Annotated in this window: 52 protein-coding genes (2 of these 52 only partly in view); 36 read left to right on the top strand and 16 right to left on the bottom strand. The window is 61.6% G+C overall.

Annotation, left to right across the window (positions count from 1 at the left end; translation table 11 throughout):
• A protein-coding gene (locus AB7531_RS29385) for a hypothetical protein (RefSeq protein WP_063984239.1) crosses the window boundary here: on the top strand, positions 1–637 show its 3' portion. The gene continues 71 nt to the left of window position 1, outside the view; the window shows 637 of its 708 coding nt (coding positions 72–708); the start codon falls outside the window, past its left edge; the stop codon is at positions 635–637.
• 886 nt (positions 638–1,523) lie between these two features.
• Here the strand turns inward: AB7531_RS29385 and AB7531_RS29380 are convergent.
• Positions 1,524–1,916: a hypothetical protein gene (locus AB7531_RS29380; RefSeq protein ID WP_063984238.1), complete on the bottom strand. Its 393-nt coding sequence runs from the start codon at positions 1,914–1,916 to the stop codon at positions 1,524–1,526.
• Between the two features lie 272 nt (positions 1,917–2,188).
• Here AB7531_RS29380 and AB7531_RS29375 point away from each other — a divergent pair, with 272 nt between their 5' ends.
• From AB7531_RS29375 to AB7531_RS29330, 10 genes are all read left to right on the top strand, one after another.
• On the top strand, positions 2,189–2,404 hold the full coding sequence (locus AB7531_RS29375) for a dodecin family protein (RefSeq protein ID WP_063986511.1): 216 nt from the start codon (positions 2,189–2,191) through the stop codon (positions 2,402–2,404).
• 144 nt (positions 2,405–2,548) lie between these two features.
• A complete protein-coding gene (locus AB7531_RS29370) occupies positions 2,549–2,854 on the top strand; it encodes a hypothetical protein (RefSeq protein ID WP_063984237.1) in 306 nt (101 codons plus the stop codon).
• Between the two features lie 152 nt (positions 2,855–3,006).
• Positions 3,007–3,186, top strand: coding sequence for a hypothetical protein (locus AB7531_RS29365; RefSeq protein WP_063984236.1), 180 nt, complete (start codon positions 3,007–3,009; stop codon positions 3,184–3,186).
• Between the two features lie 151 nt (positions 3,187–3,337).
• Positions 3,338–3,979 carry a glutathione S-transferase family protein gene (locus AB7531_RS29360; RefSeq protein WP_063984235.1) on the top strand — a complete coding sequence of 214 codons (642 nt, stop codon included), beginning with the start codon at positions 3,338–3,340 and terminating at the stop codon, positions 3,977–3,979.
• 82 nt (positions 3,980–4,061) lie between these two features.
• Positions 4,062–4,391: a GcrA family cell cycle regulator gene (locus AB7531_RS29355; RefSeq protein WP_084795217.1), complete on the top strand. Its 330-nt coding sequence runs from the start codon at positions 4,062–4,064 to the stop codon at positions 4,389–4,391.
• A 325-nt stretch (positions 4,392–4,716) separates the two neighbouring features.
• Positions 4,717–5,151, top strand: a complete 435-nt coding sequence (locus tag AB7531_RS29350; RefSeq protein WP_063986510.1) for a bleomycin resistance protein — start codon at positions 4,717–4,719, stop codon at positions 5,149–5,151.
• Positions 5,152–5,468: 317 nt separating this feature from the next.
• On the top strand, positions 5,469–5,900 hold the full coding sequence (gene tnpA / locus AB7531_RS29345) for an IS66-like element accessory protein TnpA (RefSeq protein WP_063980519.1): 432 nt from the start codon (positions 5,469–5,471) through the stop codon (positions 5,898–5,900).
• A complete protein-coding gene (gene tnpB / locus AB7531_RS29340; protein WP_063980520.1) occupies positions 5,897–6,253 on the top strand; it encodes an IS66 family insertion sequence element accessory protein TnpB in 357 nt (118 codons plus the stop codon). Before tnpA ends, tnpB begins: the two co-directional genes overlap by 4 nt.
• Positions 6,254–6,375: 122 nt before the next feature.
• A complete protein-coding gene (gene tnpC, locus AB7531_RS29335; protein WP_063986009.1) occupies positions 6,376–7,854 on the top strand; it encodes an IS66 family transposase in 1,479 nt (492 codons plus the stop codon).
• 95 nt (positions 7,855–7,949) lie between these two features.
• Positions 7,950–8,363 (top strand): hypothetical protein, encoded by a 414-nt coding sequence (locus tag AB7531_RS29330; RefSeq protein WP_245328455.1) that lies wholly within the window; start codon positions 7,950–7,952, stop codon positions 8,361–8,363.
• 404 nt (positions 8,364–8,767) lie between these two features.
• Here the strand turns inward: AB7531_RS29330 and AB7531_RS29325 are convergent, their stop codons facing one another.
• The 3 genes from AB7531_RS29325 to AB7531_RS29315 form a co-directional block, all read right to left on the bottom strand.
• Positions 8,768–9,334: a hypothetical protein gene (locus AB7531_RS29325; RefSeq protein WP_063984233.1), complete on the bottom strand. Its 567-nt coding sequence runs from the start codon at positions 9,332–9,334 to the stop codon at positions 8,768–8,770.
• A gap of 27 nt (positions 9,335–9,361) precedes the next feature.
• A complete protein-coding gene (locus tag AB7531_RS29320; RefSeq protein WP_231144526.1) occupies positions 9,362–9,730 on the bottom strand; it encodes a hypothetical protein in 369 nt (122 codons plus the stop codon).
• Positions 9,731–9,895: 165 nt separating this feature from the next.
• A complete protein-coding gene (locus AB7531_RS29315) occupies positions 9,896–10,867 on the bottom strand; it encodes an alpha/beta hydrolase family protein (protein WP_063984231.1) in 972 nt (323 codons plus the stop codon).
• Positions 10,868–10,987: 120 nt separating this feature from the next.
• Here AB7531_RS29315 and AB7531_RS29310 point away from each other — a divergent pair, with 120 nt between their 5' ends.
• From AB7531_RS29310 to AB7531_RS29295, 4 genes are all read left to right on the top strand, one after another.
• On the top strand, positions 10,988–11,797 hold the full coding sequence (locus AB7531_RS29310; RefSeq protein WP_063984230.1) for a LytTR family DNA-binding domain-containing protein: 810 nt from the start codon (positions 10,988–10,990) through the stop codon (positions 11,795–11,797).
• Positions 11,798–11,977: 180 nt separating this feature from the next.
• On the top strand, positions 11,978–12,937 hold the full coding sequence (locus tag AB7531_RS29305) for a helix-turn-helix domain-containing protein (protein WP_231144527.1): 960 nt from the start codon (positions 11,978–11,980) through the stop codon (positions 12,935–12,937).
• 137 nt (positions 12,938–13,074) lie between these two features.
• The gene (locus AB7531_RS29300; protein WP_063984228.1) at positions 13,075–13,788 is read left to right on the top strand and encodes an SDR family NAD(P)-dependent oxidoreductase; all 714 of its coding nucleotides are present in this window, start codon (positions 13,075–13,077) and stop codon (positions 13,786–13,788) included.
• 10 nt (positions 13,789–13,798) lie between these two features.
• Positions 13,799–14,878 carry an NAD(P)H-dependent flavin oxidoreductase gene (locus AB7531_RS29295; protein WP_063984227.1) on the top strand — a complete coding sequence of 360 codons (1,080 nt, stop codon included), beginning with the start codon at positions 13,799–13,801 and terminating at the stop codon, positions 14,876–14,878.
• Positions 14,879–15,078: 200 nt separating this feature from the next.
• Here AB7531_RS29295 and AB7531_RS29290 read toward each other — a convergent pair whose 3' ends face one another.
• On the bottom strand, positions 15,079–15,501 hold the full coding sequence (locus tag AB7531_RS29290) for a DUF805 domain-containing protein (protein ID WP_231144529.1): 423 nt from the start codon (positions 15,499–15,501) through the stop codon (positions 15,079–15,081).
• A gap of 245 nt (positions 15,502–15,746) precedes the next feature.
• Between AB7531_RS29290 and AB7531_RS29285 the strand changes: the two genes are divergently transcribed.
• Positions 15,747–16,505 carry a ThuA domain-containing protein gene (locus AB7531_RS29285; RefSeq protein WP_231144530.1) on the top strand — a complete coding sequence of 253 codons (759 nt, stop codon included), beginning with the start codon at positions 15,747–15,749 and terminating at the stop codon, positions 16,503–16,505.
• A 162-nt stretch (positions 16,506–16,667) separates the two neighbouring features.
• Here AB7531_RS29285 and AB7531_RS29280 read toward each other — a convergent pair whose 3' ends face one another.
• The gene (locus tag AB7531_RS29280) at positions 16,668–17,555 is read right to left on the bottom strand and encodes a haloalkane dehalogenase (protein WP_063984225.1); all 888 of its coding nucleotides are present in this window, start codon (positions 17,553–17,555) and stop codon (positions 16,668–16,670) included.
• 317 nt (positions 17,556–17,872) lie between these two features.
• Here AB7531_RS29280 and AB7531_RS29275 point away from each other — a divergent pair, with 317 nt between their 5' ends.
• On the top strand, positions 17,873–20,740 hold the full coding sequence (locus AB7531_RS29275; protein WP_063984224.1) for an ATP-binding protein: 2,868 nt from the start codon (positions 17,873–17,875) through the stop codon (positions 20,738–20,740).
• A 224-nt stretch (positions 20,741–20,964) separates the two neighbouring features.
• Here the strand turns inward: AB7531_RS29275 and AB7531_RS29270 are convergent, their stop codons facing one another.
• On the bottom strand, positions 20,965–21,615 hold the full coding sequence (locus AB7531_RS29270; RefSeq protein WP_063986507.1) for an FMN-dependent NADH-azoreductase: 651 nt from the start codon (positions 21,613–21,615) through the stop codon (positions 20,965–20,967).
• Positions 21,616–21,818: 203 nt separating this feature from the next.
• Here AB7531_RS29270 and pdxR point away from each other — a divergent pair, with 203 nt between their 5' ends.
• From pdxR to AB7531_RS29255, 3 genes are all read left to right on the top strand, one after another.
• Complete coding sequence (gene pdxR, locus AB7531_RS29265; protein ID WP_063986506.1) at positions 21,819–23,240, top strand: MocR-like pyridoxine biosynthesis transcription factor PdxR; 1,422 nt, start codon at positions 21,819–21,821, stop codon at positions 23,238–23,240.
• Positions 23,241–23,367: 127 nt separating this feature from the next.
• Positions 23,368–23,823: a carboxymuconolactone decarboxylase family protein gene (locus AB7531_RS29260; protein ID WP_441280202.1), complete on the top strand. Its 456-nt coding sequence runs from the start codon at positions 23,368–23,370 to the stop codon at positions 23,821–23,823.
• 108 nt (positions 23,824–23,931) lie between these two features.
• Entirely contained in the window at positions 23,932–24,252 is a 321-nt protein-coding gene (locus AB7531_RS29255; protein WP_063984222.1) for a DMT family transporter, read from the top strand.
• 210 nt (positions 24,253–24,462) lie between these two features.
• Here AB7531_RS29255 and AB7531_RS29250 read toward each other — a convergent pair whose 3' ends face one another.
• Entirely contained in the window at positions 24,463–25,692 is a 1,230-nt protein-coding gene (locus tag AB7531_RS29250) for a cupin domain-containing protein (RefSeq protein ID WP_063984221.1), read from the bottom strand.
• A 272-nt stretch (positions 25,693–25,964) separates the two neighbouring features.
• Between AB7531_RS29250 and AB7531_RS29245 the strand changes: the two genes are divergently transcribed.
• The 6 genes from AB7531_RS29245 (at position 25,965) to AB7531_RS29220 (ending at position 34,134) form a co-directional block, all read left to right on the top strand.
• On the top strand, positions 25,965–26,234 hold the full coding sequence (locus AB7531_RS29245) for a hypothetical protein (protein ID WP_063984220.1): 270 nt from the start codon (positions 25,965–25,967) through the stop codon (positions 26,232–26,234).
• Positions 26,235–26,429: 195 nt separating this feature from the next.
• Positions 26,430–27,560: a L,D-transpeptidase family protein gene (locus AB7531_RS29240; RefSeq protein WP_231144531.1), complete on the top strand. Its 1,131-nt coding sequence runs from the start codon at positions 26,430–26,432 to the stop codon at positions 27,558–27,560.
• Between the two features lie 943 nt (positions 27,561–28,503).
• On the top strand, positions 28,504–28,908 hold the full coding sequence (locus AB7531_RS29235) for a nuclear transport factor 2 family protein (RefSeq protein ID WP_084795216.1): 405 nt from the start codon (positions 28,504–28,506) through the stop codon (positions 28,906–28,908).
• Positions 28,909–30,226: 1,318 nt separating this feature from the next.
• Positions 30,227–30,376 carry a DUF1127 domain-containing protein gene (locus AB7531_RS29230; protein ID WP_231144533.1) on the top strand — a complete coding sequence of 50 codons (150 nt, stop codon included), beginning with the start codon at positions 30,227–30,229 and terminating at the stop codon, positions 30,374–30,376.
• 994 nt (positions 30,377–31,370) lie between these two features.
• Positions 31,371–32,447, top strand: coding sequence for a hypothetical protein (locus AB7531_RS29225; protein ID WP_063984217.1), 1,077 nt, complete (start codon positions 31,371–31,373; stop codon positions 32,445–32,447).
• Between the two features lie 424 nt (positions 32,448–32,871).
• Positions 32,872–34,134 (top strand): patatin-like phospholipase family protein, encoded by a 1,263-nt coding sequence (locus AB7531_RS29220; protein ID WP_063984216.1) that lies wholly within the window; start codon positions 32,872–32,874, stop codon positions 34,132–34,134.
• A gap of 63 nt (positions 34,135–34,197) precedes the next feature.
• Here AB7531_RS29220 and AB7531_RS29215 read toward each other — a convergent pair whose 3' ends face one another.
• From AB7531_RS29215 to AB7531_RS29195, 5 genes are all read right to left on the bottom strand, one after another.
• A complete protein-coding gene (locus AB7531_RS29215) occupies positions 34,198–37,557 on the bottom strand; it encodes an adenylate/guanylate cyclase domain-containing protein (protein WP_441280201.1) in 3,360 nt (1,119 codons plus the stop codon).
• Between the two features lie 642 nt (positions 37,558–38,199).
• Entirely contained in the window at positions 38,200–38,913 is a 714-nt protein-coding gene (locus AB7531_RS29210) for an ABC transporter ATP-binding protein (protein ID WP_014496276.1), read from the bottom strand.
• Positions 38,910–40,679 carry a branched-chain amino acid ABC transporter ATP-binding protein/permease gene (locus AB7531_RS29205; RefSeq protein WP_231144535.1) on the bottom strand — a complete coding sequence of 590 codons (1,770 nt, stop codon included), beginning with the start codon at positions 40,677–40,679 and terminating at the stop codon, positions 38,910–38,912. The genes AB7531_RS29210 and AB7531_RS29205 overlap by 4 nt, the downstream gene beginning before the upstream one ends.
• Positions 40,676–41,719, bottom strand: a complete 1,044-nt coding sequence (locus tag AB7531_RS29200) for a branched-chain amino acid ABC transporter permease (RefSeq protein WP_014496274.1) — start codon at positions 41,717–41,719, stop codon at positions 40,676–40,678. Before AB7531_RS29200 ends, AB7531_RS29205 begins: the two co-directional genes overlap by 4 nt.
• A gap of 43 nt (positions 41,720–41,762) precedes the next feature.
• Entirely contained in the window at positions 41,763–42,911 is a 1,149-nt protein-coding gene (locus tag AB7531_RS29195; RefSeq protein WP_063984213.1) for an ABC transporter substrate-binding protein, read from the bottom strand.
• A gap of 619 nt (positions 42,912–43,530) precedes the next feature.
• Here AB7531_RS29195 and AB7531_RS29190 point away from each other — a divergent pair.
• The 7 genes from AB7531_RS29190 to AB7531_RS29160 are packed head-to-tail and all read left to right on the top strand — an operon-like array spanning position 43,531 to position 50,901.
• On the top strand, positions 43,531–44,313 hold the full coding sequence (locus tag AB7531_RS29190; RefSeq protein ID WP_063984212.1) for an aspartate/glutamate racemase family protein: 783 nt from the start codon (positions 43,531–43,533) through the stop codon (positions 44,311–44,313).
• A gap of 16 nt (positions 44,314–44,329) precedes the next feature.
• Positions 44,330–44,758, top strand: a complete 429-nt coding sequence (locus tag AB7531_RS29185) for an Ohr family peroxiredoxin (protein ID WP_187388084.1) — start codon at positions 44,330–44,332, stop codon at positions 44,756–44,758.
• 24 nt (positions 44,759–44,782) lie between these two features.
• Positions 44,783–45,961 (top strand): thiolase family protein, encoded by a 1,179-nt coding sequence (locus tag AB7531_RS29180; RefSeq protein WP_063986504.1) that lies wholly within the window; start codon positions 44,783–44,785, stop codon positions 45,959–45,961.
• The gene (locus AB7531_RS29175; RefSeq protein WP_084795214.1) at positions 45,958–47,199 is read left to right on the top strand and encodes an SDR family NAD(P)-dependent oxidoreductase; all 1,242 of its coding nucleotides are present in this window, start codon (positions 45,958–45,960) and stop codon (positions 47,197–47,199) included. Before AB7531_RS29180 ends, AB7531_RS29175 begins: the two co-directional genes overlap by 4 nt.
• Positions 47,200–47,233: 34 nt before the next feature.
• Positions 47,234–48,016, top strand: a complete 783-nt coding sequence (locus AB7531_RS29170; protein ID WP_063984211.1) for a cyclase family protein — start codon at positions 47,234–47,236, stop codon at positions 48,014–48,016.
• 56 nt (positions 48,017–48,072) lie between these two features.
• Positions 48,073–49,230 (top strand): ABC transporter substrate-binding protein, encoded by a 1,158-nt coding sequence (locus AB7531_RS29165; protein WP_063984210.1) that lies wholly within the window; start codon positions 48,073–48,075, stop codon positions 49,228–49,230.
• A gap of 9 nt (positions 49,231–49,239) precedes the next feature.
• Complete coding sequence (locus tag AB7531_RS29160; RefSeq protein WP_063984209.1) at positions 49,240–50,901, top strand: ATP-dependent acyl-CoA ligase; 1,662 nt, start codon at positions 49,240–49,242, stop codon at positions 50,899–50,901.
• A 12-nt stretch (positions 50,902–50,913) separates the two neighbouring features.
• On the opposite strand, the gene AB7531_RS29155 is transcribed toward AB7531_RS29160, so the two are convergent.
• Positions 50,914–51,417, bottom strand: a complete 504-nt coding sequence (locus tag AB7531_RS29155; RefSeq protein ID WP_028149405.1) for a MarR family winged helix-turn-helix transcriptional regulator — start codon at positions 51,415–51,417, stop codon at positions 50,914–50,916.
• Positions 51,418–51,707: 290 nt separating this feature from the next.
• Between AB7531_RS29155 and AB7531_RS29150 the strand changes: the two genes are divergently transcribed.
• Genes AB7531_RS29150 through AB7531_RS29140 form a run of 3 tightly spaced genes read left to right on the top strand, consistent with a single transcriptional unit; the run spans position 51,708 to position 55,671 of the window.
• Positions 51,708–54,026 carry a bifunctional salicylyl-CoA 5-hydroxylase/oxidoreductase gene (locus tag AB7531_RS29150; RefSeq protein WP_063984208.1) on the top strand — a complete coding sequence of 773 codons (2,319 nt, stop codon included), beginning with the start codon at positions 51,708–51,710 and terminating at the stop codon, positions 54,024–54,026.
• A 16-nt stretch (positions 54,027–54,042) separates the two neighbouring features.
• On the top strand, positions 54,043–55,221 hold the full coding sequence (locus AB7531_RS29145; protein WP_063984207.1) for an acyl-CoA dehydrogenase family protein: 1,179 nt from the start codon (positions 54,043–54,045) through the stop codon (positions 55,219–55,221).
• An 18-nt stretch (positions 55,222–55,239) separates the two neighbouring features.
• Complete coding sequence (locus AB7531_RS29140) at positions 55,240–55,671, top strand: RidA family protein (RefSeq protein WP_063984206.1); 432 nt, start codon at positions 55,240–55,242, stop codon at positions 55,669–55,671.
• Between the two features lie 50 nt (positions 55,672–55,721).
• Here AB7531_RS29140 and AB7531_RS29135 read toward each other — a convergent pair whose 3' ends face one another.
• Entirely contained in the window at positions 55,722–56,531 is an 810-nt protein-coding gene (locus AB7531_RS29135) for an MBL fold metallo-hydrolase (RefSeq protein ID WP_063986502.1), read from the bottom strand.
• A gap of 51 nt (positions 56,532–56,582) precedes the next feature.
• Positions 56,583–56,819 carry the 3' portion of a nuclear transport factor 2 family protein gene (locus tag AB7531_RS29130; RefSeq protein ID WP_063984205.1) on the bottom strand. 132 nt of this gene lie beyond the right edge of the window, so only the last 237 of its 369 coding nucleotides appear in the window; the start codon falls outside the window, past its right edge; it ends in the stop codon at positions 56,583–56,585.

The following is a 56,819-nucleotide window of genomic DNA, read 5'->3' as shown; positions in this document are numbered from 1 at the left end:
CGTGGCGGAGCTGGTCGGATCGATCCCTGACATGACCGAGGGCTTGCTGTTCACGCCGCTCGAACAGTCGGTCGATCATCCCTACAAGGCCGATGGCTCCGGCCCGGTGTTTGCGCTTCAACTCCGGTTTCCCGACCTGTTCGCCTGCGAGGCGGCGATGGATCGCGGCGGTATCCTTGCCGGTCTCGCGACGGGGGGCGGACTAGCGAGCCTCACCGGCTTGGACGTCACGCACCAGGTCATGCTGACACGCGCGTTTGCCGTCGACGTCGCCGAACATCCGGCCGGCACGACCACTCCGTGCAGCTACCTCGTGCACTATCCCGGACCGGCGGAGGACATGAACGCCTGGAACCTGCACTATCTCGAGCATCATCCATCGATCATGCGAACCTTCCCTGATGTTCGCCAGATCGAGATCTACACCCGGATCGATTGGATCGATCGGCTGCCGTCGCAGCGCGTCGAGCACATGCAGCGCAACAAGCTGGTGTTCGACAGCCCGCAAGCCCTCGCGCACGCGCTCGGCTCCGACGTGATCAAGCGCATGCGCGCGGACTTCGTCCAATTCCCGCCATTCGCAGGCCGCAACAAGCATTTTCCGATGCTGACGCGGGTGGTGCGGCCGAAGCGCTAGAGCCGAGAGCGTGAAAACGATGGCGTGAGCCGTGAATTGAGATGGATCGCCAGATGTCCGCTTTGGCCGTCAGATCGCGCCGGACTCGCTATGCCGGTAGCCTTTGTAAACACCCCAAGGTTGCGACGAAATTACCCAGCAATCTTAGCGCCTGCTCGTGTGAATTCTGCTATCATCGCAACGTGGGGCGACTCTGATGCGGGGATTGTCATGCCTCCAGGGAGGGACCGACCATGACTACGATAGCGAAACCATTTGCTCTCGTCGCCCTGGTTGCGACCATGAGTGTCGGAGCACTTGCGCTCAGCATCGCCTCTGCCTCAGCGCAATCGCCTGCAGCATACAAGAACTACTGCATCACCAGGATCAAGTGTAACAACGGCTTTCTATGGAAGTGCAACCGTTGTGACGGCCGCTATTCATGGCGGCAGGGGTGCCGTCCCACCTTTAAGGCGTGCTGACACTGACGTAGTTCGTAGGATGGGTAGAGCGAAGCGAAACCCATCAAACCTGATCCTCGCAACGGCATCGAGCTAAAGAATGACACGGGCGCTGCATCGGCGTGCCGGGGGCGATGGGTTTCGCAAGAGCTCTACCCATCCTACATCTTGGCGCAAGCGACGCCGGTTTCGGCACGGCCTCTATTCGACACGATGGGGCGCGATTCCGAGTCTTGCCATCGCCTCCCGCTCAGCGCCACGCGAGCCCTTAGGATTGCAGCCGTCACCAACAGAGGCATAGCGACCGTGGTCACCGAGCGGGTTTGCCGGCATCGACGGTTGACGTCCGCTTTGGGGCAGATGCTGACAACAGCCGCGGCCCGCCTTGTCGGCGATGAGCCCATTTGCAGATTTTCGGCGTCGTGGGCGATGGCGATCCCTGCAAACTATGGGGACGGCAAATCGAGGCCGTTGGGTAGCCTGATCCAAAGAACGGTTTGCTCGTCTGGGGAATGACGAGACAGATGGCCCTTTCCGTGTGTGTCCTCCACCAACACGAACTCGCCCGCAGAGACGTGCCGCACCTCGCCGTCGCTCGTCTCGTATTCGACCGCGCCAGTCAGTCTCACAGTCAATACCCGCGCGGGAACGGTGTGCCAATCGACCTGTCGCATACCGGCAGGAATTTGAGTAACCTCCATGCTTGACGCGGGATAGCGCTGGGACACCTGAAACGGCTTGGCACCGGGAGCAACGGTCAGCTTTGCCGTCATGGGGATTTCCACCTCACCGAAGTGAGATTCACCGTCCGGGGTTGCGTATATCCGAAGACACTTCATCGGCTGTCACCTTTTGGCTCGCCAGCAAGAACAAGACCACCCTACCATGACCGCGGCGAGGGTGATCACGGCTCTGATGGGATGGTCCGCTACGGGCGACGGCCTGCTTCGGGCCAAAAACCGCCATCCCCGCCAAATGCGGTTTGTCCTTATCGGGCCCCCGGGCGGCGTCCGGGACCGTATCGCGTCGTATCAGCGCCGACATCCTGATGCTAGATTTCACAACGGTGGGGAGCACCTGCTTCCTGCTTCAGACCGAACAGGAGGACGATATGCCTGATAGCGTCTACAAGGTCATTGAACTGATCGGTACCAGCAGTGACTCATGGGAGAAGGCGGCCGCCAATGCGGTCGGGCAAGCTGCAAAAACTCTCCGGGATCTTCGCATTGCAGAGGTCGTCAAGCTCGATATGCAACTGGATGAGAAGGGAAACGTCGAGTCCTATCGCGCCAAGCTCAACGTCTCGTTCAAGTTCGAGGGGTCCTGAGCCTCGGCACCTCGCCCCCGCTTGCGGGGCGAGGTTGGCTCGCTGGAGAAAGGCGCGCGGCCATTCGGGAAGCAGCGCCCTGGTCCGACCGGGAGCCGGTATGCTTTGATGCGTGGGACGGGAACTGCAACGCGTGGTGGCCTCATGTACATCGTCATTCGCAAGTACACCAGGGTTCGTTCGGTCGCGGACGCTGCCCGCCGCGCCAAGAGCGGCGTCGGTCAGATCCTGAAGCAATCGCACGGATTCAGATCTTACTACGTGCTGGATGGGGGCGACGGCGTTGGTGTCGCCGTGATGATATTCGAGGACCGCGAAAGCGCCAATGCAGCGAACGCCAGGATAATGGAGTTTATTCAAGCAAGTCTGCACGACCTCGATCTTGGGGATCCCGAAATCACTGCCGGCGAAGTGTTGGTAAATATAGAACCTGATGCGTCCTCGGCATGAAGTACTCGTAAACGCCGCCAGTTGTGTGGGGTGCCGGCCCCTGCCGCTGCCGTCGATCTGGTCGCCGTCGCGCAGGAGCGATCGCGCCCTGGACATCCGGATGTCGTCGGTCAGGAATATTCGACTGCTCATGCTTTTCGAGGAGTAACAACATGAGGCAACACGATTTCGAAGCATTTTTCATCACGGCGACCGTCTGGACGCCGCTCGTAGCTATGGGCACCGCGATGCCGCCCCGAGATCCTGATGAAGACGAGGAGGACGAAGAGGGCGACGAAGAGGAGGATGAAGCCGACGAACCGGCAGTCGTACGCGAGCCGGATGAAGACTAGGCCGTGAACCCATAAAGTAGGGAGGACCGGCGCTGCATGATGCCGTGTATTCGACGAACCTTGTGCATATCGTGTCGGAGCGATAGCAGCAGGTGTGGAAATCTCGCTCCTGCGAATTAAGGCACTTAAGCCAACGTAAGGACGCTCAAGTATGCTCACTGTCTATGGCGAAGGTCGTGGGTTCCGTGTCGTTTGGCTGCTCGAGGAATTGGGGGTGGCTTATCGGCTGCGCCCGGTCGATCTGTTCGCTGTCGAGAATGATCCCGATTTTCTTGCGATCAACCCCGCCGGCTTTATCCCGGCGCTGCAGGACGGCGAGATGATCATGGTCGAGTCGATCGCGATCCTCGAATACCTGCTCGCCCGCCACGGCCCGAGCCCGCTCGCCGTCGCCCCGGATGATCCGGCCTTCGCCGCCTATCTGCAATTCCTCCATTTGGGAGAGGCCGGGCTCGCTGGACCAATGAACGCCGTCATCGTCGGTCGCGCATTCGCCCCCGCAGCAGAGCGAAACGCCCGGGTCACAATCTGGGCACTGGAGACCTTTCATAGCCGGCTGGGATTGGTCATCCAGCGTCTCGCAAATCGTCCATTTCTCGCCGGAGACCGCTTCACTGCTGCTGACATTTCAGTGAGCTACGCTCTCCTGCTTGGTCTGCGAACCAGCAACTATACCCCGGGTTCAGTCGAGCGTGCCTATCTCGCCCGCACGACGGCACGCCCCGCCTACGCCCGGGCGATGGAAATCTGCCAAGCCACCAAGGCTTGGGCGGAGCGATCACCGGCGTTGTAGAGCCAAGTCGTGAATCCATAGAAGGGATTCCCACGAGCGGCTTGGACTAGCCAGTGTCGGCCAGTCCGCGCTATAATCTCTTATGGGCTGGGATGCGAAAGACGTAGCGCTGCTCAAAAGGCTCTGGTCCGCAGGACAGAGCGCGGCACAGATTGCGCGCCGTCTCGGGTGTAGCCGTAACGCGGTCTGCGGGATGTTAACCCGTTCGGGCTTGAAGCGTGGCCACAAGCCGCCAACAGCAAGACCCAAGATAAGGCCGCCCCCGAAGCCAAGGCCGGCGTCGTCGGCCGCCCTGGTACGTCGAGTAGAAAAGAAGGTGTCGCGGAGCACCGCAGAGAAACAGCAGCCCAAGGAATTCAGCAAGCAGCAGCTGTACGCCATTCTAGCTGAGGCGGTCAGGAACACTGGCTAAGCGCTAACCACGACGGGCGTTACGCTCCGCGTCCGTGCCCTGGTCCAGCTCGAACGGCTCGGCTGTCGTGACCATTCCCCAAGCCTAGGTCTGCTTCGGGTCAATCGCGTCGGTTTGGTTCTCCCGAGACGACTTCCGGTCAGCCCCAGTGAGCGAACATCTTTAGTACCCCTCGCCAGGTCTCAAACGGGCCAAAAGCAGACATCGCCTCGACAGCCGCTTGTCTATCAGACAGTCCCAACACGGGAAGATATGTTAGAATTGCCCATCATCAGAATTGGGTCGATCTTTTGCGAGCACGACACGAGTGAGGATGTTGCAGGCTATGGCTGTGTCAGAAGACAGATTACCGACTGGCGGTTTTGCTCACTTGGTCCCTGAAATGGATGTGTTCGACCTCAAACAGAGCACGACCTTTTGGTGCGACCTCCTTGGTTTCCGTATCGCCTATCAGCGGCCTGAAAGTCGATTTGTGTACCTGGAGTTTCAGGGTGCGCAGGTCATGCTCAGACAGCACAGCGGCCATTGGCAAACTGGTGCTTTAGAACGACCACTGGGGCGCGGTATCAACTTCCAAATCTTTGTCGGCTCCGTCGCGCCACTTCTCGATGCTTTGGAAAAGGCACAATGGCCGCTCTTCGGGGAATGTCACGATGCTTGGTATCGGATCGCCGGTGAGGAGCGAGGCAACAGGCAGTTTTTGGTGCAGGACCCCGACGGCTACCTTCTGCGTTTCGCGCAAGACTTGGGAAAAAGATAGCTTTTCGACCCACCAATCCCACTTGGAGATTGTCCGCTAAGGGTCAAAAGCAGCAGTGGGCGCCAAGCTGTATCGGCGTCCGGTTTGCCCCTGACAGCCGACATGACACGCGCTCAATTGACCTTCGGCTGAGGGCCATAAGCGAGCGCGGCAAAACATGCCAGCGCATGCTCCGGCAAATGCTATTGGTCCATGCCTGGGCGGGGTTAACGCTGCGCCGGCGAGCCAGAAAGGTAAGCGTCGTTCCGCTCCCACCTTTTCGGGGCAGATGGGATAGGCGAGTTTCACGATCTCTTTGAAGGGATCGGTTTGTGTCTATGTTTGACCATACGCTTAAGTCGGATGTAACGGCGCGCCGGCTGGAAGTGATCACGGAGACGGGACGACGTCGTTGGTTCTCCAAGGACGACAAGGCCCGGATTGTCGAGGAGACGCTGGTACCAGGCGCGGTCGTTTCCGAGATTGCCCGGCGACACGGGCTGACCCCACAACAAGTGTTCACTTGGCGCCGGCAAGCGCGCCGGCAGCCGGCGCCGATGGCTAACGATCCGCAGTTTGTACCTGCGGTGGTAGACGCCATGGCGCCGGTCGCGGTTGCGGGCCGTGAGCGCAAGACAGCGCGACGGAAGGCCAAGCCGGATGTTGGGGGCATCGAGATCGAAGCCGAAGGCGTCACTATCCGGGTCGGCCAAGGCGCGGACGTGGCGATGATTGCGGCCATCGTCCATGCGTTGAAGGCAAGCCGGTGATCGGCCCGTCCGGCACTGTCCGGGTGATGGTGGCAACCAAGCCAGTCGACTTCCGCAAGGGAATGGAAGGGCTTGCTATGTTGGTACGCGAGCACATGAAGGCCGATCCGTTCTCGGGTGCTGTTTATGTCTTCCGTGCCAAGCGCGCGGACCGGATCAAGCTGATCTTCTGGGATGGTACGGGTTTGTGCCTGTTCGCCAAGCGGCTCGAGGAAGGCGTCTTCCGCTGGCCGAAGATCGAGGATGGCGTGATGCGTTTGTCAGCGGCAGAATTGTCGGCGCTGCTCGAAGGGCTCGATTGGCGGCGTGTCCACGCGGCACGGGAGACGGTCGTCCCGACGCAAGCCGGATAATTGTGGGCCGCGCTGCGGCGAAGTGAATCAGAGGCATCGAGTACGTCGTCAGGCGGGCGCGAATATGCTCTGATTTGCCCGTGAGCGATAACCTTCCTGATGATCCCGAGACGCTGAAGGCGATGCTGCTTGCCGAGCGGCACGAGAGCGAGCGGCTGCGCCAGATCATCAAGGAATTGCAGCGTCATCGCTTTGGCCGGAGGGCGGAGTCGCTTCCTGAGGAACAGATGCTGCTGGGCCTCGAGGACGTCGAGCAGGTCGCGGCCTCTGCCGAGGCCGGTCAGGACGAGACCGCCCCGGAAGGTCGGGCGGAACGGGCGCGCAAGCGCCGCGTCAACCGCGGGGCACTGCCGGCGCATCTGCCGCGGATCGAGGTCGTCGTCGACATCGACGACAAGACCTGCCCCTGCTGCCAGGGCGAACTGCATCGGATCGGTGAAGACAAGAGCGAGCGGCTGGACATGGTGCCGGCGCAGTTCCGCGTTGTCGTTACCCGGCGTCCCAAATACGCCTGTCGTGCCTGCGAGGATGGTGTCGTGCAGGCCGAGGCTCCGGCCCGGCTGATCGAGGGCGGCCTGCCGACCGAGGCCACGGTCGCCCAGGTTCTGGTGTCCAAATATGCCGATCATCTGCCGCTCTACCGGCAGGCCCAGATCTATGCCCGCCAGGGCATCGCTCTCGATCGATCGACGCTGGCGGACTGGGTTGGGCATGCCGCCTTCCACCTGCGCTCGCTGCATGAGCGCCTTCTCACGATGCTTCGAGCGAGGTCCAAGCTGTTCGCCGACGAGACGACGGTGCCGGTGCTCGATCCCGGTCGAGGGCGCACCAAGACCGGCCAGCTCTGGGCCTATGCCGCCGACGACAGGCCCTGGGGCGGCCTCGATCCGCCCGGCATCGCCTATGTCTATGCACCCGACCGCAAGGCCGAGCGGTTGTTCAGCCATCTTGCCGGCTACAAGGGCGTCCTGCAGGTCGATGGCTACACCGCCTATCCAAAGCTTGCCGAGCGCGGCGAGGTCGAGCTCGCCTTCTGCTGGGTGCACATGCGGCGCAACTTCTACGAACTCGCGACGGCGGGCCCCGCGCCGATCGCAAGCGAGGCGCTGAAGCACATTGCCGCATTCTACGCGATCGAGAAGGAGATCCGCGGCCGCAGCCCGGAGGAGCGCCGTCTCGTGCGTCAGCAGAAAAGCCGACCGCTGGCCGATGCCTTCGAGGCTTGGCTACGCGCCAAGCTGGCTCTCATCAGCCAGAAGATCAAGCTCGCCGCCGCCATCCGCTACGCTCTCTCGCGCTGGCAGGGGCTGACGCGCTTCATCGATGACGGTCGCATCGAGCTCGACAACAATACGGTCGAACGATCGATCCGCGGCATCAAGCTCAGTCGCAAGAACGCGCTGTTTGCCGGATCCGACGGTGGTGCCGAACACTGGGCGGTCGTCGCGTCCCTGGTCGAGACCTGCAAGCTCAACGACGTCGATCCGCTTGCCTATCTCACCGACGTCCTGACCAGGATCGTCAGTGGTCATCCGAACCGCGACATCGACCAGCTATTGCCTTGGGCCTACCGCACTCAGTTCCTCAAAGCCGTGGCCTGATAACGACGCTTACCCAGAAAGTCCTTGACGCAACAGAACACCACGGATTTGGATCGGTCGGAAGACCTTGATTGGACGATGGACGGAGCCGACCCGTGGGATTTTTGCTGAGAATTATGCTCGTAACCGCTCTCGTGAACCTTGCTCCAGCCGTCGCCCAGGCGCCGAAGAAAGCCGTCGCTTCTCCTGCCTTGCAGAAGGAATTCGATGGCTTCATCGAGAAGTTTCGCGCGGCGCTGAGGACAAACGATTCCGCCGCCGTCGCCGGTATGACACGATTGCCGTTCATGAACGACAGCGCAATTCGCGACGCCGCGCAATTTCGCGCCAAGACCTATCCGACCTCGTTCACGCCGAAAAATCGCGCGTGTGTCCAGCGCGGCAAGGCCGTCTACGATCGCGATCAAGAGAACAATGACAATTACTTCGTCTTCTGCGGCGAGCTCATCTTCGTCTTTACCAAGACGCCGGCGGGGTTCCTTTTTACGGACGTCGGCGCGAATGACTGATCAGGCAACAATGCTATCCACTGCCGTCGGACGTATGATCGGTCGCGTCGCTCAGCGACATATTGGATGCAGCAACCTAGGCGATGGGCCGACTCATCAACGGAAAGACTCGCCGCGAGCAGAACGAGTCGGCTCAGCCCCCCATTAACGGACATGCATACGGACAGCGGCGACTTCGCCTTCGGGTCACACCCGGAAGAACTCGGGCTGAGCATATCAAGTCTGCTTCACCCCCAAGGAGCGGACATCTAGCGGACATGCCGGGTCGACCGCTTGGGGCCACAAGCGGACCATCTGACCCAAATTACGAACAGAAGAAGAGCCCAGCTGTGGTGGGCTGGGCTCTCGTTCAGCGATTGATGGCCGCCTCAACAACCATCTTTACGGCGACATCGGGTTCAGGATCATTTGATTTCCCAGGACGTGTTGTGCGGGATGTCCATCGCAAAATAATCGCCAGAGCCAGCCAGCGCAGGCATAGCTATGCACGCAAATGGTTCGCTTCCGGTGATGCCCTTATACTTACCGGTGCCGCCGGTGATGATATGCGTTCCACAATCCATCTTCGGCTGGGCCTTGTCGAGGTCTCGAGTATCGAAGGTCGAGAAAATCTTGTCGCCGTCGCTGTCGGCGAGCACGCAAGCGCCGTCAATGTATTTCTTGTCTCCGGACGCGACGTTCAGCGCCACGCAGCGTGCTGACATCTTGTCCAGCATCTTCTCTCCCTTCATGTTTTGAGTGGTGCCGACCGCCTCCAGCGTAGTGGCCTTGCCGAGTTCGGCGGTGTCAATGCTCATCAAGGGCCGAAAAATAAAGTGCGTCACATAAGGAGTAGTCCCCTTCTTTTCAATCGGCTCTCCCGCGACAGCCGCGGGGGCAAAGGACACGAGCGCAGCAGCAAAAGCCGTTGCTTTGGTGAGTCTCATCGCTGCGGTGACTGTGGGGACTATGCGCACGTTGATGGAGTTCATGAGTGCCTCCTTAGATCAAGCGGCGGTTCAGGTCTCCGCCGTGAACTGCCGCGAGTTGAAATCGACCTGCGTATGCTTTCTCCTGTCAAATCGAGTTTGCACGCCGGCGCCGAGCGTCAACGTGATCATGCTTTCTTGATGCTTCGCCTTGGACTGACGAAGTATGTGGGGATGGTGGCTCCAATCATCGGTTTTGACCTCAATACAAGGCTCGACCGAACGACCTGGAATATTGGCATAATAGCATGGAACGCGGCGAACGTCAGCGTCATGCCCGGAATACGCAGCGCGCACCGTCAGCTGTCCTGACCGAATGCGCTGTGAAAAATGCAATTCTCCTGTTGTTCGGATGAAGCACGGGGCACATGGGTGCAGTGACCCTGTGCCGCTCTTCATGCTTTGCGTCGTTCCGCTTGCAACTCAGGAGGTGAGCATTGAGTCACGTCGATTTCCACAGCCACCAATATCCGTAATGTCCGCTTCGGGTCATGAGGGGACGTTCGCTCTGAGCGCGGGAATGTCAACTAACGGCCAGGAACGGACATCCCACTTCAAAACCTGCTACTGCAGCGTCCGCTTGAAGAAGGCGACGATGTCGTGGTCGAAGCGCTCATGAAACGCAGCGCGGTCGAAGCCCGGCTTGCTTGTGCAGATTGCCGGCATGCGGGTTGCCAGGTCCGCAGAGCACGGCTTCAGAAAGTCGTAGTGCCCGGCGTCAGCCACGACGTGCGTCTCGGGTGGCGTCGGCAACGCGAGCCGAACGGCTTCCGCATAATAGGGGTGTGGTAGCACTTGATCATCCTCGGCCCGCCAGAGCTGCACCGGCTGGAGCACCGCCGCCAGACCGTTGGTCCCGAAGGTAAAACCGAGAGCGGGCGCGGCGGAGACCACCGCCTTGAGTCGCGGATCGTGGGTCCAGACGATATCGGTATCCGGCAGCAACGGGTGCTCTTCCATGATCTGACAGTCTTCGAAGGCGGGATGCGCCTTGCAGTGGCTCGGAAGGGTCCGAAGGTCCGGCTCGCCGCCGGCGGCCGCTAGCACCGTCAAGCCGCCAGCCGAGAAGCCGAACGCGCCAACGCGATTGGCATCGAGGCGCCCGTGGTCGCCCCATGCGCCCAGCATGTAGTCCGTGAGCAGCTTCAATTGCCGTGGCCGTTCCCAGATTGCGGTCGGACGGCTTTGGTCGCGCCAGCTATCGCCATTATGCGTAAGAGCGGCGACGACGAATCCTGCATTGGCCAGGGCCGTGGCGGTGTCGAGGTGCCCGGCATAGGAGCCTCCGTGACCGTGCGATATGACCACCAGCGGAAGACCGGTGCCCTCAAGCGGCGCGTCGCGGGCGACCATCTGTTGATCGGTCTCGACCGCCTCCAGCTTCGGGGGCATCGTGGTCGGATACCAGACGCCCACCTCGATAGGTGGGCCTTGCGGATCGTCGATGCTGAAATGCCGGAACCCGACCGCGGCGTCGGCCTGGCCGGCGGTGACTGCGATGAGTACGGCGAAAAAATATGCAATCGTGTAGCGCATGGGAACCTCTCGGCGAGTGGGACGCCAAGGATCCAGCAAACGGCACAGGCCTGCGCCAGCAATTGTTCGCCAACGGGCAAATGGGTTCGCCGGCGGGCAAACCGCCACTATAATGGCCTTATGAGCGAAGCGCGCCGGAGTGACTTTCTGCGGGATTGGGCCGTTGACCTCGCGATCGCGAGCGTCTGCGCCATCTTTTTCGGCCTGATCGGACCGTTTGGTAGCTATCTGAACGGACCGACCTGGCAGCGCGTGGTGTTTCAACTCGCCTGCTTCTTACCCGGAATCCTCCTTTTCGGATCGCTCATCCGGGTGGTGCTGCGGCTCCGCCTGAACCCGGCGATGACCTGGATGTCGATCTTCCTCGGCGTCGTCATCCTGAACGCGCCATTCCAGATCTGGGTCGTGTCGATCGCCGTATCGATATGGCCCTTCCTGAAAATCTTACGACCACTCGATTGGTACTTGCAGGGGCTGATCACCGCCTTGCCGATTGTGCTCGGTTTCACCCTTCTTATGCAGGCCCGGTTACATCGCCGGCAACAGGCCAAGGAAGCCGGCGAAGCGCCGCCAACCGCTTTCGGGCTACTCGGTGCGCCACCTTCCGCGGTGCTTTGCCTGCAGATGGAGGACCACTACGTACGCGTCCATACCGCCGGCAACTCTCGCCTTGTACTGGCAACGCTTAACCAGGCAATGATGGCGCTCGAAAATGCCGATGGCCTGCAGGTACATCGCTCCTGGTGGGTCGCGAGGAAGGCGGTCGTGCGGGCCGTTACCGAGGGTCGCAATCTGCGACTGCAGCTCGTCAATGGAATCACGGCCCCGGTCGCCCGGTCAGCCGTCGCCATCGTGCGGGAGGCGGGCTGGTTGACGAACGAGAGCTCGACGGGGGGCCGCAGCACTGAAACAGAAATATTGCCCCTATGACGGAGGCCATGTCCGTTGTGGGTCAAAAGCTGGCGGTCGGCAGCAGCGTGGCAACGTCGGTTGGGGGCCAATAACGGAAGTGAGCGGCTACACTGCCTGATCGCAGATGCGTGATAGGGCGGGGGCGAGAGTTGCGGTCAGCCACGAGTCCGACCACATTAACGCCGTCGAGCCCGCAGCATGTCCAAAGGTGACGCCGGCGTGGATTTATTTGGCCGAAATCAGGAATTGACATCTCGGCCGACGCCGTCAGGCGAACGCAGCTCCAATAAATACGGCGTCGCCGGGCTGCTGGCCTCATCCGCCACGCGAGGTTGGTCAAATCTCACGGCAGAGCTTCGCAGCCACCGCGGTACGGTTGCCTGGAATAACCCCCAGCCTGATGCCGAGATCTGCGTTGATGTGCGCGGTAGTCGGTCCGTTGTCACGCGTCGGCTGGACGGGGCCATCGACTCGACCATCTCCGAACGTGGAACCATCTGGTTTCGTCCGGCCGGCGTGCAGCAAGGCCTGATCGACATGTCCGAGCCGGTGCCCGCGATTTTGCATCTTTACCTACCGACCGGTTTGTTCTTGTCGCATGATCTGGGTGAAGGGTTCGACGCGACGGCGATCGATTCACTCCGCCACAAGGGCGGCTTCCGCGATCCACTGCTTGCCGAGATGGCCTTTGCCATCATGCTCGAACTGGAACACGAGACGTCCGCGGGCAGGCTGCTCGCCGAAACCCTGGCATTGAGTCTGGTGGCAAGATTGATCCAGAATCATGCTGCGCCGCGGTCCGGCCTGGTCATGCCGGCCGCAGGGGAAGGGCTCGACCGACGCAGATTGGCGCGGGTGCTCGACTATATCGAAGCCAATTTGGAGGGCGATCTGACGGTAGCGCGGCTGGCCTCGGTTGCCTGCCTGAGCGAGTTTTATTTCGCGCGCGCGTTCAAGGCCGCCATCGGCAAATCGCCGCATCGGCATGTCAGTGCAAGGCGCCTCGAACGCGCCAAGGATCTGCTCTGCGATGCGGACCGGGCCTTGGTCGATATCGCCCTCGGGCTCAGGTTTTCGTGCCAGGCCAATTTCACCCGCGCATTCCGGCGAGCCACGGGCCAGACACCGGCGCAATATCGGCGAAACCGGCTGGCTTGACTTTGTTACCGATGTAACGATCTGCATCCACCGACGGCAGGAAATGACAATAGCTGAGCAGGCGATGCAAAGCGGCATTGCCTCGATCAGGGTAACTGTTCGCCCATCCATGCACTTTGCGTGAAGGAGAAGCGAATATGACGTCCGAACGGAAGGTTGCCATCATCACCGGAGCATCGCGCGGCATTGGCGCAGGATTGCTCGAGGCCTACCGGGATATCGGCTATCACGTCGTTGCCAGTTCTCGTTCGATCGGCAGGAGCGACGATCCGTCGATGCCCGCGGTCGATGGCGATATCGCCAGCGCAAAGACGGCCGATCGCATCGTGGAACTGGCCATCGAGCGCTTCGGACGGATCGATACGCTCGTCAACAATGCCGGCCTGTTCATTGCGAAGCCCTTTACCGAGTATTCTGAGGCCGACTTCGCCAAGATGGTCGGGGTCAATCTCGCGGGCTTTTTCAATCTGACGCAGCGGGTGGCGGCGAGGATGCTGCTCGCGGGCTCGGGTCACATCGTCAATATCACGGCCACGATCGCCGAGCAGCCGATGGCGTCCCTGGCGGCGGCGCTCGCGGCGCTAACCAAAGGCGGTCTCAACGCGATCACCCGCTCGCTCGCGATCGAGTACGCAAGCCGGAATATCCGCGTGAATGCCATATCGCCTGGTGCGATCGCGACCCCTATGCATGCGCCGGAGGCGCATGGCTTCCTAGCAAGCTTGCAGCCGATGGGCCGCATGGGCGAGATACAGGAGGTCGTCGACGCCGTGATGTATCTTGAGCGAGCGGCTTTCGTCACCGGCGAGATCATGCATGTCGATGGCGGCGCGTCCGCCGGCCACTGGTAGGAGGCGTGCGATGTGGTCTAACCGACGTCTTGTTGAATTGTTCAAGATCGAGCATCCGATTGTGCTGGCACCGATGGCCGGATTGGGCACGGTAGACCTTGCAGCCGCGGTCTCGAATGCCGGCGGCATGGGCTCGATCGGCTGCGCTGTCTTGACGCCTGAACTCATTGCAAAGACCGTTGCCGAGCTACGGCGACTGACGAAGAAACCAATCAATCTCAACTTCTTCTGCCACGATGCGGCAAAGGCGGACGCCGCTCGCGAGCGTGCCTGGCATGAGAAGCTTTCGTCGTATTATCGCGAACTGGGCATCGCCCCCGCAACGGCTGCACCGCGCCTCGATCTCGCTCCGTTCGGCGATGCCGCGTCCGCCGTAGTCGAACAGGTCCGGCCGGAGGTGGTAAGCTTTCATTTCGGTTTGCCCGAGCCCGGATTGGTCGATCGGGTCAAGGCAGCCGGCTGCAAGGTGATCTCATCGGCGACGACAGTCGACGAAGCATGCTGGCTCGAAAAGCATGGTGCCGATGCGATCATCGCTCAGGGGTACGAAGCCGGAGGACATCGAGGCTCATTCCTCGATTCTAACAGCGAGCGCGCGATCGCCTCACAGGCCGGCACGTTCGCCCTTGTGCCACAAGTCGCTGACGCCGTCAGCGTGCCCGTGATCGCAGCCGGCGGGATCGGGGATGGGCGAGGGATCGCAGCGGCGTTCGCACTCGGGGCCGCCGGCGTGCAGGTTGGAACCGCCTTTCTGCTTTGTGCCGAGTCGGCAACGCCCCCGCTCCATCGCGAGGCCCTGCGAAACGCGCGGTTGAACCGGACTGTCGTGACCAACGTGTTCTCCGGGCGACCCGCGAGGGTTCTGGTCAATCGCCTTGCCGCCGAGATCGGTCCCTGGTCGGACGCGGCGCCGGACTTTCCGCTGCCCATGGGCGAACTGTCGCCGCTGCGTGCTGCGGCTGAGCAGAATGGAAGCTCCGATTTCACGCCACTCTGGTCAGGTCAGGCGGCGGCGCTTGCCCGCGAGATACCCGCCAAAATGTTGATGGACGTCCTCGTGCGGGAAGCCACCAAGTCTGGAGGCAGCTGATGTCCGGCCTGGGATACCAACCAAAGTCCGAATTGGGTCGAAGTCCGGCGTGGTTCGCTGCGGATCGGCGCGCCGGGTTTACCCTGCGAAGCTGACCTGTCGTTGAGGAGCGCTGTCGGCAGGGATGGGCCATCGGCAGACATTGCGGCTGACTTTCGCGCCACCGTTCAAACGCCCGGCCGGTCTGCTTTGGGGGCGCGCTAGACGCGCGTGCGCGGTAGCGAGGTCGAGCCGAACCGATTGTCGCCAGGCCGTCCGGGAAATGCACTCAGGATTGCCGCCAATAAAAGATAAGGAAGCCAATACGGAATGCTGAGCACGTCGACGAGGAGAGGAATTGCGAGGATTGTGAGCGCCCACCAACCCGAGATGTTGAAGTCATGTAGTCGCTTCACAAAGATTGCAGCGAGCGGCCAGAGCGAGATAAAGAGGACAGCCGGGACGATGGGCCAGTCGAGCGGAGGGTTGACGCTATAGTATTGGGGTCCTGAATCAGTGAGCTTCCTCGCGATGCGCACGACGAGCATGTCGACTAGCACAAGTCCCAAAAGTCCCAATCGAAATTCCTGCGGACCGATGCGGCCTTTCATGGATAAAAAATACCAAATGAAAGCTGAATGCATGCGCCTCCGAGATCATCCTGTCCGATAGCTGTAGTGCAACGCTTAAGCAGCATAGGCTATTCAGCCCAACACTATCCGAATAGATAACCTAAAATTGTGCGCACGGGCGGACAATCGCCGACGGTCACAATAGGATCAGGCCAGCAGCGTCGCATAGGACGCGAGAGGGCGATGCCCCCCGGTCGGCGCTGGGCTGATCTGTGCTAGGCTTCTTCAACACATGGTTGGTTTTGGCGGAGGCGATTGTGAGGCGACGTGAGTTCATCGCGCTCCTCGGCGGCGCGGCGGCAATCCGACCACTCGGCGCGCATGCGGAGCGTCCGCGAGAGCGCATCCTCTATTTCACATACTCCGCCGGCTACCGGCATGATGTCATACCGCTTTCTAAGGTTATCCTGACCCAGCTCGGAAGCCATTCGGGTGTTTTTGAAGTCACTGCAACGGAAGACACGTCTGAATTTTCTACCGAAAACCTCGAGCGCTACGCAGCGGTGATGTTCTATACGTCAGGAGAACTTCCGATGAGCGACGCGCAAAAGAGAGCTCTTCTCAACTTTGTGCGCTCGGGCCGCGGGTTCCTCGGCGTTCATTCGGCGACGGACACATTCTACACTTGGCCGGACTATCTCGATCTGGTCGGCGGCTACTTTAATGGTCATCCTTGGCATCAGGCCGTGAAGATCGAGGTGGTTGATCCCGGCGATCCCCTGGTGGCTTTTCTCGGGAATTCGGTGCAAGTCGAGGACGAGATCTACCAAATCGGCGACTTCGACTATCGTGGTTCACGCGTGCTCCTGCGCCTCGACCCAAGCTCGGTGGACCTTGGCAAGACCGGCGTACATCAACGATTCTATGGCTGGCCTCTCACCTGGACCCGATTCTATGGCGAGGGACGAGTATTTTACTCGGCGCTAGGCCACGAGCCGTCAGTTTGGCGGGACGCCCGCTACCAGCGAATTCTCACGAACGCTATCCTGTGGTCTATGCGGAGGTCGCCCTGGTAGACGCCGCGGCACTTCGCATTTGCGCCACCGCCGGATTCGTTGGCTGGTGTCCATGCCTGAGGTTCGGACCGTCTTGGTCTGCGACTTCCGCTCCGGGTCAAAATGCGAAGAACTCAGAGTGAGCCTTGATGATCCTGATATCGCAGCCCTGCATGGCCGCCGTCAGCCCAACGCCTCCATCCAGCCGGCGACGGCCCGTCCGATCTCGTCCGGCGAATCTTCCTGAACAAAATGGAGTCCCGAGATCGTCACCTCGGTCTGTGCCGGGAGGCTGCGGGCCAAATCGAGAACCGGGCCATGGGCGAGGATCCCACCGGGCTCCGCCCTCAGGAACAACTTGGGTATATGGCTCGTCTTAAGCCAGTCAGCGTAGGCGGTCACGATCGCAGTCACGTCGGCGGGCTCGCCCTCGATGGGGATTTGCCTTGGCCACGTCAGCGTCGGACGCCGGCCCTCGCCGGGCTCGGCGAAGGGCCGTCGGTACTCCGCCATATCTTCGTCGGACATTTTGCGAAGGATGGCTCCCGGCAGGATCTTCTCGATGAAGAAATTGTCTCGCAAGACCATTTCCTCGCCTTGCTCGGAACGCAGCCCTTGCAAGGCGTGACGCATTTCGAACTTGTCCCAGTGGTCCCAGTATTGTGGCCCCATGATCGCCTCCATGTACGCGATACCCTTCACGGCCTCGCGGTGGCGGTTGGCCCAGTCGAAGCCGAGCGCCGAACCCCAGTCATGGATGACGAGGGTGACCCGTTCGCGCACGTCCAGGGACTCGAGCAGGGCGTCGAGATAGCGGCGGTGCTCGACGAAGCGATACGAGTTGGGACCGCTGTCAGGCAGCTTGTCGGAATCGCCCATGCCGATCAGGTCGGGGGCGATGCAGCGACCCAGCGGCTTCAGGTGCGGCAACACATTGCGCCAGAGATACGACGAAGTGGGATTGCCGTGCAGCAGTACGATGGGGTCGCCCTTTCCCACCTCGACATACGCCATCTCGCGGCCGAGGACCCGCCGCCGCTGCTTCTTGTAGGGAAATGCCGCAGAGATCATGTTCGCTCTCCCGTTTACATTTGGGCGCAGCGACACCGCGAAGCCTGCGCAACAGCGCGCCGCTGGGTTAGAGAGTGATCTTACTCGGGCCCTGCATCAATCGCTTGCCCGCCATTGATGCTGTTTTGCTAATCTTGCTCAGAAGATCACCCAAGCAGATACTGGGTATCAAGCCATTGATATGCCGCGCGTTAAGCGGATAGTTCGACGGCCCTTGCCCACTGCCCAGATCAACGTTTAAGCTGATTTCCTGGAGCGGTTCCCTGATCTGATGCTGAGATTTTCTTAGGATTACTCAACCGACGGGGCAGGCCGTGATGGCCGAGCAAGGCCTACGAGCCGTCTATGAGTCGAACGGGTGGGAGATCGATCTTACCCAGCGTGAGCTGCGGTCCCGAGGTGTTTCCGTTCCGATCGGGAACCGCGCATTCGAGATTCTGGAGATTTTGGTTCAGTCGGGCGGCGAGCTTGTCACCAAGCGCGATCTTATAGATCGGGTGTGGCCGGTTGCGACGGTCGAAGAAAACACGCTCCAGATTCATATATCCGCCATTCGCAAGGCGCTCGGCGCAGATCGCGAGTTGTTGAAGACGGTGTCCGGCCGCGGCTATCACCTGCGCGGCATCTGGACCATGCGGCCAGCAACCGGACCGGGACATCCACTCTACCTAAAGGAAAGTGCGTCGGCGCAGCCATTAGCGTCGACCAACCTGCCGCAGCCGGTTTCAGCGTTGATCGGCCGCACCGCCGAGGTCGAGGAAATCTCGAAGCTTGTCCGTGCCGGCCGGCTCGTCACCCTGACCGGGGCGGGGGGCATCGGCAAGACACGGCTCGCGCTCGCGGTCGCCCGTGAACTGCTGCCGCATTTTCCAGAGGGGGTGTGGCTGGCCGAGTTCTCGCCGCTCGCGGATCCCAGTCTGGTTCCCATAGCGCTCGCTGCCGCGATCGGACTCAAGTTCGGCGGCGGTGAAATTTCGACGCAGCGCGTGGCGCTGGCACTGGCAGCGCGGCGCTTGTTGGTGGTGTTGGACACCTGCGAGCATGTGATCGACGCCGCGGCGAGGATGGCTGAGGGCGTGCTGCGAGCCGGATCCTCGGCTCAGATCATCGCAACCAGCCGCGAGCCGCTCCGGGCCGAGGGGGAGCAGGTCTACTGGGTGCAGCCGCTCTCGATTCCGACGGAGGGCGCGGACGATCTCCTGGAATACGGCGCCGTCAGACTATTCATCGAACGTGCACGAGCAACCGAGGCAGGGGCGGTTCTGGATGGCTATCAGGCAAAGACGATCGCGGCGATCTGCCGGCGTCTTGATGGCATACCGCTCGCGATTGAAATGGCGGCGGCACGTGTCACGGCACTCGGTGTCGAAGAACTCGCCGCTCACCTTGACGATCGCTTTCAGCTGCTGACCGGAGGGCGGACGGCGCTGCCGCGGCACCAAACTCTGCGGGCGACCTTCGATTGGAGCTACGAGCTACTGACTGAGCCTGAGTTGGTGCTCCTCCGCCGGCTCGCGGTCTTCGCCGGCGCCATCGACCTGGAGGCGATCTGCGCGGTGGTAACGGGCGCCGGGATCGCTTTGCCGGACGTGGTCGATGGAATTTCCAGCCTGGTTTCGAAGTCGCTGGTTGTGGCGGAAATCGATGCCACCACGGCGCGCTACCGCTTATTGGATACGACCCATACGTATGCCCTCGAAAAGCTCGGCGAGAGCGGGGAACGGGAACGGCTCGCACGTCGCCATGCCGAATATTACCGGGACTTGTTCGAGCGGGCTGAAGCGGAGCTGGAGATGCGCCCCACGGTCGACTGGATGGGCGACTATGGACGGCACATCGACAACCTGCGCGCGGCGCTGGGTTGGGCCTTTTCACCCAGCGGTGACGTGCAGATTGGCGCGGGGCTGACCGCGGCCGCAGTGCCCCTATGCGTCCATTCGTCGTTGCTGGAGGAATGCCGCGGCCGCGTGGAGCGGGCGATCGGCGCCCTTGGGGCTGCCGTCAATGGCGACGCGCGCCTCGAGATGAAGCTGTATACCGCGCTCGGCACGACCCTGATATTTGTCACCGACGCGAAAATTCCCGCGCTCGGCGAAGCCTGGACGAAGGCGCTGGAGCTTGCAGAGAGGCTTGACGATGTCGAGCACCAATTGCGGTCGCTGCTAGGCCTGTGGTTCTTTCACCGGGTCGCCGGCCGCCTTCGCGCCTCCTTGACCGCCGCGCAACGATTCAGCGCTCTTGCGGCAAGCCGGTCAAATTCCAACGATCGGCTGATCGGAGAGCGATTGATCGGCATCTCGCAGCAATGCCTCGGCGATCAAGCGAGCGCGAGGTATCACCTCGAACGCATGCTCGCGCACTATGTTCCTCCAGTCCAAAAGTCGCGGATCAGCCGTTTCCGGAGCAACCAGCGGGTGACCGCCGGCGCCTTTCTGGGCCGGACCCTATGGCTGCAGGGATTTCCGGATCGCGCAATGCACGTCACCGAAACATACCTGCATGAGGCATCTGCCAGCAGACACGTCAACTCGGTGTGCTACATCGTCGCCAACGCAGCATGCCCGATCGCGCTGTGGAGCGGCGATATGGATGTCGCAGACCATTACGTGACAAGGCTGATCGACCTTTCGACCAGGCATTCGCTGATGCGCTATGTTGCCTTTGCCCGCAGCCATCAAGGACTGCTAGCGATCAAGCGCGGAGATACCGCCGGCGGATTGCCGCTGCTGCGGTCAGGCATCGACGAACTCGGCGACGAAGTCAACGCATCGCATCGCTATTTCCTGTTCGTTGGTGAGATGGCGGAAGGCTTGGGGCGCGTCGGGCAAGTGGGCGAAGGACTTTCGGTGGTACACGATGCGATCGCGCGCGCAGAGGAGAGCGAAGAACGCTTGAGTATCGCCGAGCTGCTGCGCATCAAGGGCGAACTGCTGCTGTTGCAAGGTGCGCCCGGCGCTGCGGCAACGGCCGAGGATCAGTTTTTCCGGGCGATGAAGTGGGCGAGCCTGCAGGGCGCTCTGTCCTGGGAACTACGCGCCGCCACAAGCTTGGGACAGTTGTTTCGCGATCAGGACCGACCGGCCGAAGCGAAGGCGCTGCTACAACCGATTTACGACCGGTTTACCGAAGGTCTCAACACCGCCGACCTTAAGCGAGCAAAAGGTCTCTTGCGTGATCTCGGTTAAGTCAATCTCCGTTCTTAGCGAGGCTCTGATGTTTGGGGGAATTTTTGCTTGCTCAATTGAGGAGGCAAGTACCTCAGCTTCCCGGGCGCTGTACTGGTCTCGCTGGTAGGGAATCCCGCGAGGTGCAGGCGTCCCCCAGCTTCCGCGCGAAGCGGCAGCGTCTGCTCAGGGCCAGGAACGGACGTATCGGTGGCCGAACTGAGCGCGGGAAGGCCGTTGCGCGTTCATACAGCTTGCTGAAACACCCCCGTTGAATTGGGCGCGAAACGGAGGAAGAACCTCTGCATTGCCTGATCCGCCTTGGTTCGGGCTGCGACCAATGCATCAGGACCAAGCGCCGATCCTTCAACGGAGAAGAACGTCAAATCATGCAGCCCGATGGTGCCGAGGATAGCTTTTAGATACGGCGTGAGAAAATCGGGCTGATGCGCGCGATCGCCGGAAAATCTTCCGCCCGAGGACACTGCGACAAAAACCGGGCGGTCGCGCAACGCCCCCAGTTTTCCTTGGGCAGTCACGTCGAACGTTCGACGGACTCGAACGACGTGATCTATCCACGCTTTGAGAGCGGCAGGCACGGTGAAGTTGTGCATTGGAGTTGCGATGACGACGAAGTCCGCGCTCTCCAGTTCCTGGATCAGTTCTTCGGACCGGGACATGGAACCCTCGACAAACATTTCCAGGTACGATCGCTCGGTCGCGCCAAGAGCAGTTGCGTAGCTTTCATCGATATCGGGGACGCCGCTGATCGGTCGGATTATGACGGTTGCCGTCGGCTCGCTATCCAGCAAGTAGCCGACGATTTTCTGAGATAGCCTGTAACTCTCCGAGGCTTGCCCGCGGGGGCTGCAAGTCAAATGCAGTATTTTCGTCATCTGCTTTCCAATCTCTGCTGTCCGAACTCTGATCATCAGCAAAGAGCAATTTCGGCCTGCATCCAAGGACCATGAATGAGCTTTGCGACTGGTCCATGATTTGCCGGCGCAGGCTTGACCGCTGCAGCGTGCGAGGAGTGGAGACCAATCCGAACCGTTATGGCATAGTGGGTTTTTCGTTCATCGAAAGATCGGATCGGGCCATGCCTGCCGCGAATCCCCGAAAGCTCCCGCCGCTTGATCCGAAGGCGGCAGCACCGTTCTACCGGCAGATTTACGATCGGTTTCGCGACGCTATCGCCACTGGAATGTTGAAGCCTGGTGACCGCATTCCGTCGGCACGGGCGTTGACCAAGGAATTGGGGCTGGCCAGAGGTACCATCGACACGGCTTATTCCTTGCTGGCCGCTGAAGGGTATGTCGAGGCGCGCGGGCAGGCAGGAACCATTGTAAGCCCAGACCTTACGCCGCGAATATCCATTGCGAACCCGACGCCGCGAGCGGATCCCCGGATGGATGCAGTCAGTTTTCGTCCGGATTCCATCCTGCCATTCCAGATGGGTTTGCCCGCCCTGGATGCGTTTCCCCGGAAGATCTGGGCACGCCTTGGCGCGCGCAGTGCGCGGGCCATGCAGCCTTCCGATATGATCCATCCCCCTGTGTCCGGCTTGCCTTCGCTGCGTGCTGAAATCGCGAGATATCTCCAGGTTTCGCGTGGGATAAACTGCTCCCCATCTCAGGTGTTCGTGACCTCGGGATACCGCCAAACCGTGGAGCTAATCGGTCATGCCCTGCTGAAGGCGGGTGATCGCGTCTGGCTCGAAGACCCGGGATATCCGCCCACGCGAGAAATTTTCGAATATATGCATATCGAAGGCATCTCGGTGCCGGTCGATGCGGAAGGCATGGTCGTTTCTGATGCCATCAAGCTCGCGTCCCGGGCGCGCGCAGCGGTGGTCACGCCTGCGCATCAGAGCCCGCTCTGCATGTCCCTGTCGTTACCTCGGCGTCTGGCGCTGTTGGACTGGGCCGCGCGAAACAAGGCATGGATCATCGAAGACGACTACGATGGCGAATACCGCTATGTCAGCCGCCCCCTCCCTGCATTGAAAAGCCTCGATCGTGACGGGCGGGTGCTCTATGCGGGTACCTTCAGCAAGGTACTTTTTCCAGGCATGCGGCTGGCCTATCTCGTCGTGCCGGAAGCGCAGGTCGAGCGGTTTGAGGAGGTCACCGAAAGCCTTTCAACTGGCTCTCCGGGGCTTACGCAAACTATCGTCACTTCATTCATCGCCGAAGGACATTTTGCGCGCCATATCCAGCGGATGCGGAGGCTCTATGCCGAGCGCCGCGCGGCAACCGCGGCGGGGCTGGAAAGCGTGCTGGGAAAAAATGTGCGAATAGATTTACAGCCGGGGGGCATGCACCTGATCTTGCGTCTGCGAGGCAACCGTTCAGATCGCCGGCTCGCTGCGAGCATGCGGGAACAAGGCCTGTACGCGGAGGCACTTACGGATTGGACGAGGCGCAATGATGGGGCTTCCGCCCTTCTTTTAAACTTCACGAATATCGCCTCGCGGCGCACGGCCGAAAATTTCGGACGGCGCATTTTGGGATTGATGTGACTGAAGCTCGAGCGTGATCTGCCGGATTATGGAAATCATGGTCCAGCTACAAACGCGTATCATGGACCTTCTTGAATAGGCCAAGATGCGAAACGATGGAATCCTTCAACCAGATGAGGATTCAATCATGAACAAGCGCATCGATTACGCCAAGGCTTCACCGGAAGGCTTCAAGGCCTTTGGAGGGGTCTACGTCTATCTTCAAAAAAGCGGCCTTTCAAAGCAACTTGTCGATCTCGTCTATCTGCGGGTTTCGCAGATCAACGGCTGTGCCTACTGCATCGATATGCACTCCCGCGACCTGCTCAAGTCTGGTGTCGCCACGGACAAGCTCGTGCTGGTGCCTGTGTGGCGAGACGCGGGGGAAGTCTTTAGTGAGCGCGAACGCTCTGCGCTGGCCTGGACCGAAACCGTGACGAGGGTGGCCGAAACCGGCGTTCCCGATGCCGACTACGAGGCCGCCGCCGGCGAATTCAGCGACAAGGAACTCGCTGACCTCACCTATGCCATCGGCCTGATGAGCGCGTTCAATCGATTGGGAATTTCGTTCCGCTCGATTCCCGCTGCCGCCAGTAAGGCTTGAGGCGCTCATCAGCAAACGCGGCGCGCATGGAAATTGGTCCATGCGCGTCCAGCCCCTTACAAGCAGCCCGGCCGTAACGCCCGGTGACCAGCGAATGGATTGACCCACATGGCATGGATGATATTGGCCTCCGCCGGCCTTCTCGAGATCGGATTCGCCTTCGGTATGAAGTGGTCCGCAGGCTTCACGCTGCTGATACCCGCGCTGTTTACGGCTGCCACCGGTTTGTCGAGTGTCTTTCTTCTCTCGCTGGCGCTCCGCACACTTCCCGTAGGAACGGGGTACGCGGTCTGGACCGGTATCGGTGCCGCGGGTACCGCCGTTCTGGGTATCGCAGTGCTGGGCGACTCTGCGTCGCCTGCGCGGATACTTTGCATTGCTTTGATTGTGGCCGGCGTGATTGGACTAAAGCTTGTCTCTGCAAACTGAGGATGCCACTGACGCTCGGGTGCCCGTTTCGGCCTGACCGTTTGATGCTAAGGCGGATCCGGCGACCACCAACGCAGGGCGGCCCAGGTCAGAACGTTCATGGCGTTCTCCTTCTGCAGCCGGAGATGGCGCAATCTTGCCGGCGGTCCGCCAGCGGCCTGCCCACCGGGCGCCGGACGAGTGCGCCGCGATTCACTCCGACTTGGGCGGTTATTCCGGCACGACCAGAGCCTTGTTCGTGCGCAGCGCGCTCATCACCTTCGGATCGAGTTTGAGATGGGCTTGCACCAGTCCCGGCGGTGTTGCCGCCATCCAGGTATCGAGAGAGAAATCGATAAAGCGGTCACTCTTGAACGTCTCGAGAAATCGAAAGTTGGTCGAGCCGGTATTCTCGAGATAGTGGCCCATCGCCACCGGGACGTAACCAACGTCGCCGGCCTGCAGATCAAATGTGCGCGCCTGCCCCTGGCCGGCAAACACACCCATGCGCGCCTGTCCCTCGATGACGTAAAGCCACTCGTCTCCGTTAGGGTGCCAGTGCACCTCGCGCAATCCGCCAGGTTCGAGTTCAACCAGGGCCGCTGCGGTCGTGGTGCTGATTGGAAACAAACGGGAATCGGTGATCCGCACCGTTCCGCCCTTCGTCTTGATGGGCACCTGCTCCATCATCCGCCACGTGTAGCTCGTCTCCGACGCCTTTGCGCCCGATATGGCTTCCGATCCGAGCGGCCCCGGCAACGGAGCCAGGAAAATATAGCGCTCGCTTTCATCGGGGGTGTGGCCGAACAGCGAGGCAGGCACTCCGAAATTCTTGCCCAGCACATCGGCCGGTATGTGCTTGAACCAGTCGTTGAGCAGGAAGGTGTTGTCTTCGTCGAAATCGCCATCGTCGAACACGAGAAGGAATTCGCAGCCGTCGGGGCCGAGGCCCTGGATCGAGTGCGGGGTTCCGCCCGGGAAGAACCAGAGATCTCCGACGCCGACGTCATCGACGAAATAGCGCCCCTCGGAATCGACCGCCGTCACGCGAGCCTTGCCATAGAGCATGTAGGCCCATTCTGACGCCTTATGCCAATGCAGCTCACGCACACCGCCCGCGTTCAGGCGCATATTCACGCCGGCCATGGACTTGGCAATGCCCAGCTCACGTTGCGTGACCTGGCGGGTCCAGCCGCCCGGCTCAAGCCGCATATGGGCGTCCGAGAACGAGAAGCGCAGGTTCGGCAAGGTACCATGATCGGTCGACGGCGGAACCAGCAGATCCGGGTTCTGCCGATCCCGCATGAGATTGCGCGGACCGGGATCGGTGCCGCCGTGACCCGGTCGCTGTGGCTGAGGAATCGCGCCGTCCGCGGTTTGCGCGTGCGCCAGCCCAACGCTCGTTAGAAGACCTCCGGTAGCGGTCGCTGCCAACATATGGCGACGAGAAATGGAATCCATGCTCGGCTCTCCCATGATTCCAGGCTACAATGCTTCTGCGCACGACACCTGCGCCTGACGTCTCCGAGCGTCGTCCGTTGGAAGCGATTCACACTATCAAAGCAGTACACTTCGATATTTCTCGTTAGCACGAGTTCCAGTGGCTTCCGGCAGGGCGAGCGCTAACATTGGCACTGTCGGCCTCGATGCTTCGATAACCGTATCGGTTTTCGAACCAGGCCGTGAACCCATACCCCCGCTGCGATCGACGAAAGACCCGGGATCACGATGCGGTGCTCTATGCTCGTGCGGGTGCCATCCACGATGCCTTTAGCGGACAGTTTGCTGACTTCACTAAGGACGGCGAGGACAACAAAACGCTGTTCGCAAAGACCGGAAAATTGCCGATGCCGGTCTTGGCTATCGGTGGCGATCACTCCGTCGGCACATTGATGAACTCCGACTTGGCCGATGTCGCGAGCGCCGCCAAGAATGCTGTCATAACCAATGCGGGCTTTTTGCCTAATTGTCTCCGGAACTGCTTGAGGTCAGCTTTGGGTTAAAAGAAGTCCTCGGCTGAACCGATCGGGCAGGTCAGCTATGGGCCAGAAGCGGACGACGAGACCGAGCGTCTTGGCATCCCCAAGGCCAACGATAAGCTCGAACTTCTCCGGTGGCTGCGTCCATCTGGGCTTGCCTTACGAACCCACTGACTACACGCTACCCAAATGAGCAGATTCCACGCCCGAGGTAAGGTCATGATCGGCGCCACGGCACTCCGTGCGCTTGTGCTGACTGCAGCTTTTTTCGCGGCGTTGTCGCCGGCCACCTGCCTTGGCGAAAACAGCAACCGCTTGCCGGCCAAGGCTACAAAGGAGCTACCACCCGAGTTGCTCTCGCTGCTCCGACAAAAGAAGATGCCAAAATACTCGCCTATCCTTGTGCGCGTCTTCAAGCAAGAGGCGGAGCTCGAAGTCTGGAAACAGGACACCACCGGCCTCTTCAAAATCCTCAAGGTGTACCCGATCTGTCGGTGGTCGGGGGATCTCGGGCCGAAACTGAAGGAGGGTGACCGTCAGGCTCCAGAGGGGTTCTATACGATTACTCCCGAGCTGATGAATCCCAACTCCGATTACCATCTCGCGATCAACGTCGGCTTTCCCAACAGCTTCGACAAGGCAAACAATCGCGACGGCAGCTTACTCATGATCCATGGCGACTGCTCATCGAGCGGTTGCTATGCCATGACCGACGAACAGATAAGCGAGATCTATTCGCTAGCGCGGGACTCCCTCGGCGGCCGACCGTCCTTTCAGGTCCAGGCTTATCCATTCCGCCTGACGCCGGCAAACCTGGCGCAGCATCGAAATAGCCCGAACCTCTCCTTCTGGAAAATGCTCAAAGTCGGCAACGATCACTTCGAGACGACGCATCTCGAACCTAAGGTGGACGTGTGCAATCGACGCTATGTGTTCGATGCGCAAGCTCCACCAAATTCGCCGTATCCTCTCGTGTTCAGTCCCACCGATAAATGCCCCGCGTTTGTCGTGGATTCCAAAATTGCGCGGCGGGCGCTTGAGAAGCAACGTACCGACGAACTCGAATTCGCGCGATTGCTCAATGACAACGTGCCGGCAGCCCCGATCTATAGCGGACTGGACGGCGGAATGAACGAGGCTTTTCTAGCAAAGTATCTGGTCAGAGTGACGCTTGCGAAAGTGATGCCGTATGCATCTTATCTGCCGCAACTGCCGCCAATCCCCTGGGTCACCAACGATGGGTCGTTGACGAGTAGATGGTTTGGCACCTCGTTCTCGAAGCCGATTGCATGTGATCTGGCTCGTTCCAGCTTCCTGTCGACCGTCGTGGAAGGAGACGACGGGTGCTAGAGCGCCCGGTCTACTTCAGGCTTGCATCCAGAGTCAGCTGCCGGGTCACTGCCAGACCTCGCCAATGCTTTCTCAAGGTCTGAATACGCCCGGAAGCGGAGTGCGATGAAGCGCTGCGCGAGTCGGCTCGGGCTAGGTGTGGACCCATGCGTCTCAGCTAAGAGCGAGTTATTCGATCAACTCGTCGGCGCGGGTGAGCAATTTCGGTGGGACGCCTTCGCGTAAATTAAGATTACGAAGTGCACTCGCGCGTTAACTGCTTTCCATCCCGCTGCCACTGCGAGGTTAAGGCGGCCACTCGGCGAATGCTCGGGTGCAGGTCTGCTATAGGTCATTCGCGTCATTTTTGGCCTGTTTGCCGGATGTCTGCTTCTCCCCTGACAGCAGCGGAATGGCACACATCCACCAACCGCTGCTTGGGGCCAATAGGCGACATCGCCGATCAGCCTTTTGCATTCAATGACCTCGTCGTTTCCATCAACACCTGACGGGCAGGTGAGCTTAACCACCCAGAATCGGTCAAGTGCATTGCCCCTTCGGTGCAAACTGTCTTCTGGCGAGAGATGGGCGTCAACGGTAACATTGCGCACACTGTTGGAGCGGGGAGAGACGAATGATCTCTGCTTGTTGGCTTGCCGTTTGGATCGCGTGCTTCGGCTTAGGAATGGCCGTGGTCTTCCGGACGGGGCTTGGTATTGAACGTTGGTCTCCCGCTCTCGGCTTGGCCTATCTCGTAATCATTGGCCCTTCAGTTCCAATCGTAGCTTGGTTGGCCGCGGATCAGATCGTAACTGTAGAGCAGGCCAGTTGCGCGGAGTTGGACCCAGCAGCGGATCGGCTGAACGGCATGTCGCCATCCGAATTCCGCGTGCGCTGTATCGCAACCCAAGACAATTCGGGTTGGCTTGCTCGTCGCAGAACATGAAAGCTCTGGAGACAAATCATGCCGGAAGCGCTTGAAGTCGAGATATCTGCCTTCTTCAACAAATACATGCAGACATTCACCACCTGGGATGGTGATCAAATCGCCAAACTCTACTGCGCTCCCTGCATCACCATGCGGGGTGACGGGTCGATACATTGTTTTCAGTCACGTGACGAGATTGCGCGGTTTTTCCAAGGAGTGGCCGACACCTACCGACGCGAAGGGGCCGAAAGTGGAACTCTGCACGATGTAGTGGCTGTTCCTATAGGCGAACGCAGTGCTCTCGGAACTGTAACGTGGAAAAACCTCCGACCGGATGGAAGCGTCACAAGGCAATGGCGGCAGTCGTACAACCTTGTTCGCTCCCCCGACGGCTGGCGCATCCTTGCTACGACATTTCACCTAAGCGGGGTACCGAGCTAGTGATTTCCGCTTTGGGTCAAAAGCTGCGGTCAGCCCAACCATCGTGTGACTTCCGCTTTCCCGTAGACAGCCGACATCGCGACGCCTCTTGCGCTGGTCAGCTGGCGTGATTCTGCTCAACCAAAAGCGGTCATGTGTCGATCTCGGTTCTGAAGATGAATGGAGCTCGATGAGATGTTTCGCATTTTATGGCACAGGTAACCCTTGCGCGCCGGTTTCGCCGAGCGCACTCTTGCAGAGCGCTTTCACAAGAACTACGGAGGGTGCGATCATGCCACGGGTCAAGCAAGCTTCGAAGCAGAAGCGCACAGCCAAAGCCGCCACCGTGAAGGTGCTAGGTGCGGCCGGACTGGGTCTTTCGCTGGCGAGTAGCGCATCCGCATCCACGATGCCCGCTACCGGTATCCCGCAATCCAACACCTCGCCAAATCAGCGCTTCTTTCTTGGCGAAGAGGAAATGGCCGACGTCAGTCTGGCCACGTTCCATCTTTTCGATAGAGAAAACTTTGGCGGCGGCGTGCAGCTAGCGCGGGGGTGCGGTGGTTGCGGGTGCGGCCATGGTGGCGGGGGGTGCGGCGGCGGCCGAGGTTGCGGCGGCGGGTTTGTTGGCGGCCGAGGTTGCGGTGGCGGCGGGTTTGTTGGCGGCCGAGGTTGCGGTGGTGGTGGGTTTGTTGGCATCCGAGGTTGCGGTGGTGGCGGGCTTGTTGGCATTCGAGGTTGCGGTGGTAGCGGGTTCGTTGGCATCCGAGGTTGCGGTGGCTTCCGTGGTTGCCGTGGCTTCCGTGGTTGCGGTTGCGGCGGCTGCGGGTTCAGCATCGGATTCTATGACGACATCGGGTTCGATGACTGGGGGTATGGTGGCTGGGGGTTCGGTGGTTGCGCGGGTTGCTGCGGATCCTGGGGAGCGTGCCGCTTGTGCTAAGTCCCACCAAGGACTCTGCTAAGCTGCGATCAGCCTCTCGCTGGTTACGAGTTTAAGGTCGACTTCGGGTCAAAATGCGAAGAACTCAGAGCGAGCAAATCCAGTCCGCACCGCCTCGCTAAGCGGACCTCCTTGAGCGGTGTCGTCACTTCGCTGATGGGCCAACATCGGACTTCCCAAGAATACATGACGCAAAGTGATTGCCAGCCGAAGCCGGGGCATCTCCGTTCCTTGGGCCAGAGATGCTACCTGCTGCTGACAGTATGCTGTCAGTAGCACAGCGATACAGTCCTCCCGAACTTATAGGGGGAGATAAAGCTGTGAAGTTTGCTTCAACACGCCTGATCTCCGCTGATATCAAGGCTCTCCTCAACCTCTACGAGGTTTGGGCCAGCGTTGGCGCGACCCTTCATCTCTGATCTCTGGCGGCAGCGTTATCGCGATCGCCGGGAGCTCGCACGCTGGACCGAGCCCGACCTGCACGATATCGGCGTCTCCCGGAGCGACATCGCGCACGAACTCGAAAAGCCGTTTTGGCGGGCCTAGCGACTGCAGCCGCGCCGGTACCGGGTTAAGGGGATTCGAGGTTTAGCCGCCCCCATAAGGTGCTGCCTGCACGTTCCCGAACCTGTTGAAGTTGTTCTCCGGATTATACCCGGAGTCGCGCAGGTTCTTGATGTACATGTCGCGGTCGTTGGAATTACCTGGGCCCACAGCATATGGGCTCAGCCGCCTCGACCCCTCGCTCGGCGACGGCGCAGGCGACGCGCGGCCATGATGGGTCCTCTGTGCGGCCAAAGCGCCAGAAGTAGAAATTGCGAGAATAGCAACGATGACAAGAATGCTTTTGGCCATAGATCAGCTCTTCGATAATCCACGGGACTGGCATGACCGGCACTCATCGGCCATGGTCGAGGGATGATTGCCATACCGTACCAGGGGCTCGCCCTGGCACCCGTACCTCCGCCCTTCCGCCCAAGCAGGCGGCGCAAGCGCGGCAATCGCCAGTAGTCTGTTCTTTTCGTGGCTGGCGGTTTCTGATCACTATACGATGGGGACGACCGCTCTGTCTGGCAACACGAGGTCCTTCAAACTAGCGCGAGGACCGGTCGAGCCTAAGCCCAATGCCTGCGCGGCGAACGGGTGGTCCGGTCTGGGTCAAAAGGCGACCTTCGGGCGCGGCTGATTTAGGTCCGTTCAACCCTCAACAGTGGACATCGGAACACTGCCGCCGCAGGTCCGAAAAGTGCCATAAGCTGCCATTGAAGACGAAGGCACATTTTTTCTCGATCCTGACCGGCATTCTTCCCGATGTCCTAAAGTCTATCTTGGTTGAAAAGACACGAGAGGCAGCGAAATGCTACCGGCACCAATCACTTATTGCTTCTACCGTTGTCGCGGACTCTGCCTTCAGACTTGGATCGTCGCGACTTTCGCAATCATGATGGCCTCCGCTCCACTGCAAGCCTCAACAGCACCAAAAACGTCAGCGTGCGGATACCTCGCTGGTCTAATTGATAAGGCACCGCCATCAGGGCCGTTGTTCCTGCCCAGCTATCCGACCGTCGAATCGGGGCCTCTGCATGGCGCCGCCTACCTCTATGACAATGCGGTAGCCGCCATCGCGTTGGTCGGTTGCGGTGAGCAAGACAAAGCGTATCGGATTGGCTCGGCGCTTCTCTGGGCCATCGACAACGACCGCACCTGGCATGATGGACGGCTCCGGAACGCTTACGCCGCGGGCGTGGTGGGGAATGGCCCCGTCAAACTTCCGGGGTGGTGGGACAATACTCAGAACAAATGGTTAGAGGATCGATATCAGGTGGGCAGCGATGTTGGTAACATGGCATGGGCCATGTTGGCGTTGCTGTCGCTTGATGATGTGAACGCCGGCTCTCGGTCCCGCGATGGTGCAGCACGGCTTGGCGCCTGGGTCGCGCAATGGGCCGATACGCGCGGTACTGGCGGTTTCACGGGTGGTACGTTTGGGCACGAACCGACGCCGGAAGTGCGGACGTGGAAATCGACTGAACATAATACTGACCTCGCCGCCGCGTTTGGCCTTCTTGCGATCCGTACAGGGGATTCGCGCTGGCGCGATAAGGCAACGGTCGCTGAGTACTTCGTAAATACGATGTGGGATCCGGCATGCGCCTGTTTCGCCGCAGGTACCGCTGAAGACGGTGTCACGCACAATCCGATTTTGGCTCTCGATGCTCAGGTCTGGCCTTTAATAGCGCTCCACGGAGCGGTCGAGAAATTTGCATCGGCAATTACGACCGCCGAACAGCGAATGAGTGTCGATGAGGGCTTTTCTTACGGTGAAGACCGAGACGGTGTGTGGACCGAAGGAACGGGCCAAATGGCTCTCTTGATGAAATTGCTCGGCAGGACTGGGAGGGCAGACTCGTTGATCGCTGTAGTCGAATCCCAGAGGTCGCCGGATGGTGGGTTCTATGCCACAACTGCCCGCGAGTTGCCGACCGGGTTCGTGTTGGACACCGATCCGACCAAACCGCGGCTCTATTTCCGATTGTCACATCTTGGCGCAGCTTCGTGGGCTGCCCTCGCGGAACGTGGGTTCAATCCCTTTACGGTGACAAAAGGACTCCCGTAGTTGAGTCGCGGTGCTTCTCGTCCGTTTCGGTCTGTTTTGATTTCGATATGTCCGTTCCGGGTCACAAGCCGACATCTGAGCAAAGACTACAAAGCGTCCGCTTTGGGCCAATAACGGAAGTCGCGATTGGACAACAGGTCCGCGGCCATGGGCGGCTATAAGTATCGTACGTGAAGTGGTTCACAAATGGACGGTTCAGACCGCGATAGGCTAAGCAGGCTCTTCGTGCGCCAGTGGGATCAGCAGATTCGAGATCGAATATCGACGTCCACCGCTCCGTCGCACGTATCGTATTTCGCAATGCTGGCTCTATGAACTGTCAGATTTGGTTCGATGGCATTCTGTGCGGCCGAGAGCCCAAGAATGACCAATTCTTCACGCAATTCAGAAAGTTGATTGGAGAATAAGCCACACGAAAAATCAGATGGAGGATCTGATGGTAAAGAGAGCGATTGCGCTCGGCGGAGGCGGTCCGGCAGCAGGATTGCACATCGGGGTTCTGGAAGCCCTTGCCAACGCAGATATAGAGTTTGAGGTGTGGGCTTTGTCCTGCATCGGCGCCTGGGTTGGGATCGTCTACAATCAGTTTGATGGAGTTGAAAACAAAGCCAGGGCGGAAAAGACCTATCAATTCTTCAAGAATGGCGTGTTTCGAGACGACGAAGGCTATAAGCGCTTCCCCATAAACACCGTGTTTGGTCCGGATTGGGCAGGAAGCATGAGCAGGGCTCTGACCAGCTTCGTCATGGATCCCAAGAACTATCTGCATTTATGGGACCCATCGACCATGGTGAATGCCTTCAGGGATTCTATGTCGCTCTGGTTCCCTCAACAGAAGTTCACGATCCCGGACGACGGAGACATCAACAGATGGATCCTTAATCAGGTCCTGGCACCCAATCCCTTCGTTCGCTATCTCACGTCAATGATGTACTTGTCCCATGTCACTGGCCTCTCCAAGATCAACTATCCGAATAGCCAGTTCATGAAGAGCATAAAGTTCGAAGCGCTCAAAGAGCCTGGAAAGCCCGTCATATTTCACAACGCCTGGAATCTTGATGACCATAAGCTCGCGTTGTTTTCCAACAGACCAATGATCCAGCAAGCCGACAAGAAAGAGTACAAAGGGCCAATTAGCGCGTCCAGCCTATGTGCGTGCTCAGCTCTTCCCTTCATCGAAGAAACAGTTGAGATCGACGGAGTTACGTACTGCGAAGGAGCGCTGATCGACACGGTCAACTTCGAGAGCTTGCTCGAGGAGCACCGTGATCTGGACGAAATATGGGTGAGCAGGATCGTCGATTCGAAGCAGGTCCGCAAACCGAAAGACCTTCATGATGCCCTGGCGAATCTTTGCCAATTATTCGCAGCGACCGTTGGCGAAGATGACGTCAGGATCTTCAAATATCACGTGCAGTACGACGAACCCAAATGGGAAGGCATAATCGTCGAGATCCAGGTGCCGGGGCACATCAATTTCAAATGGAATCACAGCAACCTCTATAACGGGCGAGTGTTGGGAAGAGCTGCTGCGGAACAAGCAATCAAGAGGTATCACGCACATGCAGACCTCGACCCGCATGATGGGCCACACTTCATAAATGAGCATCCAGAGAAGAACGACAAGGAGGGATGGCAAAAGGTGAAAGATACGTATCGTAAATGCCAAGAGCGAGCGGATGCCTAGTGCCAAAGGCAAGTAGCTCTGCGACCGCTGAACCAGACTCCAATATCTGTGATCCGGGCAAAATTACTGCAGTCGATCGAGCAGTGCCTTCGCTTGCTTTAGATCCTGCGTTTCAAAACTCTCGGCGAACCCGGCGTAGATGGGCGCGAGCAGATTGAGCGCGTCCTTGCGTCTGCCCTGGTCGATCCATAAAGCGCCAAGGTCTACTGCAACTCGAAGTTCAAGGGCCTTGGCGTGTTGGCTTCTTGCAGTTGTCAATGCGCGCTCGAACAGTGATTGCGCCTCGGTGCCGGCTCCCGGTACGTCATCGAAGAGCAGCACGCGCGCCTTCAGTCGATACAGTTCGGCCTCAAATATCCGCTCGCTATTGCGGCTGGTTGTTGCAAGGCCCTGTTCGATCAGCTCGAGCGTGGCTTCGCGCTGACGGCTCGACAATAGGGCCGGGCTCAGGAGCACGTATAGGGCCGTGATGCCGAGCTGATAGCCCGCGTTGCGATATTCGTTCATCGCACCCTGGATTTCCGCGAGCGCGGCGGACGAAGGATCAAGAAAGTTGGCACTTATCCCCCGAACGGCGCGCGCCAATCCTCTCCATTGCCGGAATCCGTGCTCCTCCGACAAGGCAAGACAGCGTTCCGCATAGCCGTGCGCAGTCAGGAACTCGCCCCGAAGAGCGTGGAGAATGGACGCATAGTAACATCCATAGGCCTGCGAATGCGGATGACCAATGGCGTCGGCACGCCGAATGGCGGTATCCAGTCGTGCGAGCGCGGTATCGGGGCGGCCCAGCAGCCAGAGCACCCATGACATCAGGGCAAGGTCGGCCACGCCCGCATCCTGGCCGGCGGCACGCGCCGCCAATCTGTCCTGCTCGTTGCTTGCCTCGAACGCTTCGAAGGCCCGTACGATCACTTCGTGGGCTCCTTCGAGATGTCCCATGAAAAGTCGAATCATGCCTTGTCCACGCATCGCGTTGAGCAACGTTGGTCGATCGCCGCGCGCCTCCGCGAGTTCGAGCAGCGCCGAGATCATTTCCTCGGCGACCGGCAACTCACCACGAATGACGCTCGCGGTGGTCAACCAGAACATGATCTGTAGTTGCTCGGGGGGGTCTTCGAGGCGCTGGCACAGCTCGCGCGCGCGAGCGAAGATCGCCACCGCATGTGGCGATGCCGGTCCCTGGGTAGCGATCAGGCATGGTCCCAGCGCGAACTGGAAATCAAGCTCTCGTCTGTCCTTCCGGGCACCGTCGGCCAAATGGGCCAACACCTCGATGCCCTTCCGCAGGTGTGCGATAGCTTCGAGGTTGGCGGAGCGCATGGCCGCCTTCCTTCCCGCCTGAAGCCAATATTCTCCTGCCTTTTCGAACAGTCCCGCCTCCGTGAGGTGGAGCGCGAGAGTCTCGGGTTGAGCCTCCACGATTTCCGGGAACTGTTGCTCGAACACGTCCGCGATGGTGGCGTGCAGCGTCGCGCGTCGGCTCTTCAGAAGTCCGGATTCGGCAGCGTCGCGTACCAGCGCATGCTTGAAAGTATAGACCGCCCGGGGTATCTCGCCCCGGCAGAATATCAGCTCCGCCCTGACAAGCTGGGCAAGCGCCTCCTCCAGCGTCTGCCTTGGCAACTCGGCAACGGCGCTCAGCAGTTCGTAGGAGAACTCGCGCCCCACGACGGCGCCGATCTGAGCCACGTATTTCACCGGAGCCAATCGGTCGAGCCTGGCCATCAGCGATGCGCTCAACGTCGTCGGAATCGCCATCGATGGTAGCGGACGGCTGAGCGTGTAATGGTCGTCCCGCTCCTGCAACAGCCCGGTTTCGAGCACGGCCTTCGTCAGTTCCTCGACGAACAAGGGTACGCCATCGGTACGGGCGAGGATTTGGTGCATGACCTCCTCGGGGAGCGTCTTGCCGGCGGTGACGCGCTCGACCAATGCCGCCCCGTTGCGCCGGCTGAGCCGCGTGAGCGAGATCGTCGTCACATGGGCATGACCAGGCCAGGGCGGGGCGAACTCCGGTCTCGCCGTGATCAGCAGCAGTACGCGAAGCCGCGGCAGCTTTTCCAGTGTAACCGCGAGCAGTTCCAGCGACGTCGGATCCGCCCAATGGGCATCCTCGAATATCACGAACACCGGCTGACGCGCCGCCAATGCTTCGAGCTGGGCCAGGAACGCCGCCAGCGTCATGTCCTTGCGGGTCTGCGGAGTCATTTCGGGAAGGCGATAGCGGTCGCAGAGCGGAAGCGACAGAAGATTGGCCAGGGCCGGCACCACGCGGTCTGCATCGGCGCCAAACCGCAAGAGCAGAGCTTCAAGCTTGGCAAACTTCTCCGTCGGCGTCTCGCCTCGCTCGAACCGGGCGGCACGTTCGAGGTTGACGATGAATGGATACAGCGCACTGTTGGCGTGGTGCGCCGAGCAGAAGTGCCGTACCGTAATGTGTGGTTCGGCCTGGAGCCGCTCTTGAAGCGCCAGCGCGATATGCGACTTACCGATACCCGGCTCTCCAGTTAGAACCACGACGCAGCCTTCGCCTGACGCGGCATGCCGCCAGCGCCGCAACAGCAGCTCGATCTCCTCGTCACGCCCGATTAGCGATGTCAACCGCGTCTTGTGCTGCGCCTCGAAGCGGCTTTCCGCTCCACTGATCCCGAGCACCTGCCAGGCAGGTATTGGTTCCGCCCATCCTTTGAGCGCGACAGGGCCGAGATCGCGGTACTCGAAATGTCCATCGGTGAGCTGGTGTGTGCTCTCGGAAATCAGCACCATGCCGGGCTCGGCGAACTGCTGCAGGCGAGCGGCCAGGTTCGGTGTCTCACCAATGACCGCGTGCTCCTTGGCGGCGCCTTCGCCGGTCAGATCACCCACGACGACCATTCCGGTGGCGATGCCAACGCGGACCTGTAGCCTCGTACCGATATCTGTCTGGAGGTTGGCCACGGCATCGACCAGTGTCAGCCCCGCGCGTGTCGCCTGCTCGGCATCGTCCTCGTGGGCCTGGGGATAGCCGAAATAGGCAAGCACGCCATCCCCCATGTACCGCGCGATGACGCCCTCATTCCGGGCGATGACACCCGCGATGCAGTCGTGATAGGCACCGATTACCGAGCGCAAGTCCTCTGGATCCAGTCGGGCCGCAAGTGCCGACGAGTCCACCAGATCGCAAAACATGACCGTCAGTTGGCGCCGCTCGGCGCTGTCCCGCGGCGCCGGTTTGGCGGCCGTTCGGACTGATACGAGGACTTCACTCTTGAGTTCTGCAATTGCGCGCAGAATTTTGCGCCGGTGCCCAAGCAGGACGCCAAGGTCCTTGAGGTCCTGCTCCGTGAGATCGCTAACGACCGAGAAATCGATGGCGTTCTCGGCGAAACGCTGGGCGTACTCCCCCAAACCGATCGATGCGAGCCACTCTGCAGTACCTGTCATGGGATACCTATGGCCTATGCGATAAGAATAGCACATTGGAATAGCCAGCGAAGGCGCATCTATCGCCGGAAGCGCAGATCGCCGGACCTCTCGCCCAATTGAAAGGGCTCCGGCGAAAACTGGATGCTGCCAAGCGATGTCGCAGTTGGGTCAAAAGCCGACATCAAGCAGACGGCCACGATAGGTCTGCCATGAGCCAATAGCGGTCTTCGGCGAGGCCGGACGTAATATGCACTTTGTGCCAAAATGCGGATTCAAGATGGAGCGCAACTGATGTTCGATTTATCGCGCCGACTAGAGCATCATTGATTAGCCTTTGCTGTCGCCCAAGATGTGGGCGCGCAGGCGACGCCATTTCATCGGGTGATGGTGTGCTCCACCGTTCCCAATTGTCGCGGGCGGGCTTTAGCTTGCTGATCCCCTTGTAACTGGGATGTCCGAGTTGGCGATGAAAGCCATCGGCTATCCATGGGCAGCGATGATGGCATTGTGCCACTGTTTTGCCCGACGGATCAAGTTGATTTCGTAAAATCCGCAGTTGCTGGGTATCAAACCATTGATATCGCTGTCGCCAGCTACTGTGCATGGGGTTGTTTTTCGATATTTTGTTGTGTGGCTCGCCGGGCCTGATCCCGGCTCGCTCTAGTGTCCACCTAGATAGGCCGTGATCAGCCGGGGGTCGTGGATGAGATCCTTGGCCGGACCTGACTGCACGACCTCGCCGGTCTCGAGCACATAGCCGTAGTCGGCTGTCTCAAGCGCGGCGCGGGCGTTCTGCTCGACCAGCAGGATCGACACGCCGAGATCGCGCAGGGACGCGATGGTGCGAAAGATCTCGCGCACGATCAGCGGCGCGAGGCCGAGGCTCGGCTCGTCCAGCATGAGCAGTTTCGGCTTGGCCATCAGCGCGCGGCCGAGCGCGAGCATCTGGCGCTCGCCGCCGGAGAGCGTGCCTGCCGCCTGGCGCTGCCGTTCCTTCAGCCGGGGGAAGCGATCATAGACCTCGTCCAGTGTCTTCTGGACGCCCGAGCGGTCGCGCAGGCTGTAGGAGCCGAGCAGGAGGTTGTCCGCGACCGTCATGTCGGAGAACAGCTCGCGCTTCTCCGGCACCAGGCACAGCCGGCGCTCGACGCGATCTTCGACCGACATCCTGCCGATGTCGTGACCCTGGAAGACCATGCGGCCACGCGAGGCCAGCAGGCCGATGGCCGCCATCAGCAGCGTGGTCTTGCCGGCACCGTTCGGGCCGATGACGGTGACGATCTGACCTTCCTCGACCGACAGCGACACGTTGCGGACCGCTTCGACATTGTCGTAGCAGACCGTCACATCCGTCATGGACAGCATCTCGCTCACGCGACGCCTCCGAGATAGGCTTCCTGGACCCGTTCGTCGCTGCGGATCGCGGCTGGCGCGCCTTCGCAGAGTTTTGAGCCGAAATCGAGCACCACGATGCGGTCGACCAGCGACATCACGAACTCCATGTCATGCTCGACGATCAGGATGGTCAGATGGTCTGCCCGCAGCGACCTGAGCAGCTCCGCGAGCCGCAGCTTCTCCTGGCGGCGAAGGCCGGCGGCGGGCTCGTCCAGCACCAGCAGCGCAGGGTCGGCGGCGAGCGCACGCGCGATCTCCAGAATGCGCTGGTTGCCGAGCGGCAGATTGCCCGCGAGCTCGAACGGCTTGTCGCCGAGCCCGACACGTTCGAGCTGCATCAGCGCCTCGTGCCGGGTACTGGCTTCCTCACGCCCGTTGAGGCGGAAGGCGCCGGCTAACAGGCCGGTGCTTGTGCGCGCATAGGTGCCGAGCATCACGTTTTCCAAAAGGCTCATGCGCGGCCTCAGCTTCACATGCTGGAAGGTCCTGGCGACGCCGGCCTTGGCGATGCGGGACTGCGCGTCATGCGTGATCGGGCGTCCCGCAAAGACGATCTCACCCTTGTTGACCCGGAGCGCCCCGGTCAGGCAGTTGAACATCGTGCTCTTGCCGGCGCCGTTGGGGCCGATGACGGCAAGGATTTCGCCGGCGCGGACTTCGAAGCTGACATTGTTGACGGCGACCAGGCCGCCGAACCGGCGCTCGGCGCCATCCACTTTCAGAAGCAGCTCCCCGGGCGTCGGTTGCGCGCGACGGGGCAGGGGCGGCGCCGGTTGAGGTCGCTCGCGCCTGGCCTTGGGCAGATAGCGCGCGACGAAGGGAACGATGCCCTGCCGGGCCCATTGCAGGAACAGGATGAACAGTGCGGAGAAGGCGACGATCTCGAGCTGGCCGGAGGCACCCTTGGCGATCAGCGGCAGATAATCCTGCACGCTGTTCTTGAGCAGCGTGACGACCGCGGCCCCCACGACGCCGCCGAGCAGGCTGCCGGCGCCGCCGACCATCGACATCATCAGATATTCGATGCCCATGCCGGCATCGAACGGACCCGGGCTGATGAAGCGGCTCATATGCGCATAGAGCCAGCCGGAGAGCGAGGCGAGGAAGGCCGCGATCACGAAGGTCACGAGCTTGATGCGGAAAGCGTTGATGCCGAGGCTCTCGACCAGCGTATTGCCGCCGCGGAGCACGCGCATGGCGCGGCCGAGCCGGGAGTCCAGCAGGTTGTAGCCGAGGAAAAGCACCGCGGCGACGATGCCCCAGATCAGGAAATAGATCTGGGCGCTCGTGACCAGCGCAATCGAACCGAAGCTGATCGGCGGGATCGACGAGATGCCGTTGAAGCGGCCGAGCCCCTCGACATTGCCGAACAGGAAGCCGATCGCAAGGCCCCAGGCGACGGTCGAGAGCGACAGGAAATGGCCCTGAAGTCGCAGGGTGACGACGCCGAGAACGGTTGCGACGCCGCAGGTCAGCACCACGCCGAACACGAGGCCGAGCCACGGGGAGTACCCGTTCAACGCGGAGACCCACGCGGTTGCATAGGCGGCGACGCCCACGAACGCCGCCTGACCGAACGACACGATGCCGCCGACGCCGGTCAGGAGTGCAAGACCGATGGCGACCAGCGAATAGATGCCGATATAGTTCATCAGCGTGATGCTGAACGGACTGAGCACGAAGGGAGCCACCGCGAGACACAGCACGGCGAGGACGGCGGCAAGCTGAATGTGGAGGCGCGTCATTCCTCGATCTCCTCCTCGGAATGCAGCGAGGCGAGGGATCGCCAGATCAGGATCGGGATCAGCAGCGAAAAGACGATGACGTCCTTGAGCGCGCTGCTCTCGAAGGAGGCAAAGCTTTCGAGGATGCCGACGCCGACGGCGCCGATCGCCGCACCGGGATAGCTGGTCATGCCGCCGACGATGGCGCCGACAAAGGCCTTGAGGCCGATCAGGAAGCCGGAATCGTAGAACACGGTGTTCACCGGAGCGATCAGGATGCCCGAGACGCCGGCCATCAGCGACCCCAGCAGATAGGCGATCGTGCCGGCGCGGGCGGGGCGTATTCCCATCAGCCGGGAGCCGGTCCGGTTCACGGCCGTGGCGCGCAGCGATTTTCCGACCAGCGTGAAGTCGAAGAAGAGGTAGAGGAGGCCGCTGAAAACGAGTGCCGCGATCACGATCAGCATGGTCTGGCCCGAGATCAGCACGCCCGCGAACTCGGTCGAGAGCGAGGTCAGCGGCTCGGTCCGAACCCCTTCGGGCCCGAAGAACAACAGGCCAAGGCCGACCAGCGCGAAATGCAGCGCCACGGACACCGTCAGCAACAGCAGCACGGTGCCGTCAGCGATGGGACGGAAGACGATCCGATCCAGAAGCGGGGAGATCGGCGTGATCAGCATCAGCGCCAGCACGAGCCTGACGGCAAGCGGCGGGTCCAGGCGCATGACAAGCCAGGCTGCACCGACCACGGCGAGCGGAAGCAGGAGATAGAAGGACAGCGCGCGGGGCAGCAGCCGGAGTTCGCCGGAGCGCACCAGCGAGATGATCTCGATCAGGGTCGCAAGACAGGCCAGGATCACGACCAGCGCTCCCGTGCCGGGAAAGCGCTTCGCGTCGAGGGCAGCCAACGTCAGCGCGGTGAAGGCCGCGATGTCGCCGAAGGGAATGAAGATGACCCGCGTCACCGTGAAGATCAGGACGGTCCCGATCGCCACCAGGGCGTAGACGGCCCCGGTGGCGATCCCGTCGATCGCGAGAATGGCTGCAATGTCGCTCGTCATTGAGACGTCGTTGCTCCCTGTGATGCCGGGGCCATTGATCCGGTTATGGCGCGTACTTCCAGGCGCCGCCGGTCAGGCGCACCACGACGAGCGAGCGCTCGTCGACACCGGTGACCGCACCGGGCTTGAAATTGTAGACGGCATGCACGCCCGGCAGCTCCTTGGTGCTGAGGATCGCGTCCCGCAGCGCGGTGCGGAATTCCGCCGTTCCGGGCTTGGCGGTCTTGAGCGCGCGCTCGGCAGCGTTGGCGAAAATCAGCCAGGCGTCGAAGGAATAGGCGGAGAAGCCGTCGGTGGTCGGGATGTTATGGGTCTTCTGGTAGACGCTGCGGAAATCCAGCGCGATCTTCTTGGCAAAGTGCTCGTCGGGAAGCTGCTCGGCGACGATCACGGGACCCGCGGAGACCTGAATGCCGTCGGCCGCCTTGCCGCCGACGTTGACGAAGTCCGGATTGACGAGTGCCACCGTGCCGTAGGTGTTGCCCTTGAAGCCCCGCTCGGCGAGCGTGAGGAGCGGCAGCGCGCCTTGCGTGCCCGAGCCGCCGTCCAGCACGGCGTCAGGACGTGCGGCCATCACCTTGAGGATCTGCGCGGTGACCGAGGTGTCGGTGCGGGCGTAGCGCTCGTTGGTCTGTATCTTGATGTCGCCGGCGGCTTCGGCGGCCTTGGCGCCGTTGTAGACGAGGTCGCCCCAGGCGTCAGAGAAGCCGACATAGCCGATGTTCTTCATGCCGTCGCGCTTCATGCGGTCGGCGACGATCTTGACGAGGAGAGAGGCCGGCTGCGGCACCGACACCACCCACTGCTCCGGCGTATCCGGCAGCTTGCCGATCGGCGAGACCGCGATCATCGGCACTTTCAGCTCGCTCGCCACCGCCGCCATGGCGATAGTCGAGGGCGCCGTGGCCGTGCCGATCAGGAGGTCCACCTTCTCTTCTTCCACCAGCTTGCGCGCATTGCGGGTCGCGGCCGACGGGTCGGAGCCGTCGTCGAGCTGGATCAGGCGAATGGTCTCGCCGTTGATGGTCTTCCTGTATTCATAGGCGGCATTGATGCCGCGCCCATAGGGGATTCCGATCGACGAGCCGTTGCCGCTCAGCGAGGTGACGAAGCCGATGGTGATGTCGGCCTGCGCAGCCGGCGCTGCGAAGAGTCCGGCGACAAGTGCGAGTAGGCTCAGAGTCTTGCGCATACGCGTTCTCCTCCGTTGGTGCTGGATAGGAATGCCTCGAAGCTGCCGTGCGGGGACCCCGAACGACGAATGAACCGATTGAAAGCATTGCTGCAGCGCCGAAATCCGGGCGCGACCGAAGAGGGTTTGCTCGGCCGGATCTTAGCGGCCATGGCGCTGGTTGCCGCTCGAATGACAGGCCCATCGGCAGATGCGGGCGGGAATTTCCTGAAGCAACGAAAGGCCGTTTGTCCGGCCGCGATGCGCGGCCGGCGATGCTGTTGCTGCCGGCTGTTCGAGCACGGCGACTGTCCACACGATCGAGTCTCTCAAAATCGGTGCCCTGCAACATCCACCGGTCCCTGGCCGGCGAGGAATTACTTAAAGCCTAAAGTATTGTTGGTGGAGCCGTCAACACGTGTCACGGCTCTGTCAGAAAAAATGTTGTTGCATACAATTTCGCCAGAGTGCGGCGCCTCAGTGCCGATCGAGCGTACAAAATGGCCGGGCTTCCCTTGCGGTGGCGGTCGCCGTCGGCGGCGACGCCGAGCGCATTTGACGCGTGAATTAGTTTATGATTGAAATATATTTATCGGCCGTCGACGACCGATCCTCCGATCACCGCCTGAGGAGAAGGACGATGCGCATCTTCTGGCAGAGCTTCGTTGATGCGAGCGTGAACGCGCCCTACATGGCGCGGCTGTCGGAATACCTCAACAACATTGCTGCATCGGGCACGACAGTTCACGTCGAGGGCATTTCGCCGCCCGACCGGGAGTTCGGACGGCTCGCGGAATTGCGCTGCGCCGTCCAGGCGATCGACAACGGCATCGCGGCGGAGGAGGGCGGGTTCGACGCCTTCGTGATGGGACATTTCCAGGATCCCGGACTCTACGAGTTGCGCTCGACGCTCGACATTCCCGTGATCGGGACCGGCGAGGCGACGTTGCTCGCGGCCTCTCAGCTCGGCCGGAGACTCGGCCTTGTGACGCTCGATCCCGTCTTCGAAGTCTGGCACTACGAGCAGGCCGAGCGTTATGGCCTCGGCGATCGCGTGGTCCACGTGACCGGTCTTGGCTGCAAGCCGGCGGATTTCGCCGATGCCTTTGACGGAGATCAGGCCGCGCAAGCCCGCATGATCAAGGACTTTGTCGCCTGCGCACGCCCGCTGATCGAGCACGGCGCCGACGTCGTGATCCCCGCCGGTGTACTGCCGGGCCTTCTGATCGGAAGGGAGCATGGCCTGAAAGTCGGGCACGCGCCGGTGGTCAATTGCGCGGCGGTGGCGCTGAAAAGTGCCGAGATGTGGGTGCAGCTCCGGCAGCTCAATGGCACCGAGCCCAGCCGCGGGCCGAGCTTCAAGCGGGCCAGCGCCCAGGCGCGCGACGATTTCCGCGCACTGCTTGCTCGCAACAGCCGCTAGGACTGGAGAGTGAATGATGATGACTCCCGAAAAGATCCTGTACGAGACCGAGGTGACGGCGATCGGCGGCCGGGACGGCAAGGCCGCCAGCGCCGACGGCCTGTTGTCGGTATCGCTGTCCGTGCCGAAATCGCTGGGCGGTCCCGGGGGCGAAGGCACCAACCCCGAACAGCTCTTTGCGGCCGGCTACGCCGCGTGCTTTCTCGGTGCGGTCAAGCTCGTCGCGCGCACCCGGAAGGTCGTCCCATCCGCTGAGCCGTCAGTGACCGCGAAGGTTGCGATGGGTCCGGTTCCAATCGGATATGCGCTCGCCGTCGAACTGAAGGTCAATCTGCCCGGTGTCGAGAGGTCGGTGGCCGAGGAGGTCGTCGCGGGCGCGCACGAGCGCTGTCCCTATTCGAATGCAACCCGCGGCAATATTGCCGTGAAGCTGACGGTCATCTGAGACAATGAACGAGGCGGGCGGTTGGTGACCAATACTTTGCGCACACCGTACGACGGCGTCGTGATTGCGGCGCCCGTCACGATTCCCTATGTGCGCTACTCCATCGAGAGTGCACAGTGGTGGATCGGGCGGGCACTGAGCACGCTCGTTGCGCAGGCGGGCATCAAGGCTTCCGACATCGACGGTCTGTGCGTCTCCAGCTTCACCATGGGCACCGACAGCGGGATCGGGCTGACGCAGCATTTCGGGCTCTGCGTGCGATGGCTGGATACGATTCCGCTCGGTGGCGCCAGCGCCATCGCAGGCTTGCGAAAAGCGGCGCGCGCGGTTCAGGCGCGCGACGCCGACATCGTGGCGTGCATCGCCGGCGATACCAACCACGTCGATTCCTTCCGGCTGACGCTGGAGAACTTCTCGCGCTTCAACCAGGATGCCGTCTATCCCTATGGCGCCGGTGGCGCCAATGCGAGCTTCGCGCTGATCGCCCGCAACTACATGCGGGCCTTTGGCGTCACGCGTGAGGATGTCGGCAGGATCGCCGTCGCCCAGCGCGCCAATGCCCTGCGCAACCCGCATGCGCTGATGAAGACGCCAATGACGATGGAGCAGTATCTGGCGGCCCGGCCGATCTCGGATCCCATCCATCTCTTCGATTGCGTGATGCCATGCGCCGGCGCCGAGGCCTTCCTGGTGATGCGAGACGAGACCGCGGCTTCGCTCGGGCTGACAGCAGCACGGCTGCTTTCGACGATCGAGCGGCACAATGCCTTTGCCGACGATCCGATGCAGGTTCGCGGCGGCTGGGCAATGGACGTCGGCGAGCTCTATGCGATGGCCGGCGTGAAGCCTGACGATCTCGATATCGTGCAGACCTATGACGATTACCCCGTCATCACGATGATGCAGTTCGAGGATCTCGGCTTCTGCAACAAGGGGGAGGGGGCCGAGTTCGTGCGCCAGCACGATCTCACCATCGACGGCGACTTTCCGCACAACACGTCGGGCGGACAGCTCTCGGCCGGACAGGCCGGCGCCGCCGGCGCCTATCTCGGTCTCGTCGAGGGACTTCGACAGGTTCTGGGGACTGCAGGCCCCACGCAGGTCGGGAACGCGAGCGTCGCCTTGGCCTCGGGGTTCGGTATGATCAACTATGACCGTGGTCTCGCCTCGGGCGCCGCGATCTTTGCAGGGCCGTCGCGATGATAGAGCCGATCAAGCCGCCCCGGCGCAAGAACCCGCTGCTGCGGACGCGGCTGCCTGCTTCGCCGCCGCGACCGCGCAGCAGGACGTCGCATGGGTTTACGCGGGCAGCCGCCGAGGGCCGCTTCATGCTGCAACGCTGTGACGCTTGCGGTTCTTTTGCTTATCCGGCGCGGGAGGCCTGTCCGTCTTGCCTGTCGGCCGGCCTCGCATTCGTCGACGCGCCGCGCCGGGGCATGCTTCTTTGCGAGACCACTGCGCGCGTGCCGAGCGATGTCTATTTCCGCGAGCGGGCGCCCTGGCGCATCGGCCTCGTGAAGATGGATTGCGGTCCGACGATTGTGACGCACCTCCATGCCGACTGCGTGGAGGGGGCACCGGTCCGCATGTCGTTTCAACTCGACAAGAGCGGCCAGGCAGTGGCCTTTGCCCATCCCGAGGGGGAGACTCCCAACATGGCAGACGACAAGCAATGGCGGGAAATGACGGCCGATCCGAAATTCCGGCGCGTGCTGGTGACCAACGGTCGGAGCGTGATCGGTCAGGAGGCCGTCGCCGCCTTGAAGGCCGCAGGCGCCAAGACGGTGTTCGTCGGGGTTGCCGAACCGTGGCGGCCTTTCGCCGGCGAGCAGCTGCTGCGCGGCCATGACGGAATCGAGATCGTGACCCTTGACGCCGCCGACGAGAAATCTGCGGCCGATCTCGCGGCCGACATCGGCGGCAAGGTCGATATCCTCGTCAACACGACGGAATATGTGCGGCCGGGCGGCCTGCTCGACCGCAGGGGCACGAGCATCGCGCGCGACGAGATCGACCAGGCCTATCTCGGCTTCATCAACCTCGCACAGGCCTTTGGCCCCGCCATGCGGATGCGCGGTGCCGATGGCATCAACAACAGTGCCGCGTGGGTCAACATTCTCTCGGTCTATGCGCTGGCGAACTGGCCTGCCTTTGGCGCCTACTCGGCCTCGCAAGCGGCGTGCCTGTCGCTCTCGCACTGCCTCCGCGCCGAGCTGCGGCCCGGCGGCGTCAGGGTGATGAATCTGTTCACCGGGCCCGTCGACACCGAGTGGTTCCAGACCGTACCGCCGCCGAAGGTCGCGCCGCGCGCAATCGCGCAGGCGATCGTGTCGGGTCTCAAAGGCGGGCTCGAGGAGATGTATGTCGGAGATGTCGCCGAAGAGATCCGGCAACGTCTCGCGGCCAATCCAAAAGCGCTCGAGCGCGAGCTCGACAGGTGACATCGGGATTTCAACCAAGCCGGAGGACGTGACGATGCAGAGCAACAATCTCCTGGAGCTGGCGGGTGCGGTTTCTTCCGGCGCGGTGCGCGTCGTCGATCTCACATTTACGCTCAGTCCGGATTTTCCGGTCATCGTGCTGCCGCCGGAGTTCGGCCAGGCCGCGCCGGTCCGCATCCAGGAAATCTCGCGTTATGATGGTCGCGGTCCGGCCTGGTACTGGAACAACGTCACGTTCGGCGAACACACCGGCACGCATTTCGACGCACCGATCCACTGGTTCACGGGCAAGAACCTGCCGAACAATGCCGTCGACACGATGCCGACCAAGGACATGATCGCGCCGGCCTGCGTGATCGACTGCTCCGCGCAGGCGGCGCAGGATCCCGATTTCCTGCTGACGGTCCCGCTCGTCGAGGCCTGGGAAGCAAAGCACGGCCGGATCCCCGAGCGGAACTGGGTGCTGCTCAGGACCGACTGGTCGAAGAAGGGCTGGCGCGACTACTCCAATCTCAGGGATGACGGCGCACATACGCCCGGCCCCAACGCGGCCGTCATGAAGTGGCTGGTGGAGGAGCGCGGCGTCATCGGGTTCGGCACCGAGACCATCGGTACAGATGCGGGCCAGGCCGGTCATTTCGAGCCGCCTTATCCAGCGCATCATTTCCTGCACGGCGCCGGACGCTACGGCCTGCAATGCCTGTGCAACCTGGATCAGCTTCCACCCACCGGGGCGGTCATCGTGGCCTCGCCGCTGAAGATCCAGAACGGCTCCGGCAGTCCGCTTCGCGTCATCGCGCTGGTTGCGTCAGCCTGAACCCAATCCATGGCGCTTGCCAATCGGAACAGACATCCTCACGAAAGACAGGTGCCATGAACTTGATCAAGAGCCTGCTGGCTTCCACCGCATTGCTTCTCGCCGTCCCGCAACTTGCGCAGGCCGAGATCCTCGTCGGCTTCGTCACCGGCCTCAGCGGGCCGGTATCCTCGATCGGCATCCCGAATGCGAAGGGCATCGCCGCGGGAGGGGCCTATGTCGGTGAGATCGGCGGCGAGAAGGTCCGCGTCATCCAACTCGACGACGCTTCCGATGCCACCGCCTCGGCGCGCAACGCGCGCAAGCTCGTCGAGCAGGAGAAGGTCGATATCCTGATCGGAACGTCGGGTGCGCCGCAGACCCTGGCGATGGCGACCGCCGCGATCGAGATGAAAGTGCCGATGATCGCGGTATCGCCGATCGCGCCGGTGCCGCCGGGCGACGGCGGCCCCTGGGTCGTCCAGACGCCGCAACCGACGCCGCTTCTCGTGCAAGGCATCGTCGACCACATGAAGGCGAAGGGCCTGAAGACGGTCGCCTTCATCGGCTTCTCCGATGCGTTCGGCGACCTCATGTACAACTCGCTCGAGCAGAGTGTGAAGACGACCGACATCAAGATCATTGCCAACGAACGCTACGCCAGATCGGATTCTTCGGTGACGGCTCAGGTGCTGCGCGCACTCGCCGCACGTCCCGACGCCATCATGCTCGGCGGCACTGGAACGCCCGGCGCGCTGCCGGTCATCGCCTTGTCCGAGCGCGGATATAAAGGGCCGCTATACGGCAATCATGGGCTGATCAGCGCCGATTTCCTGCGTCTCGCCGGCAAGGCCGCCAACGGCATCATCTGCCCGACTGGACCCGTGACCGCGGCGGAGCAGCTCCCGTCCGGCAATCCGATCCAGAAGGTGGCCCTGGATTTCCGCTCTGCCTTCGAGAAGGCGAACGGCGAGGCGCCGACGGATTCATTCTCGTCCTATTCCTTCGACGGCTGGCTCGTCTTCGCCGATGCCGCCAAACGCGCGATGGCAACCGGTGCCAAGCCCGGCACGCCGGAATTCCGCACCGCGCTTCGTCAGGCGCTGTTCACGACCAAGGAGGTCGTCGGGACGCAGGGCGTCTACACCTATACGCCGGCGGATCGGCATGGCGTCGACGATCGCTCGCGCGTCATGGTCCAGATTGAGAACGGCAAATACAAGCTGTTGCCCTGAGACGGGAGCATGATCGTGACGGAGAACGCGCCGGTGAACGTCAGCGACGCGGTCGGCCGGGAGAACGTGACGCCGGCCTGGGCGTGTGCAGTGACGTCGTTTCCGCCGTCGGACCGCATCCTCTCAACGATCCTCACCCGGCAGGCCGAGCGCTACGGCGAGCGCGTGCTGCTCGTCGCTGGTGAGACGCGCTGGAGCTTTGCGCAGACCGCGGCGATCGCGGCCGCGTCGGCTCAGACGCTCGTGGATGCCGGGATTAGGCCGGGCGATCGGGTTGCGTTGATGTGTTCGAACCGTCCGGAGTTCCTGCAGGTCTATCTCGGCTGCGCGTGGCTTGGTGCCATCGCGGTCCCGATCAATACCGCGCTGCGCGGCTTCCAGCTCTCCCACATCTTCCGCAACTCGCGTCCCGCGCTCCTCGTCGTCGAGGCTCAGTTCGTCGACGCGATCGAGAGTGTCGAGGCGGGTGTCGACCTGCCACCTCGCACCTGGATCGTCGGAGCTGCCGCCGGTGCAGTCGACGCCAGGCTTTCCGCGGTACCGTTGCCGGCGCTGGGAGCCGCGGCCCCGGCGGGTGCCGTGCGTCCCGGCGACACCGTTGCGATCCTCTACACGTCGGGCACGACCGGGCCAGCGAAGGGCGTGTGCTGTCCGCAGGCGCAGCTGTTCTGGTGGGGCATTTATTCGGCGCGGGCACTTGGCATCCGCGAGGGCGATGTACTGTTCACGACACTGCCGCTGTTCCACACCAACGCGCTCAATGCATTCTATCAGGCGCTCCTGAACGGCTGCACCTACGTGCTGGAGCCGAAATTCTCCGCGTCCGGATTCTGGGCGGCCGCGCAACGGCACAATGCGACGGTCGGCTATCTGCTCGGCGCGATGGCGTCGATGCTGCTGGCGCAGCCGAAGAATGCGAACGACAAGGCGCATCGTCTTCGCGTTGCGCTTGGCGGCGGCGTGCCGCCGCAAATCCACGGTCCGTTCCTCGAGCGGTTTGGCGTGCCGCTGGTTGACGGCTACGGGTCGACCGAGACCAACTTCGTGTTCGCGGGCACGATCCCGTCGGATCGTCCGGGAACGATGGGCTATCTGGCCGACGGAATCGAGGCGCGGATCGTCGATGAGAATGATTCAGCGCTTCCTGACGGGCAGGCCGGCGAACTCGTGCTTCGCGCCGGAGAACCCTTTGCTTTCGCCACCGGCTATTTCGGCATGCCGGAGAAGACGGTCGAGGCCTGGCGAAATCTGTGGTTCCATTCGGGCGATCGGGTCGTTCGAGATGCTGACGGACACTACCGCTTCATCGATCGCATGAAGGATTCGATCCGCAGGCGTGGCGAGAACGTATCCTCATGGGAGGTCGAGCAGACCATCCAGTCCCATCCCGCGGTCGCCGCCTGCGCGATCTACCCGCTGCCGTCGGAGCTGGGCGAGGACGAGGTTGCGGCTGCGATCCTGCTCGAGCCGGGCCAATCGCTGGAGCCCATCGACATCGTCAGGCATTGCGAAGGGCAGATCGCCTATTTCGCCATCCCGCGCTATGTGCGCATTCTGAGCCAGATACCGTTGACTGAGAACGGCAAGATCAAGAAGGGCGTGCTGCGCGAGGCGGGCATCACCACGGATACTTGGGATCGCGAGGCGGCCGGAGTGAAGGTGCGGCGCTGACTGTCGGTCCGCTCAAGGTTTTTGCAGGGCGTCCCTGACGGCCCCCTTGAGGTCGTCGAGCTCGCCGATCAATCCGTCGAACCGGTCGGCCGGGAAATCCGCCAGCAGCTCGGCAAGCCACGCGCCGTGGCTCTTGGCCATCCGTCTGAAGGTCTTGCGGCCTTCGACCGTCATGCAGACAATCTGCACGCGGCGGTCGAGGTTCGAGGGCGTGCGCGTGATGTATCCGTCCTCGACCAGGCGGTCCACGATCGGCGTGAGGTTCCCGGCCGAGACCATCAGGCGCTTGGGCAATTCTCCCAGCACAAGCCCGCTCGGTTCGCGGTCGAGCTGGGCCAGAACATCGAAGCGGGGCATCGTGAAATCGAACTCTTCGCGAAACCGGCGCCGCAACTCGCCTTCGATCAGGGTCGTGCAGGCGAGCAGCCGGAGCCAGACCCGCGTTTGAGCCCTGTACTCGGCGTCCTGATCCGCCCCATTCTTTGAAACAGGCGTGGACTCCTTCGCGAGTGCCAATCGAATCTCCCGGGCTTGGTGGCCTGACGAAAGCCGGCGCAGCTGTCGTGGTCATTGGCAAGATAGTTCGTGCCAAAAGTAAATTCAAGGCTGCGCCCGAGCGGCTCGGAGTCGGCGCTGCCGTGTGTCCAATTTACACTGAATCTCCAGATCGACGCCGCGGAGACCAGCCCGTGGGCCGGGTCTTTGCAGAACCGCCTTGACAAGACGCGCGCCGAGGAAATATTTTATGCTTAAAATAATTTGGGTGAAAGCTCGGCACACGGCGCGACGCGCGAAAGCGAGGGATCATGCGCATAGTCTGTATCGGCGGCGGCCCGGCCGGTCTCTATCTGGGCCTGCTGATGAAGCGCCGGCACCCGGAGCATGTCATCACGGTCGTCGAGCGCAACAAGCCCTACGATACGTTCGGCTGGGGCGTCGTGTTCTCGGATGCCATGATGTCCGCGATGCGCCTTGCCGACCCCGAGAGCGCGGCCGAGATCGAGGACGCCTTCAATCACTGGGACGACATCGAGCTCGTCTTCAAGGGGACGCGCCAGCGCACGACGGGCCATGGCTTCATCGGTATCGGGCGCAAGCATCTGCTCAATATTCTTCAGCGGCGCTGTGAAGCGCTGGGTGTCGAGCTCGTCTTCGAGCGCGAGGTCGAATCCGATCTCGAATACCCCGACGCCGACCTGATCGTCGCCTGTGACGGCGTCAATTCCAGGATCCGCGCTCGCTATGCCGAGCAGTTCCAGCCCGACATGGTGATCCGGCCCAACCGCTTCATCTGGCTCGGCACCAAGAAGGCGTTCGACGCCTTTACATTTGATTTTCAGAAGACCGAGCACGGCTGGTTCCAGGCGCACATCTACAAGTTTGATGCGGAGACCTCGACCTTCATCGTTGAGACCACGGAAGAAGCCTACAACGCCCACGGGCTTGGCGAGCTCGATCAGCAGGCCTCGATCGAGTTCTGCGAAAAAATCTTCGCCGAGACTCTCGACGGCGCGAAGCTCCTGACCAATGCGCGCCATCTGCGCGGCTCGGCCTGGCTCAATTTCAGCCGCCTGATCTGCGGCAAATGGAGCGTGTTCAACGGCAAGTCTCATGTCGTGCTGATGGGGGACGCCGCGCATACCGCGCATTTCGCGATCGGCTCGGGCACCAAGCTCGCGCTCGACGACGCCATCGAGCTTGCCAACCAGTTCGATCGCCATGGTCACGGTCGCGCCGGCATCGAAACCGTGCTGGACGCGTACGAGGAGGTGCGCCGCGTCGACGTGGCGCGCATCCAGAATGCGGCGCGCAACGCCATGGAATGGTTCGAGGTGGTCGGCCACCGCTATGCCGATACGCTCGAGCCGCCGCAGTTCTTCTATTCGATGCTGACGCGCTCGCAGCGCATCAGCCACGAAAACCTTCGCCTGCGCGACCGCTCCTGGCTGGAAGGCTTTGAGCGCTGGTTCGCCGAACGCTCAGGGATCGCGGTCAAGGACGGCGAGCGGGTGCCGCCACCGATGCTGACGCCACACCGCGTGCGCGGCCTTTCGCTTGCGAACCGCATCATGGTTTCGCCGATGGCGATGTATTCGGCACAGGACGGACTCATCGACGACTTCCACATCGCCCATCTCGGCGCGCGCGCCATGGGCGGCGCCGCGCTGGTCTTCGCTGAGATGACCTGCGTCTCGCCCGATGCGCGGATCACGCCGGGCTGCCTCGGGCTCTGGAACGATGCGCAGGCGGCGCAGTGGCGCCGCTTGGTCGAACTCGTCCATGGCGTCGGGCATGCCAAGGTGGGGATTCAGCTCGGCCACGCCGGCCGCAAGGGTGCGACCAGGGTGCCCTGGGAAGGGATCGATCAACCCCTTGAATCCGGCGAATGGCCCCTGATCTCCGCGTCGGCCTTGCCGTATCTGCCGCACAGCCAGATGCCGCGGACGATGGACCGCAGCGACATGGACCGCGTGCGTGACGATTTTGTCGCGGCAACAGGTCGTGCCGCTGCCGCCGGCGTCGAGTGGCTCGAACTCCATTGCGCGCACGGTTATCTGCTGTCGAGCTTCCTCTCGCCGCTGACCAACCGGCGCACGGACGAATACGGCGGCAGCCATGAAAACCGCGCGCGCTTTCCGCTGGAGGTGTTCAAGGCGATGCGCGCGGTGTGGCCGTCCGACCGGCCGATGTCGGTGCGCCTGTCCTGCCATGATTGGACCGACGGCGGTAACATTCCGGCCGATGCGGCGGTCTTCGCTGCGATGTTCAAGGAGGCCGGGGCGGACCTGATCGATTGTTCGTCGGGGCAGGTCTGGAAGGACGAGCGGCCGATCTATGGACGCCTGTTCCAGACGCCGTTCGCCGACCTGATCCGCAACGAGGTCGGCATTGAGACCATCGCAGTCGGTGCGATCTCCGAGGCCGATCACGCCAATTCGATTCTCGCGGCCGGCCGCGCGGACCTCTGCGCCATCGCGCGGCCGCATCTCGCCGACCCGGCCTGGACGCTGCACGAAGCCGCGCGCATCGGCATCACCAAGGTCGAGTGGCCGAAGCAGTATCTGTCCGCCAAGGGACAATATGAAACCAATCTGGCGCGCGCGGCGGCAGCTAGCGCGCAATGAGCGGAGGAGGGATCAGATGAGCTCCACGGCGAAAGTGATCCGGCGCGAATGGCTCGACTGGCCGTTTTTCGAGCCGCGCCATCATGCGGTCGGCGAGGCGCTCGATCGCTTCGTGCAGTCGGGGGCTCTCGACACAATCGATCACAATGATGTCGATGTCGCCTGCCGCAAGCTGGTGCGCGCGATGGGCGAGGCGGGGGTGCTCGATTGCGCCGTAGCGGCGCCCGACGGCGATGCGACGACGATCGATTCCCGCTCGATCTGCCTGTCGCGGGAGTCGCTTGCCTATGCCGATGGCCTCGCCGATTTCGCCTTCGCCATGCAGGGGCTCGGCTCCGGCGCGATCGCGCTCGGCGGCTCGGCGGACCTGCGCAAGGCCGTGCTGCCGAAAGTTCGCGCCGGCGAATGGCTGGCGGCCTTCGCGCTGTCCGAGAAGGAGGCAGGATCGGACGTCGCGGCGATGTCTTGCACGGCGCGGGCCGACGGCAATGACTACGTCATCGATGGCGAGAAGACCTGGATCTCCAACGGCGGTATTGCAGACGTCTACACGCTGTTTGCGCGAACGGGCGAGGCGCCGGGTGCCCGCGGCATCTCGGCCTTTGTCGTATTCCCGGATGATCCCGGCTTCGGCATCGCCGACCGCATCGACGTCATCGCGCCGCATCCGCTGGCGACGCTGCGCTTCACCAATTGCCGGATTCCGGCGAGCCGTCGCCTCGGCGCGCCGGGCGGTGGGTTCAAGCTCGCGATGCAGACCCTCGATATCTTCCGGGCGTCTGTCGCAGCCGCAGCCCTCGGCTTTGCCCGTCGTGCACTGGACGAAGCGCTGTCGCATGCGCGCAGCCGGCACATGTTCGGTGCGACGCTGGGAGATCTCCAGCTGACCCAGGCCGCGCTCGGCGACATGGCGACGGAGACTGACGCCGCCGCGCTCCTGACCTACCGCGCGGCCTGGCGACGCGACGTCCAGAAGCTTCCGACGACGCGCGAAGCTGCCATGGCGAAGCTGACGGCAACCGAGACCGCGCAGCGTGTCATCGACCGCGCCGTCCAGATGTTCGGCGGCCGCGGCGTGCGCAAGGGTGAGATCGTCGAAAGCCTCTACCGCGAAATCCGCGCGCTGCGCATCTACGAGGGCGCGACCGAGGTCCAGAAACTGATTGTCGCGCGCGATCTCCTGAAGCCGCGCTGAGAGGATTGAGAACTCCGCATGAGTACGATGATGAAATCAGAAGCCGCCGCGACGAGCGGCCTGCAAGTGCTTCAGCCCGGTGGCTGGCCGCAGCCGAAGGGATATGCCAACGGCATCATGGCCGATGGACGTCTCGTTGTGACGGGTGGTGTCGTCGGCTGGGATATCGCAGGTCGGTTCGCTGACGGGTTTGTCGCGCAGGTTCGGCAGACGCTCGAAAACATCGTTGCGATCCTGGCGGAAGGCGGCGCCCGGCCGGACCATCTTGTGCGCCTGACATGGTATGTCGTCGACATGGATGAATACACCACGAATCTGAAGGCGCTCGGCAAGGCCTACCGCGAGGTGGTCGGCACCCATTACCCCAGTATGGCGCTCGTGCAGGTGGTGCGCCTCGTCGAGCCATCGGCGCGCGTCGAGATCGAAGCGACTGCCGTCGTCCCGCGCTGACGAGGGCGTGCGCGAAGGTGCTGCCGCCCGTCGCGCGGGCTCATGGGCCGCTACGCGACCGGAATGAACGCATATCCTTTCGCGTCTTCGACCACTCTGCCGATGCCTGGTCGACCTAAATGAGTGCCGGCCAGCCACGTCTGCGCATTTGCTGCGTCCCGGAGCAACCTGATCCGGGTAGCCCTCGCCACGGCTTCGTCATCGTCATAGGCCCAGGTAAGCTCGGGACGGGCAAACTGTGCGACGGGAACGTGGATAAGGTCGCCGCAGAACAAGACATCGTCCTCGTCAGTGTTGAGGAGATAACCCATATGGCCCCGAGCGTGCCCAGGTATATCCACCGCCAGTAAATGATCGGCCAGCCGATCTCCACCGTTAACGGGGGCAAGGAGCGAACGAAACTGCTCCAGCACTGGCTCGGCAAGAAACTCCTCGACGGCGTCTGCCCCTATCACGATCTTCCTCAGGCCGTTAAACGCGCGTCGACCGTCGGGCATCAGGAGACCATTGACGTGGTCGCCATGAGCATGAGTGAGGGCGATCATCGTGATCGATGACGTGTCGATGCCTGCCTCCGCCATCGCCTCCGCGAGGTGACCCATGGACGGGTCCCAACTCGCGCCCGCTCCACAATCGATCAAGACGCGATCCATGCCAGAGCGATCGAATAGGAAGCAGTTGACCGATAATCGAACCAGCGAAGCGTCCCGCTGAGGCGGTTCGGTCTGCCTGCCTACTTTGTCGTTTGGATATTTGAGGGATTCGGCGGGCAGGTCGACATATCCATCAGAGAGTGACCAAATCCTCCATGATCCCGAAGCGCAGCCCAAGGTGTTGGCGCTTTGTGACAGAGCTTTCACGGACAACCTGACAAGCGTTTGATTCACTTTCTCAAAACGGTACCGAAACCGTCAGAGTTTCGAAGTCATCACTTTCTGAGCGATCTTCCAGGTTCCGTCGACCTTCAAGCACGACAGCATGTCGGTGAAGTAGCGCGGCGGAATTTGCAATTTCAGCTTCAGAAGCGCGAGCTCTCCTTCAACGTCAATCGAGAGGATCTGATCCTGGCGCTCCAGGCCCTGTTGCTTCGGAGCTTTCAAATTACGGACAGCTGCCAGCCACGTCGCAATTGGCGTCACGCTCACGTT

The organism is Bradyrhizobium sp. 63_E2_N1_3 (genome assembly GCF_052076005.1).
Taxonomy (GTDB): domain Bacteria; phylum Pseudomonadota; class Alphaproteobacteria; order Rhizobiales; family Xanthobacteraceae; genus Bradyrhizobium; species Bradyrhizobium barranii.
The sequence above is the reverse complement of the archived record's forward strand: the minus strand, read 5'-3'. Positions and strand labels throughout refer to the sequence as shown.

Coding starts and splice junctions, on each gene's coding strand:
- AB7531_RS29260 (WP_441280202.1), top strand. CDS start 23,368: ATGAACAAGCGCATCGATTACGCCAAGGCTTCACCGGAAGGCTTCAAG.
- AB7531_RS29190 (WP_063984212.1), top strand. CDS start 43,531: ATGCGCATCTTCTGGCAGAGCTTCGTTGATGCGAGCGTGAACGCGCCC.
- AB7531_RS29360 (WP_063984235.1), top strand. CDS start 3,338: ATGCTCACTGTCTATGGCGAAGGTCGTGGGTTCCGTGTCGTTTGGCTG.
- AB7531_RS29250 (WP_063984221.1), bottom strand. CDS start 25,692: ATGGATTCCATTTCTCGTCGCCATATGTTGGCAGCGACCGCTACCGGA.
- AB7531_RS29350 (WP_063986510.1), top strand. CDS start 4,717: ATGGCTGTGTCAGAAGACAGATTACCGACTGGCGGTTTTGCTCACTTG.
- AB7531_RS29185 (WP_187388084.1), top strand. CDS start 44,330: ATGATGACTCCCGAAAAGATCCTGTACGAGACCGAGGTGACGGCGATC.
- AB7531_RS29375 (WP_063986511.1), top strand. CDS start 2,189: ATGCCTGATAGCGTCTACAAGGTCATTGAACTGATCGGTACCAGCAGT.
- AB7531_RS29310 (WP_063984230.1), top strand. CDS start 10,988: ATGAGCGAAGCGCGCCGGAGTGACTTTCTGCGGGATTGGGCCGTTGAC.
- AB7531_RS29195 (WP_063984213.1), bottom strand. CDS start 42,911: ATGCGCAAGACTCTGAGCCTACTCGCACTTGTCGCCGGACTCTTCGCA.
- AB7531_RS29295 (WP_063984227.1), top strand. CDS start 13,799: ATGTGGTCTAACCGACGTCTTGTTGAATTGTTCAAGATCGAGCATCCG.
- AB7531_RS29290 (WP_231144529.1), bottom strand. CDS start 15,501: ATGCATTCAGCTTTCATTTGGTATTTTTTATCCATGAAAGGCCGCATC.
- AB7531_RS29145 (WP_063984207.1), top strand. CDS start 54,043: ATGAGCTCCACGGCGAAAGTGATCCGGCGCGAATGGCTCGACTGGCCG.
- AB7531_RS29200 (WP_014496274.1), bottom strand. CDS start 41,719: ATGACGAGCGACATTGCAGCCATTCTCGCGATCGACGGGATCGCCACC.
- AB7531_RS29280 (WP_063984225.1), bottom strand. CDS start 17,555: ATGATCTCTGCGGCATTTCCCTACAAGAAGCAGCGGCGGCGGGTCCTC.
- AB7531_RS29380 (WP_063984238.1), bottom strand. CDS start 1,916: ATGAAGTGTCTTCGGATATACGCAACCCCGGACGGTGAATCTCACTTC.
- AB7531_RS29215 (WP_441280201.1), bottom strand. CDS start 37,557: ATGACAGGTACTGCAGAGTGGCTCGCATCGATCGGTTTGGGGGAGTAC.
- AB7531_RS29205 (WP_231144535.1), bottom strand. CDS start 40,679: ATGACGCGCCTCCACATTCAGCTTGCCGCCGTCCTCGCCGTGCTGTGT.
- pdxR (WP_063986506.1), top strand. CDS start 21,819: ATGCCTGCCGCGAATCCCCGAAAGCTCCCGCCGCTTGATCCGAAGGCG.
- AB7531_RS29140 (WP_063984206.1), top strand. CDS start 55,240: ATGAGTACGATGATGAAATCAGAAGCCGCCGCGACGAGCGGCCTGCAA.
- AB7531_RS29275 (WP_063984224.1), top strand. CDS start 17,873: ATGGCCGAGCAAGGCCTACGAGCCGTCTATGAGTCGAACGGGTGGGAG.
- AB7531_RS29240 (WP_231144531.1), top strand. CDS start 26,430: ATGATCGGCGCCACGGCACTCCGTGCGCTTGTGCTGACTGCAGCTTTT.
- AB7531_RS29300 (WP_063984228.1), top strand. CDS start 13,075: ATGACGTCCGAACGGAAGGTTGCCATCATCACCGGAGCATCGCGCGGC.
- tnpA (WP_063980519.1), top strand. CDS start 5,469: ATGTTTGACCATACGCTTAAGTCGGATGTAACGGCGCGCCGGCTGGAA.
- AB7531_RS29305 (WP_231144527.1), top strand. CDS start 11,978: ATGTCCAAAGGTGACGCCGGCGTGGATTTATTTGGCCGAAATCAGGAA.
- AB7531_RS29270 (WP_063986507.1), bottom strand. CDS start 21,615: ATGACGAAAATACTGCATTTGACTTGCAGCCCCCGCGGGCAAGCCTCG.
- AB7531_RS29315 (WP_063984231.1), bottom strand. CDS start 10,867: ATGCGCTACACGATTGCATATTTTTTCGCCGTACTCATCGCAGTCACC.
- AB7531_RS29220 (WP_063984216.1), top strand. CDS start 32,872: ATGGAGGATCTGATGGTAAAGAGAGCGATTGCGCTCGGCGGAGGCGGT.
- AB7531_RS29165 (WP_063984210.1), top strand. CDS start 48,073: ATGAACTTGATCAAGAGCCTGCTGGCTTCCACCGCATTGCTTCTCGCC.
- AB7531_RS29235 (WP_084795216.1), top strand. CDS start 28,504: ATGCCGGAAGCGCTTGAAGTCGAGATATCTGCCTTCTTCAACAAATAC.
- AB7531_RS29355 (WP_084795217.1), top strand. CDS start 4,062: ATGGGCTGGGATGCGAAAGACGTAGCGCTGCTCAAAAGGCTCTGGTCC.
- tnpC (WP_063986009.1), top strand. CDS start 6,376: ATGCTGCTTGCCGAGCGGCACGAGAGCGAGCGGCTGCGCCAGATCATC.
- AB7531_RS29255 (WP_063984222.1), top strand. CDS start 23,932: ATGGCATGGATGATATTGGCCTCCGCCGGCCTTCTCGAGATCGGATTC.
- AB7531_RS29175 (WP_084795214.1), top strand. CDS start 45,958: ATGATAGAGCCGATCAAGCCGCCCCGGCGCAAGAACCCGCTGCTGCGG.
- AB7531_RS29160 (WP_063984209.1), top strand. CDS start 49,240: ATGATCGTGACGGAGAACGCGCCGGTGAACGTCAGCGACGCGGTCGGC.
- AB7531_RS29320 (WP_231144526.1), bottom strand. CDS start 9,730: ATGAAGAGCGGCACAGGGTCACTGCACCCATGTGCCCCGTGCTTCATC.
- AB7531_RS29170 (WP_063984211.1), top strand. CDS start 47,234: ATGCAGAGCAACAATCTCCTGGAGCTGGCGGGTGCGGTTTCTTCCGGC.
- AB7531_RS29150 (WP_063984208.1), top strand. CDS start 51,708: ATGCGCATAGTCTGTATCGGCGGCGGCCCGGCCGGTCTCTATCTGGGC.
- AB7531_RS29365 (WP_063984236.1), top strand. CDS start 3,007: ATGAGGCAACACGATTTCGAAGCATTTTTCATCACGGCGACCGTCTGG.
- AB7531_RS29370 (WP_063984237.1), top strand. CDS start 2,549: ATGTACATCGTCATTCGCAAGTACACCAGGGTTCGTTCGGTCGCGGAC.
- AB7531_RS29325 (WP_063984233.1), bottom strand. CDS start 9,334: ATGAACTCCATCAACGTGCGCATAGTCCCCACAGTCACCGCAGCGATG.